The organism is Halorubrum distributum JCM 13561, assembly GCF_000337395.1.
In the GTDB taxonomy this organism is placed as follows: Archaea; Halobacteriota; Halobacteria; order Halobacteriales; family Haloferacaceae; genus Halorubrum; species Halorubrum distributum.
In genome coordinates, this window is the sequence record NZ_AOJF01000044.1 from 1 (window position 1) to 48,923 (window position 48,923).

The window sequence follows — 48,923 nt, forward strand, 5'->3', positions numbered from 1 at the left end:
ATCGGGGTCAGAGGACGCGATACCGGCCGTTCGACTCGGTGACCTCGCCGCGGCGTGCGAGGCGGGTCAGGATCTCGCGGGCCGCCTCCGCGGGGACGCCGTCCTCGGCGGCGCGCTCCACGACCGCCGACTCGGTGGGGTCGTCGACGGCGTCGACCGCGTCGCGAACGACCTCGGTTCGGCTCCGGGAGCCGCCTCCGCCCCCCTCCGCGCGCTCGCCGGCTTCGTCGACCGCATCTGCGTCGAGCCCCGACGCTTCGAGGTACTCGCGGTCGTCGATGCCGGCGTCTTCGACGGCCGCTTCGAGGTCGGCGACGTGGTCGACCTCGGCGAACGCGGCGCTGTCGCCGCGCTTCTTCGCGAGCAGGGCGGACCGCGCCTGCTGCGCGGCCGCGCGGTCCTCGGACTCGAAGAAGCGCTTGAGCTTCGCGGTCCGGTGGGTCTTGCCGCACCGCGAGCACTTCGCCGTCTCGCTCGTCTCCGGGTCCGTGACCAGCCACATGTTGGCGCACTCGTTGCAGCCGACGACCGCGTACATGGGAGGGGATTCGCCGGCCCCGAATTTGAACCCTCGGCTGTACGTTGTACTCGCTGTGACGGTGGCCACTATTGAAGCCCCAGCCGCTCGGCCGTACGACGATACTGCTTATAAGTAGCTAGGCGACACGAACACCATCGAAGCCCCAGCCGCTCGGCCGTACGACGATACTGCTTATAAGTAGCTAAGCGACACGAACACCATCGAAGCCCCAGTCGCTCGGCCGTACGACGATACTGCTTATAAGTAGCTAAGCGACACGAACGCCATCGAAGGGGCAGTCGCGAGGCGGTCAGACGCTCGCTGTGCGCTTCAGTCGCTCACTGCGTTCGCTCCTTCCAGTGCTTGCGTCGCCTCTGACCGCCTCGCGACTGCCCCTTCGAGTCCCGCCCGCCCGCACAGCCCCGCACCTCTCACCTCCCCAGCCTCGGCGGACGGCCCGGCGCAGGCGGAGCCGCGCCGGGCCGCCGCCTCCCTCGCGGGCACCTCGCGGCCGCCGAGGGCGGCCGCTCGGCGGCGCGCCGCCAATATTCCATATAAATAGCCGCGCTCAATCGGGGTCCTCGATCGCTCGGGCGGCTGCCAGCACCTCCTCGTGGAGGGCGCCGTTGGAGGCGACCACGCCCTTCGAGTCGTGGCGCCAGCGATCCCCTTCCAGATCCGTCACGCGCCCCCCGGCCTGCCGAATGACGAAGACCCCCGCGACCGTGTCCCACGGGTTCGCGCGGAGGTTCGTGATCGTCCCCTCCAGCCCGCCGGCCGCCACGGTCGGGAGCACCACCTGCGCGGCGCCGAGGCGGCGCATGTCGCCGAAGCGCGTCACGATCGCCTCGCACGCGCGGGCGTACTCGTCGCGGGCGTCGTACGCCCACCAGATCGTCGGGTCGACGGCGGCGTCGCGGGGCTCGCTCACGTCGCTCACCGCGATCGGCTCGCCGTTGCGGTACGCGCCCGTGGCGTCGGCGGTGTAGGTGTCGCCGAGCGCGGGCGCGACGATCGCCGCCGCGACGGGCTCGCCGTCGACGACGGCCGCGACCGCGGTGGCCCACACGCGGATGTCGCGAACGTAGTTGTTCGTCCCGTCGATGGGGTCGATCACCCACGCGGGGCCCTCGTCGGGCACGGTCTTGCGCTCATCTTCCTCCTCGCCGACGACCGCGTCGTCGGGGAAATCCTCGCGGATCGACGCGATGACGGCGCGCTGGGCGGCGCGGTCGGCCTCGGTCACCACGTCGTCTTCGCCCTTCGTCTCCACCGCGATGTCGCTCCGGAAGTGCTCGTGGGCGACCGCGGCGCCCGCCTCGGCGGCGCGCTTCGTGACCGCGGCGCGCTCGGCGACGTCGTCGGCGCGGTCCGCGACGGGGGGCACGGACTCGTCGGCGCGTCCGGTCGTGTCGGCGTCGCGCTCGTCTGCGTCGGTCATGGCGCCAGTCGCCGCTCCGGGGGCGTATAAACGTCGGTTCGACGCGGGCGACGCCGCGGAATTAACTCAGTTCCGAATCCGAGTAGCTTTAAGTGGATCGGCCTCGGTGGATCGCGTATGGAACCAGAGGAAGCGGTCCGTCAGCTGGAGTACACCATCGACGCCTCGCTTGACGAGATCGGTCAGCGCGCCGCCGCCGGCTACCGGCCCACCTTCGAGCGCGTGGCCGAGCGCGCGGACGGGGCCGCGGTGTACGACCTCGCGGGCGAGCTCTGCCAAGACGTCGTCAACGGCTCCTGTCCCTCGCCGGCGGAGGCGAACGCGGTCGCCGAGCGCGTGCTCGACGACTGGGCGTACACCGACGGCGGGGAGTAAGGGACTTCCTGAGTCTACGTCACCCGAAACGGCCGGATTCGATCGCCGTTCGAAGACCTCATTTCGGCCAGAGACGACCTGCTCGATATCCGAATCGACTGCGAGTATCTGCGCGGTGTTACTCCGTGGTATCGGCTAAGTCCCCGATCTCAGTCTCGCTGAGAACCCGATCGTAGATGCGGAGATCACCGACGTCTCCGTCAAGTGGGCGGGCTTGGCCGGGTTCCAGTCCAACCCACGTCTTGGCCGATCCGGTGTACGGAGATCCGTCGATCGAACTCGTACCCACCTGATCGCCGTCGATGTAGAGCGATATCTCCTCGTCCGCTGCGACAGTCATCGCGATGTGGTGCCACTCGTCGTCAACGTAATCCTCCCCATCGGCGGTAACCTCCCGGAGATCCCTATCCGACTCTGACGTTCGTCCGGTGATGACCTCCGCACCGAAGTTCGAGTCGTTGTCGTCGAACCAGAGGACGAACGTCCGCTTCTGATACGGTTTGTTGACAGTTCCATCCTGTCGCGCCACGACGGTCCGCAGCCCTCGATCATCGTCGGCTGCCCTCGCCCACGTCGAGACGGTGAAGTTCTCGAAGGCGAACTCTGATCCCTCGCCAACATCGACGTAATCCTCAGACCCGGACGGGAAGTTCGCACCACCGCGCTCACCCGAAACGGTCGTGACATCTCCCTCGACCGTCCCGTCGTTCGTTCCGACCGCGTCGACGGCGGTTCCGCTCTCGACGTCGTCGAGCGGCCAGTAGCTCACGAGGCCGTCGGTCGGTCCGTCGACGGCCGTCCCGCCGCCGCCGACCACTTCGCCTTCCGCGGGGTTGCTCGCGTCGGCTCGAACGGTCATCGTCAGCTCCTGGTCGTCGTCGACGCCGAGGTCGTGCGTGTCGACGTGTACGCCGATGTCGGCCGACGAGCCGGTCGGGAGGTAGAGCACGTCGTCTTCGCTGTCGCGGAGCTTGTCGTCGGGGTCGCCGTTCGGGTAGAGCCAGACATCGGTGTCCGCGTCGCCCACGGTGAGGTCGCCTGTCGAACCGCCGAACGTCGCCCAGACGTACACCCCTTGGGTGCCCTGGTTTGCGATCTGGAACACCTTATCGAAGTTATATACCGAGTCCATGCCGAGTCCCGCGCCGTCGTTGCCGCTGTCGGAGAAGTCCAGCGCGAGGACATCGCCCTCGGTCGAGGCGAACTGATTCCCGTTGGGAGAGGCCAGCGGTTCCATCGCGAGGTACGCGTTGGCGTCGTCCGCGACCGAGACGGAGACGTCGCGGGTCGCTTCGACGCTGGTGAACGCGCCGGACCCGACCGCGGCGCCGGTGCTTGCGATACCGCCGATTGCGAGGATGAACTTGCGTCGTTCCATTGTGGTTACGTCCAGCGTGTCTGGGGTCGACCCCGACCACGCACGGCTCGCTTACCACGATGATCCGACTCTACCCACCTTGTTATGAGTCGGTCGAACCGGTTCAGGGGTGTCCTGATGTCGTCGAAGGGTGTGGTTGTGGTGGACAAGTAGTGTTCAAGTAGTCACGATAGTGGACTCCCTCGGTTGACCTCAGACGTGATAACTTGGACGCAGTTTTCATATATTGGTTCATTAGTTGAAATATATGGACAGAGGCGGTGAGAATCACGGTTCAAATAGTGGGCCTCCGGTCCGAAGTTGGCGTGATCCAAGTGATCAGCGGGGAGTCTCGAAGGTCGTCGGCGTCGTGTTGATGACGGCGGTCGTGATCGTGTTAGCAGCGACGGTGGCGACGATGCTGACCGGGTTCGCAGGTATGCTGAACGAGCCAGCGCCGCAGGCCGCGTTCGAGTTCGAGTACGAAACGGGAGTCAGCGACCCGAACTGTGCCAACGACCCCTGTGAAGTGGTTCGGGTGACTCACTCGGGTGGGGAAACGTTCGATCCCGAACAGGTAGAGGTGGTGGTCTACTACATGGAGGGCGGCTCAGAAAAGCGGTACGCCGCCGACTGGGTCGACGTGGTTGCTGACCCTGTCGAAATTACTGAGCGCGTCCGCGTCTGGACGAACGGGCCGATCGACACGCTCGAAACCGCTCGCATTGAACTACTCTGGACGAGTGAAGACGGTGAGTATGGAGAGGTAATCGCCCGGTGGGAAGGTCCGAATAAGTAAAATATATCCACTTGATAAAACAACTAAAATTTATTTAATATAATCATATATATGATAGACCTGTGTCAAAACAAATTCGAAGGGGTTAGCGATGTTCAGCTGAGTATTTTCGTCAACCCTCGTAGGATTGGGTAACCACCGGAAACCGTGCCCCACGTATCAGCGAAGTCCACCGATTCAATCTTGTCGGGTGTGTCGTCCCCGGTCATCTCGTTCGCAGGCTCTGTGTCACCGATGCTACCGAATCCGACGAAACCACTACCAGAAGTGCGACCGGGTCCGACTGCGCCGTCCTGATTTGTCGTTCTTTCGTCCCAGTAAGAGTTTTCGAGCTCACTGTTAGCTGCGTTTCAAAAAAAAAAAAAAGCCACCACCAATACCCGCGCTGACCTCTCCAGTCGCGTCTGAGCTGGTAACGACCGCCCGAGAAGCGCACCAACCGAACCTTCGCCCGATATATCCACGTCTTCGAGCCCGAGGTCTGTGACTTCACCAGGCGATCCGCTTGCCTCAGTCTGGCTAAATAGGCCGCCAAATCCGTCGGTATTAACCACTAAATCCCTGATTACGTGACCGTTACTGTTGAACGTGCCGTAGAAGTCGTATATCGGATTGAAACCAGCTCCCTCAGATCAACGATGTCACCGTAGCCAGTCGTTTGTTGGTCAAGATCGCTTACAAGAACGAAGTTCTCGCCAGGATTATTCCGTACGTCGCCGAGATCGTTCCAATTTGCTACATTGGGCGGCTGCTCGATCACGTCGGCAAGCCACCGTCACGGATCACGCAGGACGAAATCGCGGCGCAACTTGACACTGAAGACGACGTGAGCGATGCCACACGCCTGAATATCATCGGCGCACTGCGGATGTTCTTCAGAGACTTCCTCAATGGGGATGTCGCCGATGCGTTCGAGATGGCGTCGAAAAGCGCGAACCCCACGGTGCCGTCGAACGACGACCTCCAGACGTTCTATGAGGCGTTAGAGAACCCGAAGTACAAGGCGGCGTTCCTGTTCGCGGCGACGTCGGGACTCCGGTCAAGCGAACTGTGTCAACTGACGATGGACGACATCGACGAGGACAAGCGGATGATTGTGCCGGACAAAGACTCGAAGACAAAACAGACGTGGGTCACGTTCTACAACGACGAAGCGGCCGAGGCGTTTGAGGCGTTCAAACCTGAACGGGAGTCGGGCGATGACCGCGTGTTCCAGACCACGAAGCAACCCCTGAATCGGAAGTTCCGTCACGTCTCCGAGGAGGTCGGGGTGAAGGTAACGGTACAGAAGCTCCGTCGATGGTTTGCGACTGAGATGAGTCGGTGTGGCGTTGATGCGAAGTATATCGACGCCTTCTGTGGGCGAACGAAGTCATCGGTCTTGGAGAAGCATTATCTCGACTACTCACCGGAGCGACTGAGAGAGATATACGACGAGGCGGGGCTCACAGTGTCTGAGTAAGCCCGCGGCTCGTCGGTCGTGAAAGAATAATAAAAGACCTCAGTCGGTTAGATTGATTTGCTATCTATTCGGCAACGATCCGATCATCGGTTCCGTCGTCGTCTTCATCAGTAACATCAGCATCCGGGTCGAACGTGTTACCCTGATCGTTCAGGATGGCACTGAGGTCTAGAATCTCATTCTCGGCATCATCCACATATATGGTGCCACTGTCGCCAATGAAGTCGTTATTCTCGATGGTGAACGAGGCCGGGGTTCCACCGTTCTGGAGGATACCCACGGAGCTGGCCTCAATTTCATTTCCGCTAATGACGTAGTCCACGGTCTCCAACGAATCCTCCGAGTCGCCGATTCCGATTGCCGTGCCTGCTCCGTTGACATCGTTATCGACGATGCGGACCGTTGTCGAGGAGATTCCGCGTCCCTCGATGAATCCAGCACCCTCATTGTACAGTCGGTCAACGTCGGTCAGCATATTCCCACTCAGTTCGATATTGCTAGCCGCAGTCTCAACAACGTTGACTGCGACCGACGTCCCGCTTCCGGACTCAGTGAACTCGTTATTCTCGATCGTGAGGTTGTCAACTTCCTCAACGGCGATACCGACACCGACACCGCTCGGCTCGATGTCGACAACGCTGTTTTTAATCGTCGCATTCTCTACTCGTTCGCTCCGATCCGCTATACTGACAACCCCATCAGGGAGCCCACTAGTGGTGGTAGCCATCTCTATTCCATCAATGACAACTTCACCACTGAGGGTGGGATTACCTCCGGGGTCACCTCCGATGTTGACCTTGCCGGTAATCGTCGCTTCGTCGCCACGCTGGTCGCTGTCACCAGCGATTCCAGCGTTCGGGCCTTCGAGCGTCAAGTCATCGACATCAACAGTGAACGACTCGTAGTCTCCAGGCTCAACGAAAATCACGTCACCACTCCCAGCTTCCTCATCGATTGCGGTCTGAATCGACTCGTAATCGCCATCTCCGCCGGCGTCGACGATTATGCTCTGTGGTGGGTTGTCGGGATCACTACCTGGCCCCCCATCGCCCCCGGTGAGTTCATCCAGTTCCTCGTTGATCCGTTTCTGAACTTCTGGTGGGAAGTCTTCGAGGTCTACGCCGTCGGTTTCGACGACAAAATCGATCAGTTCGAGCGTCATTGCGTTGCCTCCGCGAGGAAGCTGATCTCGCTGTCGATACTGACATCCGCATCAGTGGGCGAGAACGCGTCGACGACGAGACTGAACGTCTCGGCGCTTCCAGTCGAGAGCGTCGACGTGGGGAAGCTCCCGTCGGGAACGGCCAGCACGGCGAGCGTGTTGGGGCCGTCCGTGTCCACGAACGTCAGGGGTGTGACGGTCAGCTCGACCTCCTGTGTCCCCTGGTTCTCGACCTGGAACACGTCCTCGATAACGGTGATGGCGTCGGCGTTGACGCCCGTTCCGCCACCGCTTGTCTCGTTGGTCCCGGTGAGATCGATCGCCTTCTCACCGCCAGCGGTCTCTGTGAGATACTGTCCGTTGTCTCCCGACGCTTCGCTAATCGAGAGATACGCGTTCGCGTCACCCTCGACGGTGACCGATACGCTCCGATTCGCCTCGACGCTGGTGAACGCACCCGTCCCGGTGACGATTGCGCCACCTGCGCCCAACGCACCGATCGCGGCCAAGATGTTCCGTCGATTCATAGGTAGCCCCCGAATAGGGAAGTCCCACCGGCGGAATCGAACCGCCGTGAAGAGAACCACCCGTGGGTTATGGGTTGAACGGACTACTAGATGGGAGCGTAACCGCAGTCACACCAGAACCCGCTGAGTCGTCCGAAAATATCCCGGTACTGTCACTATCGTTCTTTGCGTTACTGTTGTCCACGCCAGAGTACCCGACCGAATCGACAAAGACACCTATCTGTCTTTTTTCACCGGCCGGGATTTTTAACGCCTGATCGGCTCGGTCGGGGAGATTTCCGGTTCCGCCAGCCTTCCGATGAATGAATTTTTTCGAACCACCAGTCGAGTCCTTAACGTAGAACTCTACTGTTAGCGGGTTCGAGTCAATTGTTAATTCGAGGGGATCAATATCCACGTACTGCGCCTGTGTTCCCTGATTTCTCACCTCAAAAACACGGTCGATCTCCGTCGCTGCGTTCTGATTCACGCCCTGGCTATCCTCTACGCCCGGATTTGATCCTTGGGCTGTATCCGCAGCATCGTTGATGTCGACCGACAGTTCCTTTCCTGTTTGGCTGTTGCTAGCGAACGAGGAGTTTGCGCTACCGGTTGCGGGCGCCAGGCCCAAATACGCATTATTTTCTTGCGCGACCTGTACTGCGACGCCACGGCTGGCAGTCGTGCTAGTGAATGCACCAGTACCGACGGCACTAGCTCCGGCAAACAGCGCACCTAATGTCCCGATGAAATGACGACGCTTCATACGCAATCACTCCACTAGATACCGCTCTGGTCGGCAATGAAGTCAATCGACCCGTCGTCGTCACTAAGCGGGAACGACGTTCCCGAGGCCGGGTCGAAGTCTCGCGTGTCAACGACCATGTCAAGTTCGATAGCTTCGCCTTGATTGAGACTAACCGAAGAAGTGCTGGGATTAGCACTCAGTCCAGACAGTCCCGATGAGGAACTTGAAGCGATGTTTCCTGCGCCGGCGTTTTGTGCGACATTCTGATCCTGCTCAGTATCGCGATCCCCATTCGAGTCCACCGTAACCGGTTGGAGTGCAACATACGCTTGGCCACCATCCCCGTCTGAGAGATCTATTCCGCTAAGATCGGCGTAGAATTCCACACTCTGAGTGCCTTGATTGGCCACTTGTAGGAGGCTATCGATGACGGTCACAGAGTTGGGATTGAACCCATTTCCAACGTTACCGCCACTGTCTACTGAATTTGTGTTGCTCGAGCTGAAATCGAACGACACCTCTCCACCCGAAGTATCCACAAACGTACTAGAGTTACTGGAACCGGTGCCATCAATACCGAGATATGCGCTAGCGTCACCGGCCACCTCCACATCCACCTGCCGATCAGCCGTCACACTCGTAAACGCGCCCGTACCAACAGCGGCCGCGCTTCCGGAAGCCAATGCACCCAGGCCAACTACGAACTTACGTCGTTCCATGGTTGTGTGTCCGCGACCGAGCTCGCGGGGACCGTCCCGCGCCGGTCGCTTCACTTTCCCCATGTGCCCTATCCCCTATCGTTATGACACGCTCGAAGCCCCACAAGCGCACCCCGAAGAAATCACGACCCGACCTCGAACACCCACAAGCCCCGCTTGATCCGTGGCTGATCCGAACTCGATCCGGAATCACATCGAATTCCGGAAACGACGGCAGAAATCCGGTTTGAGACCGCAAATCGCCGCTTCAAGCACAGCTTGACCCGGCCGTAAGGAGGCGCAGAACCTCCCGAACCCCGTTCGTATCAGATCAAGTATCTGATCGATTTATGTAGGCCTGTCCACAGAATAATGTTAACCGCCGAACAGGAGATCCACTCGCGGTCTCGGTCGGCGCGCGCCACACGATGCTCTCGACGAGCCCGATGGGAACGACGAGCGACGTATCGCTGCCGGAAGGGAAAATATTCGAACTGCTCGCGAACCGCCGCCGCCGGTTCACCATCCACGCGCTGAAACACGCGGGCGAGCCGATGGACGTCGCGGACCTCTCGACGCGCATCACCGCGTGGGAGCGCGGGGTCGACCCCGAGACGATCGACTACGACGACCGCCGGAACGTCCACACGGTCCTCACGCGCACCCACCTGCCGAAGCTCGACGAGCACGACGTGGTGGAGTACGACGACGAGGCGAAAGTGGTCGAACCGACTCCGACGCTCGACGATCTCGACGTGTACATCGAGGTGTTGCGCGGGCGGGAGATCCCCTGGAGCCTCTACTACCTCGGGCTCGCGGTGCTCGCCGGGCTCGTCCAGGTCGCCGTCGCGGTCGAGGCTCCCCTGTTCGCCGCACTCGACGCGACCGCCGCGGCCGTCTTCGTCGTGACCGCGTTCGCGGTCTCCGCCGCACTCCACTACTACTACGGCGAACGCGCTCGTTTGGGGAATCTGGAGAAGCCGCCCGAACTGCGCGAGCGGGAGTGACTGGAAACGCAACGACGAACCGCCGACTTCGGGGTCTCTCACGTGCTCACCTGAGGACCCGACCGATGCGGGTTCGCCTCGTGCCTTCGGTCTCGGTCGAATAAAAAAGACAGCAGAAACGCGGTTACTGCGTCGGCGGGCCGGCGGTGACCGAGAAGGACGCCCGGAACCGATCGCCGACCCTCCCGTCCGTCGCGTCGACGAGGAACGACACGCCGAACTCCTCGCCGACCCCGAGCTCGTCCACGCTGAGCGAGAGGTCCTGATCGTCGGGATAAATGAGCGTGTTCGTTTCGTCCGCGGAATGCGTCTGATAGACGAACGTGGCCGCCCCCGGATCGGACTGCTCAGCGTCGACGGTGAAGTCGAACGTGACCGATTTCGGGCTCCGAGACTGGTTTCGGACGACGAACGCCGACTCGATGCCGGGGCCCGAGATCGGATCCGCCACGGTCAGCGGGAAGGTGTCGCTCGCGACGTTCACCTCCCCTCCGCCCGCCGCGAAGTAGCCGAACTGATAGATCGAGTTCGCGTTGATCCCGGGATCGTCGAGGTCGATGGTGAGCTCTCCGTCCTCCAGCCGAACCCCACGGAGGTCGTCGTTCGGGTCTAAGGCGATCAGGCTCGTGTCGTCGTTCGAGACGGTGATCGTCGCCTGACGGTTGCGCAGCTCCGCCGCAGTGAACGCGCCCGTCCCGAGAGCGGCCGTCATTCCGCTCGCGGTGGCACCGAGACCCAACAGCAGTTGTCTTCGATTCATAAGTAGAGGGGAGCGTAGTGCCGGCCGCCTCGATTACGACCCCGAGTTGGGACTGAAGATGTCGTCGTTCTCCCCGGCCCGGACCGTCATCGTCCCGCTCCACTCCTCGCTTTCCGTGCTGGTCGTTTTGCCCTCGCGGTCGACGAGGATTGAGACGCTGATCGCACCGCCCGAACCGACGATCGCCCCGCTTGTCTCCTCGGTGAACGACAGCAGTCCCTGCCAGTCGTTGTCCGCGTCCACCTTTCCTTCGACGAGGGCCTCCTGACCGTCGTCGGCGGTGTTGTCGTCCGTGTACCCGACGAGGTAGATGGTGGCGTCGTCCGGACACTCGTCCATGTCTACCTCGACCTCGATAGCTTGGTCGCTGGCGCTCTGATTCTGGACCTGGAAGGCGTGGTCGCTCGGGTCCGTGTTGGGGCCGACGTGGAGCGGGTCAGACTTCAGCGCCGTCTCGTCGTCGAACTCCGGAATCGCCCCGATCTGGTACTTGGAGTTCGGGTTCACGCCGTTGCTCCCGTTGGAGAGATCGATTCCCAGCTCACCGTCGTCGCCCTCGCTCACGTAGTCGTTCTCGCCCGCGACGAGCGCGACGAGGCCTTGACTGTCGTCCGCCACGGTCACTCCCACGCTCCGCCCGTTGATCTCTGCTGCGGTGAACGCGCCCGTCCCCATCGCAGCCGCTGCTCCCGAAGCCAATGCGCCCAGTCCAACCACGAATTTGCGTCGGTCCATGTCGTATCTCACCTGTGTTCACACNCCCCATCGCAGCCGCTGCTCCCGAAGCCAATGCGCCCAGTCCAACCACGAATTTGCGTCGGTCCATGTCGTATCTCACCTGTGTTCACACACCCCCGCGACCCGCCGTCCGGGCCGGGAGTGCTTGGGAAACACATACGACGGGTGGTACTTCGTTATGAGATCCCCGTTGGTCCCACCGGGAGATCCCGTCGGATCCTCGGCTTCTGATCGTCGCGTGACACGCTCGTCTCGTTGCCGCCGACGGGACGGCCCTGAACCCCTCGACAGTACGTACTCGGATCGAATCGACCGATTACGGCGACCATCGGGACCCCCCTGAAACCCGACCGCAAACGGTCGTTTCGACGGTATACAGACCCAACCGCGAGTTAGGACCCACTATACCAACAACGGGACGTGTTATCTCCTCTCACCTAACAGAGAGTAACAGATTAACTATCTAACTGGTTTATGTAGCCCGGTTGAGCAGTATCGTCCGAAACCGGGCGTTCCGAACGAGACGAACGCCGACGAGGAGGGAACAATCGCATGGGCTCCACCACCGCACCGACGATCGAATCGCGCTCGGAGATCGACGACCTGTCCGAAGACGACGTCTTCGAGATGCTCTCTAACCGCCGCCGGCGGTTCGTCATCCACGCGCTCAAGCGCGCGGAGGAGCCGGTCGACGTGTCCGAGCTCTCCACGCACGTCACCGCGTGGGAGCGCGGCGTCGACCCGGACGCGGTCAAGTACGAGGACCGCCGGAACGTGTACAGCACGCTCCAGCGCATCCACCTGCCGAAACTCGAAGAGAAGAACGTGGTCAGGGTCGACGAGGAGGCGAACCTCGTCGAGCCGACCCCGACGCTCGACGACCTCGACGTGTACATCGAAGTGTTACGCGGCCGCGAGATCCCGTGGAGTCTCTACTACTTCGGGCTCGCCGTCCTCGCGGGGCTCGTCCTCGTCGGCGTCTCGGTCGGCGTCCCGGGTCTCGCCGCGCTCGACGGGACCACCGCCGCCGTGTTCGTCGTCACCGCCTTCACCGTCTCCGCGCTGCTCCACTACCACTACGGCGAGCGCGCTCGGTTGGGGAACCTCGAAGAGCCGCCTGAACTGCGTAAACTGGAGTGACCACGGTGGGACCGCGGTCGTACTCAGTTCCCTAGGCTCTCGAACCGACTATTCTTTTTTGTGTTTCGCAGATTAGATGCTCGTTGCTTCGTCGAGCGTCGTTGGGCCCTGCTCGCTGTACGCCTCGACGGCGAGGAACTGGCCAGAGAAAATGTTCTCGGCCTTGTCGGGGCCGTCGAGGGTGAACAGCTCGCTGTTCACGATGATACGGACGATAACATCGATACTCTCGCCGGGACCGAGTTCAATGTGGCCCGTTTTACTGTCATCAGCGAGGGTGTTGTAGTTACTGCTGTAATTGGGCGTGATCTTGGTACGTGCTTGAACGTTACCAGACGGGTCATCGAAGTTCGAGCCGTTGTAATTGGGCGGAGTGTCCCGGTCGATGAGTGCCACACTGCCGCCCGATGACTGGGGATCAACGAAGTCAGCGGTGGCTGCGACGAACTGTACGTCGACCCCCGCCGGAACTTCGATGTCACCGTCCGAAGCAAACGTATTGTTTGTGGCAGAACTTGTGTACTCTGGGTTCCGCAGTGGGTTATTGACCTCGACGTACAGCGTTTCAGTGGTTTGGTTTTTTAGCGTGTAAGCCGGGCGAGCCGCCGTGACACCGTCTGTGTTGACCCCTTTCCCACCGTTGTGATCGCTGGCGAAATCGAGCCTAACCTGCCCGTTAGTGTTGGTAGTTTCAACGAACTCTGAGTCGGTATTTGGAATGATACCGAGATATGCTGCTCCGTCTCCTGCGACATCAACTGCCATACCACGCTCGGCCTGAATGGTATCCACTGCGCCAGTACCTATCGCGGCTGCCCCGCCGGCAGCGATCGATCCCACACCGATCACGAACTTACGCCGTTCCATGTCGTATCTCACCTGTGTTCTGGCACCCCCGAACCGATTATTCGGGCCGAGAGCGCTCGAAAGTTCCTTAGAGGGGGTTTTACTTCGTTATGACACGCACGCTACTACCTCACACGATCTGCGCTGTCACAGGGAACTCGGCGTTCGATCCAGCGTGGACTCGCTGTGACCCGGGTGACACTCGATTTCGACCCAGCGAACTGCGCTCGAAACCGTTCGAGGCGAGTTCACTGTGCCCCGGACACGCGCTTGAACCGACGAGAACCGGCAGAGATCTGTCGTAATGGATTCGTACGGCCCTACGCAGTCCCGGAAAAAATGTCTCAGTTCTTCTATGTTGTGTTAATTATCCAATCACTTTATGTGGGTTGTTACACATTTTCTGGATGGATAGATAGCGAGAGCAACTGAAACGCCCGTTCGACTGTCCAGCCGTCCAACAGATGACCGTCGCCAATCCCTCGAACTCGTCCACTCGCAACGCGTCGGACCTCTCGCACGAGGAGGTCTTCGAGATCCTGGCGAACCGCCGGCGTCGGTTCGTCATCCACGCCCTCAAGCGCGCCAACGACCCGCCCGACGTCTCCGAGCTCTCCCGCTACGTCACGGCGTGGGAGATGGGCGTCGACCCCGAGGACGTCCCCTACGAGGAGCGCCACAACGTCCACAGCACCCTCCGCCGCGTCCACCTCCCGAAGCTCACCGAGGCCGACGTGGTGACCGTCGACGAAGAGGACGTCGTCAGGCCCGCCCCCGCGCTGGAGGACCTCGACGTCTACGTCGAAGTGCTGCGCGGGAAGGAGATCCCGTGGAGCCTCTACTACCTCGGACTCGCCGTCCTCGCGGGCGCCCTGCTGCTCGCCGTTCGCGTCGGATCCCCCGGATTCGCCGCGCTCTCGTTCGTCGACGTCGGGATCTTCGTCGCCACCGCCTTCGGCATCTCCTCGGTCGCCCACCACGCGATCGGGAGACGGATGCGACTCGGAAACACCGAGAAGCCGCCCGAGGTGCGGCGCAGACGGTACTGACGCTTCGACTCGTCGGAGCGCCTCGCCTCGACGCTCCGTTATATTTCGATCCGCTCCCCGATCGCCGGCGCGCTCGCCTCGAACCCGTCCGCGCGCAGGTCCGCGGCGAACGCCTCGCAGCGGTCGCCGTGGTTCACCAGCACGCGCGCCCCTCGGTACGACTCCAAGAACGACTCCAGCCCCTCGCGGTCGGCGTGCGCGGAGAAGTCGTACGACTCCACCCGCGCGCTCACCGGCCGAACGCGGCCGTTGAGTTCCAACTGCCCGCGCTCCTGGAGCTCTCGGCCCGGCGTCCCCTCCACCTGGTACCCCGTGAGCGTCACGAGGTTCGTCGGGTTCGTCCGGATCTCGGGGAGGTACGTCTGGACCGGGCCGCCGGCGAGCATCCCCGAGGTGGTGACGACCAGCGCGTTCTCGGCCGCGATCCGCTCGCGCTGCCCGTCCCGGCCCGTGACGACGCGGGCCCGGCCGACCGCCTCGCCGAACGCGTCCGCGTCGCGCAGGAACGACGGGTACCGCCGGAGGGTCTCCGTCACCTCGACGCCCATGCCGTCGACGTACGGCGTGAGGCCGTGCGCGGCCGCGACGAGGAGCAGCTCCTGCGTCCGGCCGATGGCGAACGCGGGCGCGACGACGGTGCCGCCCTCCCAGATCGTCCGCTCCACGCTGTCGGCCCACGCCGACTCCACCGCGGCGCGGTCCTCGTGGCTCACGTCGGCGTACGTGGACTCACAGGCCACGACGTCGGCGTCGGGCCGCGCGGTCGTCCCCGCGACCAGCCGCTGGTCGTCCGTGTGGAAGTCGCCGGTGTACAGCAAACGCGTCTCCCCGTCGTCAATGAGGACGTGCGCGGAGCCCGGGATGTGGCCCGCCGAGAACAGCGTCACCTCGTACCCGCCGGCGTCGATCCCGCCCGCGACCGGGAAGGGTTCCTCGTAGCCGTGCCGCCGCTCGACCTCGCCCAGCCGCGCGACGTGTTCGGCGCCGAACGGACACAGCGGGCTGTTCCCGTGGAGCTTCAGGGTGTCCTCGGCGAGCGTCCGCGCGAGGTCGCCCGTCGGCGGGGTCCAGTGGACCGGCGGTCGCCGGTCGCCCTTCAGCAGCGCGGGCACCGCGCCGACGTGGTCGAGGTGGCCGTGCGAGACGACGACCGCCTCCGGCTCGGGGTCGTGCGTCGGGTACCGCGGCGGGTCGGCGGTCATCAGCCCGTAGTCCACGAGCAGCGCGTCGTCGACGAGGAGGGCGCTCCGGCCGACCTCGCGGGCGCCGCCGAGGAACTCGATCTCCATCGACGGCCCGTAGCCGCCCGCGGCGTTAGTGTCCGTCGGTCGGGTCCCTGAGCGGAGACCGAATCGCCTCGACGACCGGCGCCGGCCCGACCGCCCACACCCACGCGGCGAGCATGAGCGCGCCGGGGAGCTCCGGCAGCGCGAGCCCGGTTACGGGCCACCATCCGGCGGCGAACGTCGCCCAGACGGCGATGTGGACCGGGGTGAACGCGAGCGCGACGCGGCCGGTCGCCTCCCCCCGTCTGACCCACCCGTCGACCGCGAACACCAGCGTGATCAGTCCGTAGAACCCGATCGCCGCCGGGCCGTGAAGCGGTTCGGTGAGATCGAAGACGCCGACGCCGGCCATCGCGACCATCGCCAGCGCGAGGAGGAGCGCCCGGAGGGGTCGACCCGCTCGTCCGACGCAGCCCGCGTAGCAGACGCCGGCCGCGCCGCCGACGATCAGTCCCCAGTTGAACGCGGTAGCGCTCCCGCCGCGAACCCCTAAGTCGGAGAGCGCGTCGGTCGTCCACGAGAAGGTCGGATCGAGCAGGACCCCGAGCGCGATGCCGCCGAGCGCAGAGAGCGTCGCGGCGGCGCCGAACGCGGCCGCGACACGGCCGACCTCGGGAGAATCAGGTTCCGAGCCGGTGCCGGCCCGACCGTCGGTCGCGGCGGCCGCCATCGACCGCGGTCAGTCGATCCGCTCGGCCGCGTCGCGCTGGACCAGCGGGTCGGCGTTCTCGACCGGGAGCGAGACGACGTCCTCGCTCGCGAGCTCGTACTCCCGCTCGTCGACGCCGAAGATGGCCCCCACGTCTCGGGTGATCCGGACGGTCGCCCGCTCGGTGTCTTCGGCCGGATCCGCGTCGGCGGTCGACTCCGCCCCGCCGGTCGGTTCCGAATCCGCGGCCGGCGCCGCGTCGGCCGTCGGCTCGCCGCCCGCCGCTCCTACGGGCACCGCTCCGCCGTCCGTCGTCGCGTCGGCGGTCGACTCGTCGGCGTCGCCCGCTGGCGTCCCGTCGGCGACCCCGTCCGGGTCCTCGTCGACGCCGACCGCCCCCGGCGGCGCCGACTCGGGTGGCACCGGGGTCGGGTCGTCGTCGGTTTCGGTGCCGTCGCCACCGGTTCCCTCGGTCGGCTCCGGAGCGGGGGGAGCCGCGTCTTTCTCGGTCGGTGCGGGCGGGGCATCGGCGGTCGAGTCAGTCTCGGTCCCTCCCATCGCTCCGGCGAGCGCGTCCGCGGGGCCCGCGTCCGCCGGCTCCGTCCCGGCGGGAGGCTCCTCGGTTTCGGCCGCCGGGTCGCTCGGTGTCCGGTCGCTTGGTGTCCGGTCGCTCGATGCCGGATCTCCCGCCTCCACGGCTTCGGGAGCGGCCGACGCGCCGTCGGCGGTCGGGCCGTCGTCCGGAACCGGCGACTCGCCGGCGAGCACGTCGAGCACCTCCGACTTGTTCGCGGTGATGCGCTCGACGAGGTCGTCGAACAGCTTGCGCTCCTCGGTGGTCATCCCCTCCTCGTCGACCGACATGTCGGCCGCGGCGAAGGAGGCGAGCTTGACGACCTTGCCGACCCGGCGCTCGTACAGCGCCTCGGCGACCTCCTCGGCGGTCTCCACCTCGTCGGAGAGCCGGCGGACGTCGTCGTCCGCGAACGGGTTCTCGACCTGCTCGGCGCGGCGGTCGCGCGCGGCGCGGAGGTCCGCGACGTACGCGCCCACGTCGTCGTAAAACGAGTCCCGCAGGTGTTGGAGGCTGTCCTTCCGGCGCTCCTTCGCCTGCGCGGATCGGAGTTCGTCGAGGTTCATCTGTGGTCGGTCATCGTTCGGGGGCTTTCCGCGCCTCGCCGCGGGCCATCAGGAACGCTCCCGCGAACTCGGGCACGGTGTTTCTACCGGATTCAACTCTGACGCGCTCGCCGTTTAATTCTACCGTCCGATCCGCGTCCGTCTCGATCCGGATCTCGCGGCCGACGAACCGGTCGGGGACCGCGTCCCGCAGGGGGTCGAAGTCGGCGAGCTCGTCGCGGTCGAGCGGCGTGACGACCAGCGCGGAGCCGCCGTGGAGCGTCCCCGGGAGCCGGATGAGCCGCCGCGTATCGGTGGTCACCGGCTCGTCGATCGGCGCGGCGTCGGTGGCGGCGACGCGCGCGGCGAGCGCGGAGACGAGCCGTCGCACGCCCGGCCCGCCGGCCTCCACGTTGCCCTCGCGGACCGCGGTCGGGTTCCGGTCGAACGCGCCGAGGATCGTCTGCGCGCGCCCCTCGCCGATGCCGTCCAACTCCATCAGCTCCTTGCGCGCGTCGTCCTCGTCCATCTCGCGGAGGTTGTCGGCGTAGTTCACGAGTTCCTCGTGGACGCGCGCGCCCCATCCGCCCTCGGTGCGGAGGACGCGCTTCGTCGTGCCGCGGTCGGAGACGGTCCGGATCAGGTCGTCGGTGTCGAGGTCGATGGCGCGCACGTAGTCGACGATCTCGCGGCGCGCGTCGCTGTCAAGCTCTCGGACGCTCTCGTCGCGGACGTGGACGTGGTAGCCGCGCCCGCCCGAGAAGACGACGGTCACGTCCTCGAACGCGAAGTCGTCGTCGATGAAGTCCAACAGCCGCAGGAGGGCGTCCTTACAGGCCGCCAGCATCTCCGGGTACGAGGTGGTCTCCGGGTCGACGCCGGGGAGGTGGTCGGCGTCGAGGTCGAAGACGAGGTCGGCGTTGCGCCACCCCTTCTGTCCCATCGTCGCCGCGCCGGGATTGTCGTAGCGCGCGGCCGAGAAGTAGGCGTGGCGGGGGGCGTTGTCCGCGAAGAACGTGTCCACGTCGCCGAGGTCGAACAGCGACTGGTGGCGGACCATCGTCGTCCCCGACCCGGGGGTCCACGGGATGTGACCCCACTCGCGGAGGTTCGCGTCGGGCGGGAGCGACAGCGAGACCGACCGGTAGTAGTCGCCGAACCGCCCCCGGAGGTACTCGCGGGTCCGCTCGTCCATGTCTCCTCTCGTACCCGCGGTCGACGTATCAACGTTACCGTTCGCCCGCGACCGCGACAGCAACCGTTTATAAATAAACGAGGCGGAGGCGCGTGCCGACGAGCGCCCGCAGGGCGCGATGTCGCACGCGCGAGGGAGTCGGGCGCGACGAGGGCGACCGAAGGGAGCCCGATGGACGCGCCCGACGAGGCTGGGGAGGCGTGAGGTGCTGTGCGGAGCGGGGCGGGACTCAAAGGGGCAGCCGGGAGGACGAAGCACGACGACGTAAGCACCGCAAGGAAGGAGCGGTAGCGACTGACTGAGGAGCGCAACGAGTCGCGCGAGTCCTCCCGGCTGGGGCTTTGGANCGACGACGTAAGCACCGCAAGGAAGGAGCGGTAGCGACTGACTGAGGAGCGCAACGAGTCGCGCGAGTCCTCCCGGCTGGGGCTTTGGAAGTGGTCACCGTCGATCCACTGTCTCCTATTTATATGCGAACCGATGGGAATTTGACACAGTTCTCTACCGGAATCACCTATCAACGCCGGCCGTCGACAGTATTTTACTCGACAGATTCGTCGACCGCACACGGCTGGTCCCCATGCTCGACGAGATATTCGACGTAGTCATCGATGAGGTAGCCAAACTGGTCCCCGACGTCGTGTGGGGTGCCATATTCCTGGTAACCGGCGCCTTGGTGACGATGACCGGCGTGACGATGGTACTCGGTATGACGACGCTCAACGGATCGGTACGTCTCGGTGGCCTGCTGACTGCCGTCGGCCTGCTGCTGATCGTCGGACCGCTCGTCGCGAGGTACCGATAACGCTCGACTGCTCCGATCCTCTCGGCCACAACACTATCCGAGGCGGCGCCGTACCCCTTCGCATGCGCTCCGAAGAGGAGGTCAGAGAGCAGTACGAGTTCCTCCGCGAACAGTTGGACGACGAGGAGATGAACCACCGCGGCGTCGAGGAGCTGTTCACCCACTACAAGCGCGCGCTCGGGTGGGTGTTAGAAGAAGAACATATGTGAGCGACGTACGACACGTTTATCACTCTCTACGGTGTATGAGCAGGTGACGCTTCGTCTGGAGGGCCGAAGCGTCAGCGGGGACCAATCGGCAGGCCCGACGCGGCTTTTTTCCGCGTCGGGCGTGCCTTCTTCCGACACTCGACCGCGTAGCGGCCCGCTTCTCGTTTCGCGCCCGAGCGAACGCGCTTCCCGCGATCCCGACTCCCGCGATCCCGACCGACGGGCCGCTGTCCTCGCGTCCGCAGACGTATCAGACGCCGAAAACGACGTCCGGCCGCGGATGCCCGAATCCGCTACGCGTGCGAGTTACGGAACTGACAGAACGGAGGCGTCTGTTACGGGGACGTAGGGGACGGGGCGTGGTCGTACGAGGACTGATATAACGGTATATTTATTTATTCTCGACAGGTATGTACAGTCAGTTGTATGTACGACCTCACAGGTTTTCAGCGAGACCTGCTCTACGTGATCGCGGGGCTCGACGAGCCGCACGGGCTGGCCATCAAGGAGGAGCTCGAAGAGTACTACGAGAAGGAGATCCACCACGGCCGCCTCTACCCGAACCTCGACACGCTCGTCGAGAAGGGGCTCGTCGAGAAGGGCCAGCGCGACCGCCGCACGAACTACTACACGCTGACCCGCCGCGGCCGCCGCGAGATCGAGGCCCGGACCGATTGGGAAGCCGAGTACATCGAGCACTGACCCGGCCGCCCGTCGATCCCGCACCCGGTCGATAGCTCTGCCCGTTCCGTTCTTTCTCGCTCCGTTCTGCTCGTTTTCCGGTCGTCGACGCGCCGCCGCGAACGGTTGGATTCAAGTCCGCCCCGGGGGAATTCGGTCGTATGAACCCGGGAGATCGCGTCCGCGTCGAGCGCGGGGGCGTCACCAACGAGGGCGTACTGCTCCCCTCCACGACGCGCGACCACCTCGTCGTCAAGCTCGACGGCGGCTACAACGTCGGTATCGACCGCGAGGAAGCCGACGTCGAGGTGCTGGAGTCCGGCGTCCGCGAGGTCGACCCCGCGGGCGACGACGACGGCGGCGACGCCGCCTCGGAGATCACCTTCGACGAGGACCTGCCCACGGTCTCGCTCATCTCGACCGGCGGGACCATCGCCTCCACCGTCGACTACCGGACCGGCGCCGTCACGGCCCAGTTCGACGCCGAGGACGTCCTGCGGGCCGTCCCCGAGCTCGCCGGCCGCGCGAACTACCGCGGGCGGGTCGTCGCGAACATCCTCTCGGAGAACATGGAGCCGTCCATCTGGCGCGACCTCGCCGACGCCGTCGCCGAGGAGATCGAGGCCGGCGCAGACGGCGTCGTCGTGATGCACGGCACCGACACGATGCAGTACTCCGCGTCCGCGCTCTCGTTCATGCTCGACTCGCCGGTGCCGGTCGTGTTCACGGGAAGCCAGCGCTCCGCGGACCGGCCCTCCTCCGACAACGTGATGAACGCGGTGTGCGCCGTCGAGGCCGCGAAGGCCGACCACGCCGAGACGCTGGTCTGTATGCACGCGAGCCCGTCCGACGACGCCTGCGCGCTCCATCGCGGCACGCGCGTCCGCAAGAACCACACCTCCCGCCGGGACGCCTTCGAGACGGTCGGCGCCGCGCCCCTCGGCGTCATCGACTACGAGGCCGCCGCCGAGGCGGGCGCGGAGGGCGACGCGGCCGAGGCGGCGATCGAGTGGAACCGCGAGCCCACTGCGCGCGGAAGCGCGGAGCGATCGGTCGATCTCGCGCCCGACCTCGACGGCGACGTCGAGCTCGTCAAGTTCACGCCCGGGATGGACCCGGCGGCGTGGGAGTACCTCGACGACAAGGGCGGCGTCGTGATCGAGGGCACCGGGCTCGGCCACGTCCACACCGACCTCATCCCGCGGATCGAGGCGCTCGTCGAGGGGGGGACCGTCGTCGCGATGACGAGTCAGTGCCTCGACGGGCGGGTCTGCGACCGCGTGTACGACACCGGCCGCGACCTGCTCGACGCGGGCGTCGTCGAGGCGGGCGACACCCTCCCCGGCACCGCGAAGGTGAAGCTGATGTGGGCGCTCGCGAACCGCTCCGACCCCGCCGAGGCGATGGGCCGCGACCTCGCGGGCGAACTGACCGAGGAGTCGCAGCCCTGGCGATGACGGGATCGGAGGGAGAGCCGGCGCCCGACTCCGGTTCGGGGCCCGACTCCGACTCGGCGCCCGCCCCCGTCGTCCGCGAGGCGCGTCCCGCCGACGCCGACGCGGTCGCCGCGTTCACCGCCGACACCTGGGGCGAGCGCCACGACGACTACATCCCGCGGGTGTTCCCGGAGTGGGCCGAGTCCGACGACCCCGACCGCGGCACCTTCGTCGCCACGCTGCCCCCGGAGGCGGTCGAGGCCGCCGACCTCGACGACCGAGAAGCCGGTGATACGCACGTCGCGGGCGACGGCGACGGCGCCGCCGACGCGGGCGATCCCGAGGCGGTCGTCGGCTGTATCCAGGGCGTCTCGCTCTCCGAGTGGGAGGCCTGGGGACAGGGAATCCGCGTCGACCCCGCGGCCCGGGGCCACGGCGTCGGGACCGCGCTCTCGGAGGCCGCGCTCGACTGGGCGCGCGACCGCGGTGCGACGGTCTGCCGCAACATGGTGTTCTCGTGGAACGTCATGGGGCTCGGCCAGTCGCGCGCGGTCGGCTTCGAGCCCGAGACGGAGTTCCGGTTCGCGGAGCCGGAGCCCGATCCGGACGCGCTCGACGGGAGCGACGCGGGCGATTCCGCCGCGGTCGACATCGCGGCCCTCGACGACCCCGACCCGAACGCGGCGTGGGCGTTCTGGAGCGACAGCGACGCCCGCGACCGCCTGCGCGGCCTCGCGCTCGACCCCGACGAGTCGTGGGCCTGCTCGCAGCTCACCCGGGAGCGGCTCGCGACCGCCGCGGCCGAGGGCCGCCTGCTCGCTGTCGGCGACGCGGGCGGGCTCGCCGGGGTCGCGGTCCGGACCCGCGTGACGGAGCGCGAGGTCGACGGCGAGACCACCAGAACCGCGACGTACGGCGTCGCCGCGTGGCGCGACGTCGACGCGGCGGGCGCGCTGTTCGACGCGGTCGCCGCCGACGCCGCGGGGGTCGACGCGGACGGCGCCCGCGCGCTGATCCCGGAGACGGTCGAACACGTCAGCGACGCCGCCGCGAACCGCGTGTCGGTCGCGGCCGAGCCCGACTTCGTGATGTGCGCGGACCTCACCGGTGGGCGATGACCCTCTTCGGCGTCGACCTCCCGTGGTCGCTCCCGCTCACGCTCGTGATCTACGGCGTGGTCGTCGCCGCCGCCGTCTGGATCTACCGCGACGCGAGGGCGCGCGGGAGCCGCTACGCGGTCGTCTGGGCGCTCTCGACGCTCCTCTTCACCATCGTTCCGGTGTTGGCGTACCTCTACCTCCACCGCGAGGCCGGTCCGGCGCGCTGAGTCGGTCGCGTCCCCGACCGGCTCGGTCCGGTATCGCGCCGGGCCGGCCGCTCCCGGCCGCTTATGTGCGACGACCAGAAACGACCGACGGATGCCAGCCCTCCCCCTGACCGACCGGGTACGCGCGCTCGGTCGCGGCCGCCGGCCGCGCGCGCTCTCGGTCGCAATCGCCAACCTGCTCCCGCTCGTCGGCGTCGTCGCGCTCGGCTGGAACGCGGCCGCCCTGATGACGCTGTACTGGTTCGAGCTCGGGATCGCGTCCGGCTGGGCGCTCCTCCGCGCGCTGTTCGCCGGCCGACCGTCCGAGATCGAGCGCGAGGTCCTGCTCTCCGGACCGCTCGCGCAGCGACGACTCGGGCTCTCGATCCCTCGAACGGGCCTCTCGATCCGGCTCTCCTCGCTGCTCGTCCTCCCCATTGCCGCGCCGATCCTCGCGGTCGTCTGGGCGGTCGTCGGGACGCTCACGGTCGGCGTCGTCGTCGAGGAGGGGACGGTCCCGACCGTCGTCGACACGGTCGCGCTCGCGACGCTCGCCCTGTTCGTCGGCGAGGGAGCGACGACGCTCGTCGAGTACTTCGGCCGCGGCGAGTACCGCGACCACAGCGCCCAGACGGCGTTCACGGGCGTGTTCGCCCGCGGCGCGGCCATCTTCCTCGGCGCGCTGTTCACCGTCACGATCGTCGCCGCGGGGACCTTAGAGGACGACACGCCGATCTCCGCGCTCGACGCCGACGCGGTCGGACTCCCGCTCCTGCTCGGGATCGTGGCGGTGAAGGCCGCGTTCGACCTCGGCGGGCTGTACGGCGACCGGCTGGCGGCGTTCGACGAGTCGTCGTCGCTCGATCTGGGGTTCTCCTACGACCCTCCCGAGCCGGAACCGGCGGACGGGTCGCTCGCGGAACCGGTCGAGACGGTCCGCCAGCCCCGACGCGCCCGGGTCGCGGGGGCGCTGACGACTCCCCTCGGCCATCCGGGACTGTGGTACATTGCCGCGCTCGGCGCGCTCGCCGGGGTCGTGTTCGCGATCGGGGGCAAGTGGGCGACCGCCGCCGCCCTCGCCGCGGCCGCGGTCGCGGTCCCGCTGGCGATCGCCGCGCTCGACCACGAACTCCGGTACGGACTCGTCGAGTACCGCGCCGGCGGCGACGCGCTCGTCGCCCGCGACCGCCTGTCCGGCGTGGCGCTGTGGCGCGTCGAACCGTGGGACGAGACGGACCTACGGGTGGAGCGGAGCCGACTCGACCGGCGACTCGGGACCGAGACCGTCGCGATCGAACTCCGCGACGACGAGTACCGGATCCCGGGGCTCGACGACGCCGAGCCGGTCCTCGACGTGTTCGACAGGCGGCCGGAGCGTCCCGACGGGTCGGCCCGACCGGACGGGTCGGGCCGATCGGACGAGTGAACGGCGTCACCGTTCCGCGCCGTCCGCTTCGTCCGCGTCGTCGCGCCCGTACAAGGGGTGTGCGTCCCCGACGAGGCGCTTGAACGCGAGGATGACGGCCGCGTGGAAGGCGACGAGGACGGTCACGCTCGCGACGATGATCGCCACCTCGGCGGGCGTCGAGAGCAGGCCGAGCGAGACGATGAGCGTCGTCGCGCACGCCGGCGGGTGGACCCGGTCGGTCGCGATCATCGCCCAGCTGGTCGCCACGAGCGAGGCGACCGCGCTCGCGGTCAGCCGGAACCCCTCGGGGGAGAAGGCGGGCGGCGTCGCCGTCAGCGCGGCGCCGTCGGCGATGACCGTCCACGCCGCCAGCCCGGCGACGCCGCCGATCAGGTGACTCGCGACCACGCGAACGGCGCGCTCCCGCTCGCTCCGGCGGTCGAACGCGAGGACGAACGCCGACGGGCCGAGGCTCGGGAAGACGAACGGCTGGCCGGTCGCCCACGCGACGAGACCGAGGACCGTGAACAGCAGGCCGGCGTACAGGCTGGTCCCCAGACGGCGACGCATTGCGACCCGGTCGGCGAGCGACTCACATAGGCCCGGCGGATCGCCGGCACCGAGGCGCCGAGCCACCTCGGCGACGCGGACGCGGGGCGGCGCTATCGCTCGCGATAGCCGAACCCGAACGACTAATTAGCCCGACCCCGGCCGTGGGGACATGTTCGCGACGCTGCCGGACCTCCTCCGACTGCTCGTCGTTCCCGTCTTCGCGTGGGCGGCGATCCGGGACGTCCGGACCCGGCGCCTCCCGAACCGGCTGTGGCCGCCGCTGTACCTGTTCGGCGCGCTGCTTCTGGTCTGGGAGATCGTGACGATCTGGCCTCTCGGGGGGTTCGTGGAGATGCGATTCCTGGTGCGAGTCGCGATCAGCCTGCTGTTCGTCGCGCCGCTCGGCTACGCCTTCTGGTACCTCGGCGCGTTCGGCGGCGCCGACGCCAAGGCGATGATCGCGCTCGCGCTGGTCTTCCCGACGTTCCCGGCCTACGAGATCGCCGGGATCGCCTTCCCGGTCGTCGACACCCAGCTCGGGGTGTTCTCGCTGACGATCCTCACGAACGCCGTCCTCCTCGGCCTCGCGTACCCGATCGGGCTTGCCGTCCGCAACCTCGTCCGCGGCGAGGTCTCCTCCAGCATGTTCCTCGCGCGCCCGGTCGCGACCGACTCGCTGCCGGACCGCCACGGACGGCTGTTCGAGGACCCCGACGGCCCCACCCGAGGGGGGGTGGACCTCGACGCGCTCCGGATGTACCTCCGCTGGCGCGGCCTCGCGCTCGCGGACCTGCGGGCGGCCCCCGACGATCTCCGCGACCCCGACTCGGTCGGCGAGACGTTCGACCCGACCGACGGCGGGACCCACGTCGGGCCGCGGACGGACGGGGGGCGCGCGGTCGACGCGGAAGCTGACGGCGACGTGGAGAGTACCGCCGACGCCGGCCGCGACTTCGACGACCCCTGGGCGGCCGAGCGCTTCCTCGACGACATCGACCACGGCGCCTACGGCACCGACGCGGCGACGCTCCGCGACGGCCTCGACGTCGTCGCCCGCGAGGACCGCGTGCTGGTCTCGCCCGGGATGCCGTTCGTCGTCCCGATGACCCTCGGGCTCGTCGCCTCGCTGACGTTCGGCGACGCGCTGTTCGCGCTGCTCGGCGCGGTCGGGCTGGTGTGAGCCGGCACCGATGGCCTGATTTATAAACGACCAAGGCGGTGCGGTGGCGCGTGCCTGCGAGCGGCCGTCAGGCCGCGAGCAGCACGCGCGAGGGAGTCGGTCGCCGAGCGAAGCGACGGCGACCGACGAGGCTGGGGAGGTGTGAGGCGCGGTTGCGGTGCGGGGCGGGACTCGAAGGGGCAGCCGCGAGGACGACGGCGCGCGACGCAAGCACCGCAGGGAGCGAACGGAGTGAGCGACCGAGGAGCGTGGTTCGAGAGAGCGAAGCTCTCTCGTCATCACGAGACGCCTCCAGCGTCTCGAACGACAGCGAGCGCACCGAGTCCTCGCGGCTGGGGCTTCGGCGGTGTTCGCTGACGACCTGTGGTCTCCGATTTATAAACGAGCGGTTGGTTATTTAGCGGTGTTCGCCGCCGATTCGGGTCGCGTTAAGTTAGAGGATGAGGCGGACGAGTTCTGAGTGTCTATGGCAGAATTCGACCGCCTCAGCGAACGTATCGCGTGGATCNNGTTTCAGCAATGTCGCGTTAGAGACAGCTCAAAACTGGCTCGAAGCCTTCGCCGTCTACCACAATTCACGTCAAACTTAACGCGAGGCCGATTCGCGGGCAACCATTTATAAACAAAAGTCGACGACCGCGCCGTATCGTCAGCTCTCGGCCCAGACGTCGTCCGCGGCGAGGACGCGCGTCCCGACCGGGCGCTTCACGAACTCGCCGAGGTCGCGGCCGATCAGGTCGCCGACGCCGCGCTGGGCCGCCACGTCGAGCAGCCGCTGGTCGACCGTGCCGTCGACGACGACGACGTTCGGCGCGGGCTCTGCGCCCTCGACCGCGTCGAACGCGTCCGCGGCGTCGACCTCGTCGAGGACGTCGAACTCGTCGCCGAGGAGCCGCGCGCGGCCGGTCTCCCCGTCGACGACCTCGCCGACGTGCCCCGCCATCGTCCGCGGTTCGTCGGGCTCGTCGTCGCCCTCCGCCTCGGCGGCCTCGTCATCGGACACGTCGGACTCGGCGTCGACCTCTCCGCCCTCGCCGACCGGCTCGGCTTGGGATTCATCGCCCTCGCCGACCGGGTCGGCGTCGGTATCGCCTACCGGGTCGGCGCCGGACTCGTCGTCTCCGGCTACGTCGGGCTCGACGCTCCCCCGCGTCTCGTCCTCGTCGGTCGGGGTCGAGTCGGGTTCCGGCGCTTCGCTCGCACCGCCGGACGGGGGCGGGTCGCCGGTGTCGACCGGCGCGTCGGACCCTTCCGACTCGGCCGACTCGGTCTCCGGCTCGATCTCGGGCGACGGGGTCGTTTGGGCCGACGGTCCTGCCGAAGCTCCCTCTGAGGCGTCGCCCGGGAGCGCCCCGCCGTCGCCGACGCGGGCGATCGAGCCGGGGTCGTCGCCGTCGGCGATCTCCTCGTCGCTGGCGGCGGCTCGGAGGTCGGCGGCGTCGGCGAGGCTCGCGTACGGCACCTTCCCGCGGAGCGCCTCGAAGACGGCGTCGCGATCGAGGTCCTCGACGGACTCGCCGGGCGGCGCGAACGCGACGTAGTCGACCTCGCCCACCTGGGCGAGCTCGCGGAGGATGAGCTCGCCGCCGCGGTCGCCGTCGAGGAACGCGGTGACGGTCCGGTCGGCGGTCAGGTCGGCGACCGCCTCGGGGACGTTCGTCCCCTCGACCGCGACGGCGTTTTTGATCCCGCAGTCGAGCAGCGTGAGCACGTCCGCGCGCCCCTCGACGACGATGACGGCGTCGGAGTCGCCGACGCGCGGTCCGGCGGGGAGCCCCTCGTAGTCGACGATGCCCTCGACCCGGGCGGCGTCGCGGACCTCGTCCAGCACGTCGCTGCTCGCGAGGCTCGTCTCCTCGAAGCCGCCGGCGATAAGCTCCTTCGCCCGCTCGACGACCTCGCGGCGCTTGGCCGCCCGTACGTCCTCGATGCTCGTCACCTCGACCGAGGCGTGACAGGGGCCGATGCGGTCGATCGTCTCCAGCGCGGCCGCTAAGATGGCTGTCTCGACCTTGTCCAGGCTCGACGCGACGGTGACCTCGCCGAACGACTGGCCGTTCTCGGACTCGACGGAGACGTCGATCCGGCCGACGCGCGAGGACTCCTGGAGGTCGCGGAGGTCCAGCTCGTCGCCGAGAAGCCCTTCGGTCTGGCCGAACACCGCCCCGACGACGTCGCTCCGCTCGACGACGCCGTCGGCCGCGATGGTGGCGTGAATCAGGTATTTTTCTGTGTCTTTCATGAGTGGTGAATGGTGATGTCGGGCGGTAGCGCCCGTCCGTGTATGGTTGCGTTCCTCGCGGAAAATAGCTATCGCCACGCTCCTCCGGCGGAGGTTATTGAAGAGAAATTCTCTCCAACACTAATCTTCGAATGTATTCGATAGTTCTTAGTGTTCGTAGCTGTATCATAATCTCACATGACGCGCTCACGGAGCGATCTCGTGTGGATACCGACGTTCGCAATACTCGTGGCGTTCGCGGTACCGTGGCCGCTGTGGGGCGTCGACCGCGTCGTCGCGGGGCTCCCAGTCTGGATCTGGTGGCACGTGGCGTGGCTCGGGCTGTGCGCCGCCCTGTTCGCGCTGTTCGTGCGCAGCGGCGCGTGGGAGCGCGGGATGGGACGGTGGGCCGCCGACCCCGTCGACGGAACCGGAAACGGGGCCGTCGACCGCGGGGGTGACCGCCGGTGACGCTCGGCGTCTCGCTCGGGGTCGTCGTCGGCTACCTCGTCGTCGCGCTCGCGCTCGGCCTCGTCGCGTACCGCGTCTCGGAGACGACGGCCGAGGACTACTACCTCGCGAGCCGGTCGATCGGAACGCTCGTGCTGCTGTTCACGACGTTCGCGACGCTGCTCTCGGCGTTCACCTTCTTCGGCGGCCCGAACCTCGCGTACGCGGCCGGTCCCGAGTGGCTGGTCGTGATGGGCACGCTGGACGGCGTCTTATTCGCGGTGCTGTGGTACGTCATCGGCTACAAGCAGTGGCTGATCGGCGCGCGCAACGGCTACGTGACGCTCGGCGAGATGCTCGGCGACCGGTTCGGCTCGACCGGGCTGCGCGCGCTGGTCGCCGGCGTGAGCCTCCTGTGGCTGTTCCCGTACGTCATGCTCCAACAGATGGGCGCCGGCGAGGCGCTCGTCGGGCTCACCGACGGCGCCGTCCCCTACTGGGGCGGCGCGGCGCTGATCACCGGCTTCATGATCCTCTACGTCGCCGTCGCGGGGCTCCGCGGCGTGGCGTGGACGGACACGCTCCAGGGGCTGTTCATGCTCTCTATCGTCTGGGTCGCGGCCGCGTGGGTCGTCTCGGCGCTCGGCGGCGTCGGCGCCGCGACCGAGGGGATGCTGGCCGCCCGGCCCGAGTTCGGAAGCTTCGGCGGCGGGACCTACTCGGTCGGGTTCATCGTCTCGACGGCGATCACCATCGCGTTCGGAGTGACGATGTTCCCGCAGATCAACCAGCGGTTCTTCGTCGCGAAGTCGGGCACGGTGTTGAAGCGGTCGTTCGCCCTGTGGCCCGTCCTCGTCCTCCTGTTGTTCCTCCCCGCGTTCATGCTCGGCGCGTGGGCGGCCGGGGCCCCGATCGAGGTGCCCGAGGGCGCGAACGTGCTGCCGGTCGTGTTGAACGAGTACGCGCCGGCGTGGTTCGCCGCGCTCGTCGTCGCGGGCGCGATGGCCGCGATGATGTCCTCCTCTGACTCGATGCTGCTCTCGGGGTCGTCGTACTTCACTCGCGACCTGTACCGGCCGCTGATCGACGCGGACGCCTCCGAGCGGCGCGAGGCGTGGATCGCGCGGATCGGCGTCGCGGCGTTCGCGACGCTGGCGTTCGTCGCGAGCCTGTTCCGGCCGGGGACGCTGATCGAGGTCGGCGACACCGCCTTCTCCGGGTTCGCGCTGCTCGCGCTCCCCGTGCTCTGCGCGCTCTACTGGCCGCGGACGACGCGCACGGGGATGATCGTCGGCGTCGCGGTGCCGCAGGTCGCGTACCTCGCGGTGGTGTTGTCGGCGGTCGTCGGCGCCGTTCCGACGCTTCCCCGGACCGTCCTCGGCGGTTGGGACGTCGCGCTCGGGCTGATGGTGCTGTCGGGCGCCCTGACGGTCGGCGTGTCGTTGGTCACCGCCCCGACCGAGGAGAGCGATGCCTCCCGGTTCGCGGTTGTAAGTGATTGACAATCTGTAAAACGGTTCGTTCTGGGCCGGCGTTTTGCGTTCCTCTGCCACCGAACCGGAGATGAAAGCCGCTAAAGCCTCAGTCGCTCGCTTATAAATGGTTGATCACGGATCGACGACGAGGGGCTCCAAAGCCCCAGTCGCGAGGGCGGCGCACGCTCGCTGTGCTCCTCGCTCGCGCTGCTCGCTGCGGTGCTTACGTCGCCTGCGCCGCCCTCGCGACTGCCCCTTTGAGTCCCACCCCACCGCGACCGCACAGCACCTCACGCCTCCCCAGCCTCGTCGCTCGCTTCGCTCGCGACTCCCTCGCGCGTGCTCCTCGCGCCCGGTGGGCGCTCGGAGGCACGCGCCACCGCGCTGGTCGGATTGAAATAGCGCCACCGAACCGTTCCCGCCGCGCCGAAGCCGGCGAAAGCCAAAAGACCGCTTCGCCCCGACAACGCGTATGAACGAGCCCGGTACCGAGGGCGTGCTGTTGGACCAGGCGACGCTCCGCGGTCGGCTCGACGACGCGCCGGCGTGGCTCCGGGAACATTACCGAACCTTCCGCGAGTCGATGCTCGGCGAGCGCGACGGGTCGCCGTTCCCCTGCTACTTCGGCATCGAGGTCGAGCGCGAGGGCGACCTCCTGTACGCCGCCTGCGAGTCGACGACGGACCCGGCCGCGCTGTTGCGACTGCGCGACGTGCTGCTCGAATACCTCGACACCTACGACGACCACGCCGACCGCGCGCCGCTCGCAGTGTTCTTTAAACCGCCCGCGGGCGACCGCGGCGAGGCGCACTACCACGAGCGGCTCTGGCACGTGCTGGAGTTCCTCCACGTCCACGACCCCGAGCCGTGGCCCGACGACATCCCGACCGATCCCGACACGCCGCGCTGGGAGTTCTGTTTCGGGGGCGAGGCGCTGTTCCCGACCTCTCGCGCGCCCTTCTACGACGACCGGAAGAGCCGGTACTCGCCGGTCGGCCTGGAGATCACCTTCCAGCCCCGCGCCGTCTTCGAGGGGATCACGGCCGACACCGAGGCGGGCGAGCGCGCCCGCGAGGCGATCCGCGACCGGATGGGGGACTACGACGGGGTCTGTCCCCACGCCGACCTCGGCGACTGGGGCACCGAGGGCGACCGCGAGTGGAAGCAGTACCTCTTCCGCGTGGACGACGACGCGAGCCCCGACGCCTGTCCCCTGTCGCCGACCCGCGACCACCCGAAGGCGCCCGAGCCCCTGCTCGAACCGGGCGCGTGGCGTCGCTTCGCGGACGAGGGCGACGGCGCCTCGGGCGCCGACGCGGACGCGCCCGTCACCTCGGGGCTCGGCGATGACTGACTCGCCGGCGGACGAGGGGTCCGTCCTCCTCCTCGTCGACTTCCAGACCGGCTTCGACGAGCCCGGTTGGGGCGAGCGTAACAACCCCGACGCCGAGGCGGCCGCGGCCGCGCTCCTCGACCGCTGGCGCGCGGCGGATCGCCCGGTCGCGCACGTGCGCCACGCCTCGACGGAGCCGGATTCCCCCTTACGTCCGGACGCCCCCGGCTTCGCGTGGAAGCCGTCGACGGCGCCCGTCGACGGGGAGCCGACGTTCGAGAAGTCGGTCAACGGCGCCTTCCTCGGCTCCGGGCTCGACGCGTGGCTCCGCGAGGCGGGTCACGAGTCGCTCGTCGTCTGCGGGCTCACCACCGACCACTGCGTCTCCACGACGACGCGAGAGGCCGAGAACCGCGGCTACGACGTGCGGGTGGTCGCCGACGCGACCGCGACGCACGCCCGCGAGGCGCCCGACGGGGAGCGGATCGACCCCGAGACCTCCCACCGCGTCGCCCTCGCGCACCTGAACGGCGAGTTCGCGACGGTCGTCGAGAGCGCCGACCTGCTCGCGGAGTGACGGGGGGTCCCGCTGCCGCCCGCGCTCAGTCGTCGGCGGCGTCCGCGGCCTCCGCGCTTCCGCCGTTCGCGCGCTCGGCGGCGTTCGAGAACATTCCGCGCCGCGTCGTGTACAGGAAGTACCCGCCCAGTCCGAGGAAGCCGACGACGTTCGAGGCCGCGACCGCCCAGAAGACGGCCTCGACGCCCCACCCCAGTCCCGGCGTCACGGTGACGCCGAACGCGCCGAACGTCGTCGCGACCGGGACGGCCGCGACCGCGATCGGGAACCGGACCGCCCAGTACTTGACCAGGTCGGCGACGAAGGAGGTCCGGGTGCGGGAGGCGCCGTTGAACCCCGCCAGAAGGGTGTAGGTCCCGCCGAGCGCCCAGTAGGAGGCGCCGAGGATCCGGAGGTAGAGGACCGACAGGGACCGGCCGGTCGCGGTGAGGTCGGGCGCGAGCAGGTCCGCGATCCCGCCGGCGAAGAGGAACTGGACCGCGCCGAGCGCGAGGAACCCGGCGACGACCATCCCCGTGCCGACCGTCGTCGTCCGGCGGGCGCGCTCGGGGGCGTCCGCGCCGAGGTTCTGGCCGATCATCGACTGGGCGGCCTGCTGTATTCCGATGGCGGGTACGACCGCGAGCGTCGCGACCCGGGCGCCGACCGTGTACGCCGCGACGCCCGCCGCGCCGCCGGCGACCGCGACGAGGCCGACGACGAGGACGCGGACCAGCTCGCTCACGCCGCGCTGGCCGCCGAGCGGGAGGCCGACCGAGACGACCTCGCGGACCGCCGCGAAATCGAGCGCGAACGCCTCCGGGGTGAGCCGGAAGGTGTCGCGGCCGATCCCCGCGGCGTACCCGAGGATCCACAGGAGGCTCGCGACGCCCGCGAGCGCGGTGCCGAGCGCGGCGCCGGCGACGTCGAGCCGCGGGGCGGGGCCGACCCCGAAGATGAGCACCGGCGCGGCGACGAGGTTGACGAGGACGCCCACGAGGCTCACGTGGAACACCGCTCGGGTGTCCCCGTACGCCGTGAAGCAGTTCTCGACGGTGTCACCGACCGCGCCGACCGGGAGGACGGCGATCACGATCGCGAGGTACGTCGCGGTCGTCCCGGCGAGCGCCGGGTCCGCCCCGAGCAGCGCCACCACCTCCTCGGCGTAGACGACCACTGGGATCGCGACCGCCGCCGTGACCGCGAGCGCGACGAGCGCGCCGTTGACCGCGACGCGGCGCGCGCCCGCGTCGTCTCCGTCGCCGGCGCGCTGCGAGACGAGGATCTGGGTGCCGACCGCGCCGACCACGACCGTCGCGCCGAGCAGCGACTGGATCGGGAGGCTGAGCCCGACGGCGGCGACGGCGTCCTCGCCGACCCGCCCGAGCCAGAACGTGTCGACCAGCGCGTTGGCGACGTACACGACGTTCTGCGCGACGAGCGGCGCCGCGAGGACGAGCAGCACGCGCCCGACCGGCCCGTCGGTGATCGCCTCGCGGTCGATGTCCAGCATCGAATCGTTCCGGTATTAGATGGGGATAATAAAAGTGTGCTGGTCGTGAACACGCCCCTTGAGCCGAGGCGTCCGCAGCGGGTTCGGTGCGGAGCATCGACAGTCTGATCGCCGAGTGGCGACGGTCGGCCGTCCGGCCGCAGCGAATCCGTCCGCCGAGCGCATCCGATTCGGTCCCCGCGTACGGCCGCTCGACGCCCGCGAAGGGAAACCTCTTAATGGACTACACACGGAGTTCGTGGTATATGAGCAACGGCGACGACGACCCGGCCGACGCCTCCGAGGAGGCCGACGCCGCGGACGACGGCGGGGACGCCGGCGAGCAGACGGAGACGGCCGCCCCGACGCTCCCCGATGACGCGACCGAGGAGTCCCTGAACGAGTACCTCGACGAGATCGCCGAGCGGCTCGAGGCCGCCGAGACGGAGGCCGACCTCGACGACGTCGAGGCGCTCTTGGACGACGCCGAGACCGGGATCGAGGAGGCCGACCTCCCCGAGCCGGACGAGGACGACGAGGACGCCGACGACCCCCGCGGCGACCTCGAGGACCGCGTCGCGGAGCTCCGCGACGGCGTCGCGGACGCCCGCGGCCCCTACGGCGAGGACGTCGTCGACGCCGTCGAGGCCGCGTCCGGGACGGTCTCGGACACCGAGTGGACAGAGGCGGGCCACGACGACGCCGCGGCCGCCGTCGCGTCGTTCGTCGGCGAGGCCGCCGACGCGGTCGACGACGCGGCCCCCGACGCGATCGACGAGGCCGACGAGGACCCCGAGGCGCTGCTCGACGAGGCCGCGGACGGTGAGGAGCCCGCCGCCGCGGAGCCGATCCCCGTCGATCAGCTCACCGCGGCGCTCGACGCCGTCGCCGCGGCGGTCGCCGAGGCCGGCTTCGACGCCGACGAGGACGCGGACGCGATCGCCGCGCTGCTGGCGGCGACCGACGACCTGGAGGCCGCCCTCGACGACGCCGAGGAGTGGGACGACCTCGAGACCCACGAGCAGCTCCGCGCGCAGGGGTACTACGACGTGCTCGGCCACTACAAGGACTTCCCGGTCGAGTGGGCCGCGCTGAAGGAGCACGAGGCGCAGGGGAACGTCGACATGATCCTGCTCGCGCTCGACTCGCTGCAGTCCGAGTTCATGGAGCGCCACTGCCTGGAGGCGTTCGAGCGCATGGGCAAGCGCGGCAAGACCGAGGCGTCCGTCGAGGAGGTCCTCGGCCGCGCCGAGAAGCGCGACCGCCCCGCGATCCGGATCCTCGGGAAGATGGCGGCCGAGGAGGCGACCGACACCCTCGTGGAGTACGTCGACGAGGACTCGAACCCGCAGCTCCAGAAGGCCGTGTTCAAAGCGCTCGGCGAAATCGGCGCGCCGGAGGCCGTCCAGCCGCTCGCGAACCAGCTCGACCCCGACGGCGACACCGACGAGCTGGTCCGCCCCCACGCCGCCCGCGCGCTGGGCCTGATCGGCGACACCCGCGCCGTCGACCCGCTCGCCGACGCCCTCGAAGCGCACCCATCCGACGACGTCCGCGCGGCCGCCGGCTGGGCGCTCCGCCAGATCGGCACCCGAGAGGCGCTCGAGGCGGTCGCCGAGTACGCGGACGAGCGCTCGTTCGTCGTCTCGACGGAGGGCGAGAAGGCGGAGCGCGCGCTCGACGAGGCCGAGCCCGCGCCGACGGCCTGAGACGCGCGCTCGTCCCCCTCGCGGCGGCCGCGAACCCTTTTATCCGATACCGGCGCCACGCTCGCCGTGTCACCCCGTCGTCCGAGCCGCCGGTCCCGCGTCGCCGCGCTCCTCTTGCTCGTCGCCGCGGCGAGCGTCGCCTGCTCGCTTCCGGCCGCGGCCGCCCCGCTCGGCGCCGCCGCGCCGCTCGACGAGGTCGAGCCCACCTCGGCGAACGCCTCCGCCGCCGACAGCGAGCCCCGGATCGTCGGGCTGTACCCGAACCCGACGACCGCGGAGAACCGCGGCGAATACCTCGTCGTCTCCCTGCCGGAGCGCGGGAACTGGTCGCTCTCCGACGGCTACTACGACGCCGGGATTCCGGCGAACGCGAGCGGGACCGTGACGTTGTCGACCGCGCCGAACCGGACCGCGTCGATCCTCGCCGGCGACTCGGGGACGGCCGCCGCGGTCGCAGACCGGCGTCAGATTCGCCGTCTGACCGACTACTTCCCGCTGTCGGCGTCGGGCGACCGGATCGAGCTCCGGCGAAACGGGACCGCGGTCGACGTGGTTTCCTACGACCGCGCCCGCGAGGGGTACCGCTGGCGCGCGTCGTGGGGCGAGTGGCGCCCACGCGGGTACGACCCCCGCTCGCCGGAGTCGACCGCGGACGCGGCCGTGAGGCCCTTCGTCCTCCCGGACAGCCCCGGCGTGCCGGTCGATCCCCTCCGGAGCGCGGACGAGCGCCTGTTCGTCGCCGGCTACACGCTGACCTCGGAGCGGGTCGTCGAGGCGCTCGTCGCGGCCGCCGACCGCGGGGTGCGGGTTCGCGTGCTGCTGGAGGGGTCGCCGGTCGGCGGCTTCCCGGCGCGGAGCGCGGCGCTGATCGACCGGTTGACGGCCGCCGGCGTCGAGGTTCGGATCCTCGACGGCGAGGTCGAGCGGTTCCGCTTTCACCACCCGAAGTACGCGGTCGCGGACGACCGCGCCGTCGTCCTCACGGAGAACTGGAAGCCGTCCGGCACGGGCGGGCACAGCAACCGCGGGTGGGGCGTCGTCGTGGGCGGCAACGGCGAGACGTGGGACGACGAGACGGCGGACGGTGCCGGAACCGACCGGAGCGCCGCCGTCGCGGACGACCTCGCGGCGCTGTTCCGCGCCGACTTCGAGGCCCGCGACGCGCGGCCGTGGCGCGCCTTCCGGGCGGACACCGAGTTCCACGGCGGCGGACGCGCGAACGGCTCCTACCCGACGCGGTTCGACGCGCCCGCGCAGCCGGTCGCGGCGAACGTGACGGTCCTGACCGCCCCGGGCAACGCCGCCGACCGGATCGTCGCGCGTATCGACGCCGCCGACGAGCGGGTGCTCGCCGTCGTGCCGCGGGTGGGCGGTCCGAACGACCGGATCGTCCGCGCGCTTCGGCGCGCCGCGGACCGCGGGGTCGACGTTCACCTGCTGCTCTCCGACGCGTGGTACGACCGCGAGGCGAACCGGAACCTCTCGAAGCGGCTCGCGGACGAGCCGATCGCGGTCGACCTCGCCGAGCCGCGCGGCCGGTTCGGGAAGGTCCACGCGAAGGGGCTCGTCGTCGACGACACCGCGGTCGTCGGCAGCCTCAACTGGAACCCGAGCGCGGAGACGAACAACCGCGAGGTCCTGCTCGCGATAGAGGACGAGTCGGTCGCGGACTTCTACGCCCGCGCGTACGCGGCGGACTGGCGCGGCGGCGGGATTCAGCTGCCGATCGCCTTCGTCGGCGGGTTCGGCGTCGCGCTCGCGGGGGCCGGCGCCGTCGCTCGGCGGGAGATCGCGTTCGGCTGAGAAACCGGGTCGGCGCGAGCGGGTTCCGGACCGCTGCGAGCGGTCGTAACCGCCGGCTCAGTCGTCGAGCGCGATCGTCGACGAGAGCGCCTCGTCGATCTCCGCGCCAGCCATCTTCTCGACGAGCGCCTCGATCACCTCGCTCCGGCGCCCCTTCACGAACTTGATGGAGCCGACGACGAGGTGGCCGCCGCCGGAGACGCCGGCCTCGGGCAGCTCCTCGTTCAGCTCGGTCACCATGTTCGGGATGTCGAGGCGAACCCCGTCCGAGCGGAGGACGCAGAAGTCGGGGCCGTAGCCGATGGTGATGACGGGGTCGCCCGTCTCCTTCACCTTCGCGTCGTGGAGCTCGCCGGTGGTCTTGCCCGGCGCGGGGTACGTGAACCGGTGGGCGTACTCGTCGAGGTCGATCCGGTAGAGGTGCGCGCCCGAGGCGAGCCGCTCGTGTTCGACGTGGTCGTCGACGGCGTCGAGCTGGCGCTCCACGTCGCGCTCGGCGCGCTCGGAGAGGAACTCGACGAGCTCCTCGTGGCGCGCTTCGTCGTCGCACCCCACGTTCAGGGCGTCGTTGACGAGGGTCTTCCCCTCGGAGTAGCGGAGCCAGTGGGCCGCGTAGTCGAGCGCCTCGCCGATGTCGAGGAGGTCGGACTCGTCGTAGCCCGCGCCCTCGGCGAGCGCGACGTAGTCGTCCATCGCCTCCGCCTTCGAGCGGTCGGAGAGGCCGGCGACGGCCGGCACGTGCTCGAGCTCTTCGGTGAGCGACGGGTCGATCAGGCGGGCGAGTTCGACGGACATCATCCCGGTGGTGACCCGGTAGTCCTCGCCGTGGAGGTAGGGGTTGACGTGGGCGTCGAGCAGGGGCTCGACCGCCTCGGGGTCGGGGTGGTGGTGGTCGACCGCCGCGATGGGGATGTCGTAGTGCGCGAGGTTCTCGTAGGCCGGCACGTCCTCCTCGGTCGACCCGTTGTCGAGCATCAACAGGAAGGGGAGCTTCTGGCCGTGGCGGGCGCGGCCCTCCAGGGCGAAGTTGAGGTCGCGGGTGACGTCCTCCATCTCGTAGTAGGGGGCCTTGCTCGGGAGCCGCTTGAAGAGGTGGCGCGCCGCGTCGGGGTCGCCGTGGACCTCCTCGACGAAGTTCTCCAAGGCGAGCTGGACCGGGATCGCGGCGCACATGCCGTCGCCGTCGGCGTGGTGGCGGACGCGGATCGGGCGCCCGGCGAGGACGGTCCGGCGGAGCAGCCGTGCGAGTTCGCGGAGGTCCTCGTGGATCGGCTCGAACGCCTCCCACTCGACCAGCGGGTCGACGTCCGCGGGCTCGGCGCGCTCGTCGAGGGCCGCCTCGAAGCGCTCGCGGGCCTCGGCGGCGCGCTCGTCGGGGAGCCGCGTCAGCGAGTCGACCTCCAGCTGGAGCGCGTTCTCGCGGCTCTCTATCGTCCCCGAGACGTGGACCATGTCGCCGACCTCGACCTCGGGGTACGCCCGGACGCCGGCGGACTCGAAGGCGGCACACGAGAGGACGCCGGAGGCGTCGGCGACGGCGAAGATGGTCGGGCCGCCGGTCTGTTTCGCCTGGACGACCTCGCCCTCGACGGTCACCTCGTCGCCCGGGGTCAGGCCGCGGACCCGCGAGACTGTCGGCTCGTGGGCGACGGTCTCGGTGCGGTAGTCGTCGGGGTCGACGTCGTCGAACGCGACGTCGCCGTTCTCCTTCACCTCGGTGAGCCGGACGATCAGCCGGTCGCCGACGGCGTAGTCGCCGCCGAGGTTCGACTCGTGGACGAGTCCGCTCACGGCGTCGGAGAGGTCGACGAACACGCCGTAGTCGACGACGCCGTTGACCTCCGCGTGATACAAGGCGTCGACCTCGGCGTCTTCGAGGGTACAGTCCGGTGCCAGGTCGTAGACGGTCGGGCGGTCGTCGGCCGCGCGCGCCGACCGGTCCTCGACCGTCCCCTCCGCCGCGTCGGCGTCGGGTTCGGGGCTCGAATCGCCCCGCGTGCCGGAATCCCCGGCGGTGTTTTCGCTCATGGACGCTTCTCGGGAACGGCCGGTGTTAAGCCTGTTCTCTCGGGGCTCGGGCCCCCGGACGCGGCTCGGCAGCGGCGGAGGGACCGCCCCCGTGTCCCGCGGTCCGGAACCCCTATGAGGCGACGGCGACTTGTCTCGTCCATGCGACTGTTCCGCTCGGACGAGCTCCTCGGGATCGCCCGAGAGACCCTGGAGTTCGTGCTCGAGGCGAGCGAGGAGACCCACCCCAACGAGTACATGGGGTTCCTCCGCGCGGACGACGCCCGGAAGCTTGACCTCGACCGGGACGGGCAGGTGATCACCGACGTGCTCGTCATCCCGGGGACGGAGTCGAGCCCGACGAGCGCCAGCGTCCGGACGCACATGAAGCCGAACGACATGCGCGCGGTCGGGTCGGTCCACTCACACCCGAACGGCGCGCTGCGCCCGAGCGACGCCGACCTCGCGACGTTCGGACAGGGGAAGGTGCACATCATCGCGGGCGCGCCCTACGGGTGGGGCGACTGGAAGGCGTTCGACAACGAGGGGAAGCAGACGACCCTCGACGTGCTCGACGTGGAGGTGCCAGACGAGCACTTCTTCGATTTCACACAGGCGGACATCGACCGCGAGCTGGACGACCGAGACTCCGGCGGCTTCCTCTCGTGGTTCAGATGACGCGGGTCGTCGCGCAGGGCACCTTCGACCTGCTCCACCCCGGCCACGTTCACTACCTGGAGGACGCGGCGACGCACGGCGACGAGCTCCACGCAATCGTCGCCCGCCGCACCAACGTCACGCACAAGCCCGAACCGATCCTCTGTGCCCGCCAGCGGCGCGACATGGTCGAAGCGCTCGCCGCGGTCGACGAGGCCCACCTCGGCGACCCGGAGGACGTGTTCGTCCCCATCGAGCGGCTCGACCCCGACGTGATCGTGTTGGGATTCGACCAGCACCACGACGAGGCCGACATCGCGGCCGCCCTCGACGCCCGCGGCATCGACTGCCGGGTCGAGCGCGCGTCGGGGCGGGAACCGAAGTACGAGGACGAACTGCTCTCCAGCGGCGACATCGTCGACCGCATCCTGCGCGAGCGCGGCGAGGGCGGCGACGCGACGCCCTCGTAGGTCGCGGCCGGGGTCCGCCGACCGCGGCGAACGCGCGGACTCGCCAGCGGTGGAAGCGCGGGGTCTAAATGGACTGACTCCCAAGCCGAGGTGAGTGAACGTCCCCGACAAGTTCCCCGCGGTGCTGGCCGCGGCCGCGATGGGCGTGTACCTGCTCGTCGTCGTCGGCGCGACCACCTCCCTCACGGAGGCGGCGACCGCCTGCGGCGGCTGGCCCGCCTGCGGGAGCGGCGCCGCCCTGCCGACGGCGACGGCGGGATGGATCGCCCTCGGCCACCGCGTCCTCGCGGTCGTCGTCGGCCTCCTCGTCGCCCTCTCCGCCGCGCTCGCGTGGCGGCACGGCGCCGACCGCCGGGTCCGCGCCGCGCTCCTCGCCGCGCTCGTCGTCTATCCGGCCCAGGCCGGGGTCGGCGCGCTCGTCGCGCTCGGCGACCTGCCGGCCGCGCTCGGCTCCGCCCACCTCCTCCTCGGGATCGGCATCTTCGGCGCCGTCCTCGCGGCGCTCGCGTGGTGGCTGGAGGCCGAGACGGGGAACCCCGACGACGCCCCCGACGACTTCGAGCCCGGAACCGACCACCTCCCGCCGGTCGAGGAGGCGCCGGAGCCGTCGATTCCGTCCGCGACCCTCCCGCGGCTGAAGGCCACCGCGGCCGCGTACTTCCGGCTGATGAAGCCGCGGCTGATGTGGCTGCTCTGCCTCGTCGCCGCCGCGGCGATGGCGCTGGCGGGCGGCTCCGGTTTCACGCCGCCCGTCGTGGCGGCGACGCTCGCCGGCGGTGCGCTCTCGATCGGCGCCTCCGGGACGTTCAACCACGTCCTCGAACGCGACGTGGACAAGCGGATGCAACGCACCAGCGACCGCCCGCTCGCGACCGACCTCGTTCCCGTCCCGCACGCGCTCGCGTTCGGCGGCCTGCTGACCGTCGTCTCGCTCGCGCTGTTCTGGACGGTGAACCCGCTGACGGCCGCGCTCGGGCTGGTCGCGATCGTATTTTACAGCGTCGTGTACACTCTCGTCCTCAAGCCGAACACGGTCCAGAACACCGTCATCGGCGGCGCGGCCGGCGCGCTCCCGGCGCTCATCGGCTGGGCCGCGGTCACGGGCGAGGTCGGCGGCGGCGGGCTGCTACTCGCCCTCGTCATCTTCCTGTGGACGCCCGCGCACTTCTACAACCTCGCGCTGGCGTACAAGGACGACTACGAGCGCGGCGGCTTCCCGATGATGCCCGTCGTGCGCGGCGAGACGACGACGCGCCGGCACATCCTCTGGTACCTCGGCGCGACGCTGGTCGCCGCGGTCGCGCTCGCGGCGGCAGCGGATCCGCTCGGCGCGCTGTACGCCGTCGTCGGCGTCGGCGTCGGCGCCGTCTTCCTCTGGACGGTCGTCCGGCTCCACTACGAGCAGACGGAGAGCGCGGCGTTCCGCGCGTTCCACGCCTCGAACGCTTACCTCGGCCTGCTGCTGTTCGCCGTCGTCTTCGACGCACTGGTGGTGTGAGGCCGTTGCGGTCGCCGGCGAGCGGACCCCGCCGCCGTCGGCGAACCGAGACGAGATGTGACCCTCGCTTTTAATCCGATTCGCCTTCTACAGTGAGTTATGACACGCGTCGAAATCGAGTACTGCGTCCCCTGTGGCATGTTGAACCGCGCGCAAGACGTCTCCGAGGCGATCCTCAAGCAGTTCGGCGAGAGCGTCGACGAGGTCGCGCTGGTGACCGGCGACGCGGGCGTGTTCGTCGTCCGCGCGGACGACGAGGTCGTCTTCGACAAGGAGGAGGACGAGTACGACGTCGACGCGATCGTCCGCGCGGTCAAGCCGTACGTCGGCGCGACGGCGTAACACGCGGTCGTTCTTTTATAAAAGGCGTCGCACGGACCGATGAGGAGCGCCGCCAGCGGCCAAGCCGTTCGTTTATAAATGGGTGGTCGCGGATCGGCGGTGAACACCGCCAAAGCCCCAGCCGGAAGACGTTCCTGCTCGCTCCCTTCGGTCGCTGTGCGGGCTGCGACTTCCGTGCTCCCGCTCGCTTCGCTCGCGGGGACGCACAGCAACNCTCCGCTTCGCTCCGGCGACTGACTCCAGCGAGAATCGGAGATTCTCTGGCAGCCGGCGCGTAGCGCCGGCGACCTCGCGCGTGCGACTCGCGGCCTGCGGCCGCTCGTCGGCACGCGCCACCGCCCATTTTTAAATAGCATCGCCCGCGTCGCCGCGTCTCAGTCGCCCTTATAAACGGCGCGGGCGGAGTTCGTCACCACGAGGATGCTGCTCGACGCCATCGCGAGCGCGGCAAGCAGGGGGTTGAGGACGCCCGAGAGCGCCATCGGAATCGCCACCGCGTTGTAGACGAACGCCCAGCCGAGGTTCTGTTTCAGCCGCCGGTTCGTCCCACGCGTGAGGGCGAACAGCTCCGGGACCGCAGAGAGCCGGTCGTCGAGCAGGACCGCGTCGGCGGCGTCCGCTGCGAGGTCCGTCCCGGAGGCGATCGAGATCCCGAGATCGGCCGCGGCGAGCGCGGGGGCGTCGTTGCTCCCGTCGCCGACCATCGCGACCGCCCCGTCCGCGCCGAGTCGCCGGACCGTCTCGGCCTTCGCCTCCGGCGGCACCTCGGCGAACACCTCGTCGATCGCGGGGTGGTCCGCGAACCGCGCCGCGGCCGCGGGCCCGTCGCCCGTGAGCACGACCACGCGCCGGCCGTCCGCGTCGAGGTCGGCGACGACCGCCTCCCACCCGTCGCGCACCTCGTCGCCGACGGTCAGGACCCCGCGGACGCGACCGTCCCAGCCGACGTAGACGGGGACGTTCCCGCGGTCGCGGGCGGCCGCCCTCGCCTCGCGGAGCCGGTCCGAGACCGGCCACCCCCGCTCGTCGAAGAGGTCGGGGTGGCCGACGACGACCTCGTCGCCGCCGACGCGCCCCGCGACCCCGCGGTCGAAGACGTCGACGTCGGTCGCGGCGGGGGTGTCGAGCGCGTCGACCTCGGCCGGCGGGCCGTCGCCCGGGTCCGCGGCGGCCGCGGCGCCGCCGTCGGTGGCCGGTCGCTCGCCCGCCGCCTCTCCGGCATCTCCCAGCACGCCCGCGACGATCGCCTCGGCGACCGGGTGGATCGAGGCGCGCTCGACGGCCGCCGCCCGTTCGCGGACGCGGTCGACCGAGGTCCCGTCCTCGGCGGTCCCGTCGAGCAGCCGCATCTCGCCGTCGGTGAGCGTCCCGGTCTTGTCGAAGACGACCGTGTCGACGTCGGCGGCCGCCTCGAAGACGGCGTCGGAGACGACGACGATGCCGCGCTTCGCCGCGTCGCGGATCCCGGCGGCGACCGCGAGCGGCGTCGCCAGCCCGAGCGCACACGGGCAGGAGACGATCAGCACCGTCAGCCCGACGAGCGCCGCGTCGATCGGCGCCGAGCCGAGCGCGAGGGTGGCCGCGGCGCCGACGGCCGCGACCGCCACGACGAGGGGGACGAACACCGTCGCCAGTCGGTCGACGAGCCGCTGGATCCCGGACCGCGAGCTCTGGATCTCCCAGAGCAGTCGCACGAGGGTGTCGAGCGTGTTCTCCGCGTCCTCGCCGACCTCGATCACGACGGGCGAGTCGGTGACGACGGTGCCCCCGCGGACCGGGTCGCCCTCGCGTTTCGTCGCCGGCAGCGACTCGCCGGTGATCAAGGCCTCGTCGACCGCGGCGGTCCCCTCCGCGATTGTCCCGTCGAACGGCACGCGCTCGCCGGGGCGGACGAGGAGCCGATCGCCGGGGGCGACTTCGTCCGCGGCGAGGGTCTCGCCCGCTTCGGTCCGCACGGTGCGGTCCTCGGTCGTCGTCAGGTCGGCGAGCATGCCGGTCGCCCGGCGCTTGATTATCGACTCGTAGTGGTTGCCGGCGGTGACGACCAAGATGACGGCGATGGTCACGTCGAAGTAGAGGTCGGTCCGCCCGACGAGCAGCGCGAGCGTGCTGTACGCGTACGAGCTCGTCGCCGCGAGCGACACGAGCAGGTCCATGTTCGGCTGCCGCGCCCGGAGGCTCACGTACGCCCCTCGGAGGATCGGGTAGCCGGTGTAGAACAGCACGATGGAGGCGAACAGCCAGATCTGCGCGAAGAGATAGGTACCGGAGACGCCGCCGAGGTCGACGATCGGCTCGTAGCCGAAGTAGGTCGGGTAGAGGAAGAGGACGTACCACAGCATCGCCATCATCCCGAAGAAGCCGCCGCCGATGAGGAACCGCACGACCGCGTCGTTGTCCTCCGCGTCCGGGTCGGCGCGGCGGCTCGCCGAGTACCCCGCGACCGAGAGCCGGTCGGGGAGCTCGTCCGCGTCCACGGCCTCCGGGTCGTAGTCGACCCGGATCGTGTCGGTGGCGTAGCTCGCCTCGGCGGCCGCGACGCCCTCCTGCTCGCCCGCCGTCATCTCGAGGAACGACTCGCAGGTGGCGCAGTGCATCCCGTCGACGTGGAGGAACGTCGTCTCCCCGTCGAACTCCTCGCTCGGCGTCGCGTCCGGGCGCCGCGCGTCGAGCTCGTCGAGGTCCTCGACGTCGTCGAGCGAGCGCGCGACGGTCAGACAGCCCCGACAGCAGAACTCGCCGTCGACGTCGGGTGCGGTGTGCGGGTCGTCTCTGACCGGGAGATCACAGAGTGTACAGCCTGTCATACGTGGTCCGGGTTCCATCCTGTCGGTCCGCGGACCGGGTGCGGTGGTCTCACGGCCTGTTCGGGTCGACTACGCGTGTTCGGGGTCGTCCGCGTCACCGCCGACTCCCGGGAAGCTTCCGCCGGTCGCGATCCGGAGGCTCGCCCAGATGAGCAGGACGTTCACCAGCGTGATCGCGACGAAGACCTCCGCTCGGTCCGCGATGAACACTGCCGCGGGAACGAACCCGCCGAGGACCAGGAGCACGCCCTGTTGGATCGAGAAGTCCATACCGTCTCCTATCGCCCGCCGAAAATATATAACACCCGTGTTTTCAGGGTTCGAGAACGGGTGGATCTTATATACTTCTTTGCTGTTACCCCCGCCTATGGGCCAAAACGAGACCGCACACGCTCCGACAGACGACGTGAGCGGTGAGACGGAGGAGTTCGACCCGATCGGGACCCTCACGCTCATCGCGATCTACTTCGTCATCCTAGTGCTTTCGTGGGTGTACATCTACTACATCGAGTTCCTCGGCCGCGATCTCGTCGTTGTGGGGTGATCACAACATGCACATTCACGCCTACGAGAAGATCTGGCTGGCGGCGTCGGTGCTGTTAATCTTGTTCCTCCTCGGGTCGGTCACCTACGGCGCCGTCGGTCCCGGCGTCGCGATGGTGAGCGACACCGAACCGACGGTCGACGCCGGCGCGTTAGACGAGGACGAGCGGTTCTCGGAGCCCCGCGTCGAGCAGGTCGGCGAGGACGAGTACGCGGCGTACGTCGTCGCTCGCCAGTTCGGGTTCCAGCCGGATCCGATCGTCGTGCCCGCGAACAGCACGGTGACGTTCTACGTCACCTCAGCGGACGTGATACACGGGTTCGAGGTCGCGGGCACGAACGCGAACACGATGGTCGTCCCCGGCGAGGTCTCGGAGATCACGGTCGAGACCGACCAGCCGGCCGAGTACGGGCTCATCTGTAACGAGTACTGCGGCGCGGGCCACCACGTGATGGAAGGGAAGGTGAACGTCGTGAGCCAAGCGGAGTTCGAGAGCAGCGGAGGTGACGGCGAATGAGCGAGGCCATCGAGGCCGAGCAGACCTTCGCAGACAAGTTCCCCGAGGAGGCGCGGATCGTCCGGGCGGCGCTGCTCGGTTCGTTCCTCGCGCTCACGCTCGGCGCGATATTCGGGATCATCCAGACGCTCCACCGGACCGGCGTGTTCCGCGGGCTCATCGACTCCACCGACTACTACACCTCCCTCACCGCACACGGGGTGTTCCTCGCGCTCAGCTTCACGACGTTCTTCCTCGTCGGCCTGTTCACGTGGGCGGTCGTGCGGAGCCTCGACCGGCCGCTGCTCAACACCAAGATCACGTGGACGTGGTACGGACTGATGGCCGCCGGGATGACGATGACCGGCGTGTCGATTCTCGCCGGTTTCGTCGACTCCATCGATATGAGCGCGGACGTGTTGTTCACGTTCTACGCGCCGCTGCAGGCGCACCCGATGTTCTACGCCGGGCTCGCGGTGTTCATCGTCGGGTCGTGGATCGCGGGTGCCGACTACTTCCGGACGTGGCTTGCGTGGAAGCGCGAGAACCCGGACGAACGGATCCCGCTCCAGACGTTCATGGTGTTGACGACGATGGCGATGTGGTACATCGCGTCGTCCGCCGTGGCCGCCTCGGTGCTGATCTTCCTGCTGCCGTGGTCGCTCGGGCTGATCGACCAGGTGAACCCGACGCTGACCCGGACGCTGTTCTGGTTCTTCGGCCACCCGGTCGTCTACTTCTGGCTGATGCCGGCGTACCTGCTGTGGTACACGGTCCTGCCGAAGCTCGCCGGCGGGCGGCTGTTCAGCGACCCGCTCGCTCGCGTCGTGTTCGTGCTGTTCCTCCTGCTTTCGACCCCGGTCGGGATCCACCACCAGTACCTCGACCCGGGGATCGCGGAGGGGTTCAAGTTCATCTCGATGACGAACACGATGTTCCTCCTGCTGCCGAGCCTGCTCACCGCGTTCACCGTCGTCGCGAGCGTGGAGTACGGCGCCCGCCAGCGCGGCGGGAGCGGCCTCCTCGGCTGGCTCACCGACCTCCCGTGGCGCGACCCGGCGTTCACGGGGATGATGCTCGCGGGGCTGATGTTCGCCGCCGGCGGGTTCTCCGGCATGGTGAACGCCGGCATGAACATCAACTACATGATCCACAACACGATCTGGGTGCCGGGGCACTTCCACCTCACCGTGGGGACCGCGGTGGCGCTCACGTTCATGGCCGCCACCTACTGGCTCTGGCCGCAGATCACCAACAAGCCGATCTACAGCCGCACCATCGGCCTGGTCCAGGTCGTCGTCTGGTTCATCGGCATGGCGCTGATGTCGAACGCGATGCACGCGCAGGGGATCTTGGGCGTCCCGCGACGGACCGCGGAGCCGGAGTACTCCGGCTTCGACTACCCGACGATGTTCGGCGGGTTCGAGGAGCTCAACATCCAGATCGCGATCGGCGGGACCCTGCTGTTCGTCTCGACCGTCCTGTTCATCGGGAACCTCGTGCTCACGATGGGGAACCCGAAGGTATCGGGGCTCGGGGACCCGATTCCGTCCGCGCTGTCCGGGCCCGACGACTCCCCGAAGGTGCTCGATAACCTCCGGCTGTGGGTCGGTATCGCGCTGACGCTCGTCGTCCTCGCGTACGCGCTCCCGCTGGCGGCGATCATACAGCGCGGCGGCCTGCTCGGCCCCGGTGTCGGCACCTATCCGGTGTGGCTCGCGCCGCTGCTCGACGCGCTCGCGAACGCGGCGGCGACGCTGCTCGGAGGGATCGCCGACGCGTCGGCCTCGCTCGCCGAGGTGGTCGGATGAGCGTCGACATCAGCCGCGGCGGGCTACTCGTGACGCTCGCCATCTTCGGCGTGATCGTCTACGAGATGCGGACCGTCCTCGACTTCGTCGGGATCGAACTGCCGATCATCCCGTACATGGCGGCCGTCTTCGTCCTCGCCGGCCTCTCGATCTGGTTCGTCACGCTGAAGGGCGGGTGGCGCACCGAGCCCGAGGGCGACGAGCCGGCGTAGCGGATCGAAACGCGGTCTCACGGACCCCTCCTCGTCTTTCTTCCGGAACACGGTTCCCGACAGAAGCAGTTATTACCCTCCGGCGACAATAATGCGTATGAGTTCCAATACTGTATCGAGCGAGGCCGAGACGGCCGACGGCGGATCGTCCGGCGGGCGGCGTCCGGTCTCGCTGTCGGACGAGGACGCCCTCGACGACTTCGTCGCCGACGCCGACGCCGCGCTCGTGGAGTTCTACACGGACGGCTGCGGCATCTGCGCGAGCATGGAGCCGGTGATCGGCAACGTGGCCCGCGGCGCCGAGACTGATCTGGCGGTCGGCATGGTGAACCCCCGCGACGACCCGCCGCTGGTCGAGCGGTTCGACGTGCGGAGCGTCCCGCTGTTCGTCCTCTTCGTCGACGGCGAGCCCGTTGCGCGCCGCGCCGAGGGGTTCATCCCGGGCGACGACCTGACGGCGTGGGTCGACGAGCACGCGAACTGATCGACGGCGACACGTCGACCTGAACTCGTTTTGGCAAGTCGCAGACCGACACGACTACCGCCGAAGCCCCGCCCCGCACGGCCCCGCACCTCACGCCTCCCCAGCCTCGTCGCTGGCGGCTG

49 protein-coding genes and 1 pseudogene are annotated in these 48,923 nt (G+C 68.4%); 30 read left to right on the forward strand and 20 right to left on the reverse strand.

Features of this window, described 5'->3' with window-relative positions; all coding sequences use genetic code 11:
* Positions 1–7: 7 nt before the first annotated feature.
* Together C470_RS10805 and C470_RS10810 are read right to left on the reverse strand one after the other, a co-directional pair.
* Positions 8–538: a DUF5817 domain-containing protein gene (locus tag C470_RS10805; protein ID WP_008367203.1), complete on the reverse strand. Its 531-nt coding sequence runs from the start codon at positions 536–538 to the stop codon at positions 8–10.
* 550 nt (positions 539–1,088) lie between these two features.
* Positions 1,089–1,961 carry an inositol monophosphatase family protein gene (locus C470_RS10810; protein ID WP_008367205.1) on the reverse strand — a complete coding sequence of 291 codons (873 nt, stop codon included), beginning with the start codon at positions 1,959–1,961 and terminating at the stop codon, positions 1,089–1,091.
* 117 nt (positions 1,962–2,078) lie between these two features.
* On the opposite strand from C470_RS10810, the gene C470_RS10815 reads away from it, so the two are divergent.
* Positions 2,079–2,336: a hypothetical protein gene (locus C470_RS10815; RefSeq protein WP_008367207.1), complete on the forward strand. Its 258-nt coding sequence runs from the start codon at positions 2,079–2,081 to the stop codon at positions 2,334–2,336.
* 118 nt (positions 2,337–2,454) lie between these two features.
* Here the strand turns inward: C470_RS10815 and C470_RS10820 are convergent, their stop codons facing one another.
* Positions 2,455–3,714 carry a LamG domain-containing protein gene (locus tag C470_RS10820; RefSeq protein ID WP_008367209.1) on the reverse strand — a complete coding sequence of 420 codons (1,260 nt, stop codon included), beginning with the start codon at positions 3,712–3,714 and terminating at the stop codon, positions 2,455–2,457.
* A 247-nt stretch (positions 3,715–3,961) separates the two neighbouring features.
* On the opposite strand from C470_RS10820, the gene C470_RS10825 reads away from it, so the two are divergent.
* Complete coding sequence (locus tag C470_RS10825; protein WP_082226675.1) at positions 3,962–4,492, forward strand: type IV pilin; 531 nt, start codon at positions 3,962–3,964, stop codon at positions 4,490–4,492.
* A gap of 661 nt (positions 4,493–5,153) precedes the next feature.
* Positions 5,154–5,954, forward strand: a complete 801-nt coding sequence (locus C470_RS10830; RefSeq protein ID WP_152418664.1) for a tyrosine-type recombinase/integrase — start codon at positions 5,154–5,156, stop codon at positions 5,952–5,954.
* A gap of 64 nt (positions 5,955–6,018) precedes the next feature.
* On the opposite strand, the gene C470_RS10835 is transcribed toward C470_RS10830, so the two are convergent.
* The 4 genes from C470_RS10835 to C470_RS15370 all read right to left on the reverse strand — a co-directional run bounded on the left by C470_RS10835 (position 6,019) and on the right by C470_RS15370 (position 9,089).
* Entirely contained in the window at positions 6,019–7,116 is a 1,098-nt protein-coding gene (locus C470_RS10835; RefSeq protein WP_008367214.1) for a right-handed parallel beta-helix repeat-containing protein, read from the reverse strand.
* Positions 7,113–7,643 (reverse strand): hypothetical protein, encoded by a 531-nt coding sequence (locus tag C470_RS10840; RefSeq protein ID WP_008367216.1) that lies wholly within the window; start codon positions 7,641–7,643, stop codon positions 7,113–7,115. The genes C470_RS10835 and C470_RS10840 overlap by 4 nt, the downstream gene beginning before the upstream one ends.
* Before the next feature lie 67 nt (positions 7,644–7,710).
* Positions 7,711–8,388 carry a hypothetical protein gene (locus C470_RS15745; protein WP_152418665.1) on the reverse strand — a complete coding sequence of 226 codons (678 nt, stop codon included), beginning with the start codon at positions 8,386–8,388 and terminating at the stop codon, positions 7,711–7,713.
* Between the two features lie 14 nt (positions 8,389–8,402).
* Positions 8,403–9,089 carry a DUF1102 domain-containing protein gene (locus C470_RS15370; protein ID WP_152418666.1) on the reverse strand — a complete coding sequence of 229 codons (687 nt, stop codon included), beginning with the start codon at positions 9,087–9,089 and terminating at the stop codon, positions 8,403–8,405.
* 407 nt (positions 9,090–9,496) lie between these two features.
* On the opposite strand from C470_RS15370, the gene C470_RS10845 reads away from it, so the two are divergent.
* Positions 9,497–10,075 (forward strand): DUF7344 domain-containing protein, encoded by a 579-nt coding sequence (locus C470_RS10845; RefSeq protein WP_008367218.1) that lies wholly within the window; start codon positions 9,497–9,499, stop codon positions 10,073–10,075.
* A 124-nt stretch (positions 10,076–10,199) separates the two neighbouring features.
* On the opposite strand, the gene C470_RS10850 is transcribed toward C470_RS10845, so the two are convergent.
* Both C470_RS10850 and C470_RS10855 read right to left on the reverse strand, forming a co-directional pair.
* Entirely contained in the window at positions 10,200–10,787 is a 588-nt protein-coding gene (locus tag C470_RS10850) for a hypothetical protein (protein WP_008367220.1), read from the reverse strand.
* 81 nt (positions 10,788–10,868) lie between these two features.
* On the reverse strand, positions 10,869–11,570 hold the full coding sequence (locus C470_RS10855; RefSeq protein WP_152418667.1) for a hypothetical protein: 702 nt from the start codon (positions 11,568–11,570) through the stop codon (positions 10,869–10,871).
* A gap of 555 nt (positions 11,571–12,125) precedes the next feature.
* On the opposite strand from C470_RS10855, the gene C470_RS10860 reads away from it, so the two are divergent.
* On the forward strand, positions 12,126–12,713 hold the full coding sequence (locus C470_RS10860) for a DUF7344 domain-containing protein (RefSeq protein WP_008367224.1): 588 nt from the start codon (positions 12,126–12,128) through the stop codon (positions 12,711–12,713).
* A gap of 72 nt (positions 12,714–12,785) precedes the next feature.
* Here the strand turns inward: C470_RS10860 and C470_RS15750 are convergent, their stop codons facing one another.
* A complete protein-coding gene (locus C470_RS15750) occupies positions 12,786–13,592 on the reverse strand; it encodes a hypothetical protein (RefSeq protein ID WP_160162943.1) in 807 nt (268 codons plus the stop codon).
* 431 nt (positions 13,593–14,023) lie between these two features.
* Here C470_RS15750 and C470_RS10870 point away from each other — a divergent pair, with 431 nt between their 5' ends.
* On the forward strand, positions 14,024–14,608 hold the full coding sequence (locus tag C470_RS10870) for a DUF7344 domain-containing protein (RefSeq protein ID WP_008367225.1): 585 nt from the start codon (positions 14,024–14,026) through the stop codon (positions 14,606–14,608).
* A 38-nt stretch (positions 14,609–14,646) separates the two neighbouring features.
* Here the strand turns inward: C470_RS10870 and C470_RS10875 are convergent, their stop codons facing one another.
* Genes C470_RS10875 through priS form a run of 4 tightly spaced genes read right to left on the reverse strand, consistent with a single transcriptional unit; the run spans position 14,647 to position 18,857 of the window.
* Positions 14,647–15,897 (reverse strand): MBL fold metallo-hydrolase, encoded by a 1,251-nt coding sequence (locus C470_RS10875; RefSeq protein WP_008367227.1) that lies wholly within the window; start codon positions 15,895–15,897, stop codon positions 14,647–14,649.
* A gap of 25 nt (positions 15,898–15,922) precedes the next feature.
* A complete protein-coding gene (locus C470_RS10880; RefSeq protein WP_008367229.1) occupies positions 15,923–16,564 on the reverse strand; it encodes a DUF998 domain-containing protein in 642 nt (213 codons plus the stop codon).
* A 9-nt stretch (positions 16,565–16,573) separates the two neighbouring features.
* The gene (locus C470_RS10885) at positions 16,574–17,683 is read right to left on the reverse strand and encodes a DNA replication complex subunit Gins51 (RefSeq protein WP_008367231.1); all 1,110 of its coding nucleotides are present in this window, start codon (positions 17,681–17,683) and stop codon (positions 16,574–16,576) included.
* 10 nt (positions 17,684–17,693) lie between these two features.
* Positions 17,694–18,857, reverse strand: coding sequence for a DNA primase small subunit PriS (priS, locus tag C470_RS10890; RefSeq protein ID WP_004597250.1), 1,164 nt, complete (start codon positions 18,855–18,857; stop codon positions 17,694–17,696).
* 580 nt (positions 18,858–19,437) lie between these two features.
* On the opposite strand from priS, the gene C470_RS10895 reads away from it, so the two are divergent.
* From C470_RS10895 to C470_RS10920, 7 genes are all read left to right on the forward strand, one after another.
* On the forward strand, positions 19,438–19,662 hold the full coding sequence (locus C470_RS10895; RefSeq protein WP_004597249.1) for a hypothetical protein: 225 nt from the start codon (positions 19,438–19,440) through the stop codon (positions 19,660–19,662).
* A 62-nt stretch (positions 19,663–19,724) separates the two neighbouring features.
* Positions 19,725–19,871 (forward strand): hypothetical protein, encoded by a 147-nt coding sequence (locus tag C470_RS16135; RefSeq protein WP_007345373.1) that lies wholly within the window; start codon positions 19,725–19,727, stop codon positions 19,869–19,871.
* A 426-nt stretch (positions 19,872–20,297) separates the two neighbouring features.
* Positions 20,298–20,573 (forward strand): PadR family transcriptional regulator, encoded by a 276-nt coding sequence (locus C470_RS10900; RefSeq protein WP_004597247.1) that lies wholly within the window; start codon positions 20,298–20,300, stop codon positions 20,571–20,573.
* Positions 20,574–20,713: 140 nt separating this feature from the next.
* Positions 20,714–22,009 (forward strand): Glu-tRNA(Gln) amidotransferase subunit GatD, encoded by a 1,296-nt coding sequence (gene gatD, locus C470_RS10905; protein ID WP_008367234.1) that lies wholly within the window; start codon positions 20,714–20,716, stop codon positions 22,007–22,009.
* On the forward strand, positions 22,006–23,106 hold the full coding sequence (locus tag C470_RS10910) for a GNAT family N-acetyltransferase (RefSeq protein WP_008367237.1): 1,101 nt from the start codon (positions 22,006–22,008) through the stop codon (positions 23,104–23,106). The genes gatD and C470_RS10910 overlap by 4 nt, the downstream gene beginning before the upstream one ends.
* Positions 23,103–23,315: a hypothetical protein gene (locus C470_RS10915; protein ID WP_007345370.1), complete on the forward strand. Its 213-nt coding sequence runs from the start codon at positions 23,103–23,105 to the stop codon at positions 23,313–23,315. Before C470_RS10910 ends, C470_RS10915 begins: the two co-directional genes overlap by 4 nt.
* Before the next feature lie 91 nt (positions 23,316–23,406).
* A complete protein-coding gene (locus C470_RS10920; protein WP_008367239.1) occupies positions 23,407–24,720 on the forward strand; it encodes a DUF6498-containing protein in 1,314 nt (437 codons plus the stop codon).
* A gap of 6 nt (positions 24,721–24,726) precedes the next feature.
* On the opposite strand, the gene C470_RS10925 is transcribed toward C470_RS10920, so the two are convergent.
* The gene (locus C470_RS10925; RefSeq protein ID WP_008367241.1) at positions 24,727–25,272 is read right to left on the reverse strand and encodes an HPP family protein; all 546 of its coding nucleotides are present in this window, start codon (positions 25,270–25,272) and stop codon (positions 24,727–24,729) included.
* Positions 25,273–25,423: 151 nt separating this feature from the next.
* On the opposite strand from C470_RS10925, the gene C470_RS10930 reads away from it, so the two are divergent.
* Positions 25,424–26,434: a prepilin peptidase gene (locus C470_RS10930; RefSeq protein ID WP_008367242.1), complete on the forward strand. Its 1,011-nt coding sequence runs from the start codon at positions 25,424–25,426 to the stop codon at positions 26,432–26,434.
* A 512-nt stretch (positions 26,435–26,946) separates the two neighbouring features.
* A pseudogene (locus C470_RS16425) lies at positions 26,947–27,024 on the forward strand (IS6 family transposase); the annotation flags it as partial.
* Positions 27,025–27,083: 59 nt separating this feature from the next.
* Here the strand turns inward: C470_RS16425 and dnaG are convergent.
* Positions 27,084–28,676: a DNA primase DnaG gene (dnaG, locus tag C470_RS10935; RefSeq protein WP_008367244.1), complete on the reverse strand. Its 1,593-nt coding sequence runs from the start codon at positions 28,674–28,676 to the stop codon at positions 27,084–27,086.
* Between the two features lie 177 nt (positions 28,677–28,853).
* On the opposite strand from dnaG, the gene C470_RS10940 reads away from it, so the two are divergent.
* From C470_RS10940 to C470_RS10955, 4 genes are all read left to right on the forward strand, one after another.
* Complete coding sequence (locus C470_RS10940) at positions 28,854–29,126, forward strand: DUF3311 domain-containing protein (protein ID WP_008367246.1); 273 nt, start codon at positions 28,854–28,856, stop codon at positions 29,124–29,126.
* On the forward strand, positions 29,123–30,607 hold the full coding sequence (locus C470_RS10945; protein ID WP_008367248.1) for a sodium:solute symporter family protein: 1,485 nt from the start codon (positions 29,123–29,125) through the stop codon (positions 30,605–30,607). Before C470_RS10940 ends, C470_RS10945 begins: the two co-directional genes overlap by 4 nt.
* A 445-nt stretch (positions 30,608–31,052) precedes the next feature.
* Positions 31,053–31,934, forward strand: coding sequence for a YqcI/YcgG family protein (locus C470_RS10950; RefSeq protein ID WP_008367250.1), 882 nt, complete (start codon positions 31,053–31,055; stop codon positions 31,932–31,934).
* The gene (locus C470_RS10955) at positions 31,927–32,490 is read left to right on the forward strand and encodes a cysteine hydrolase family protein (protein ID WP_008367252.1); all 564 of its coding nucleotides are present in this window, start codon (positions 31,927–31,929) and stop codon (positions 32,488–32,490) included. The genes C470_RS10950 and C470_RS10955 overlap by 8 nt, the downstream gene beginning before the upstream one ends.
* Before the next feature lie 25 nt (positions 32,491–32,515).
* Here C470_RS10955 and C470_RS10960 read toward each other — a convergent pair whose 3' ends face one another.
* Positions 32,516–33,982, reverse strand: a complete 1,467-nt coding sequence (locus C470_RS10960) for an MATE family efflux transporter (protein ID WP_008367254.1) — start codon at positions 33,980–33,982, stop codon at positions 32,516–32,518.
* Positions 33,983–34,227: 245 nt separating this feature from the next.
* On the opposite strand from C470_RS10960, the gene C470_RS10965 reads away from it, so the two are divergent.
* Together C470_RS10965 and C470_RS10970 are read left to right on the forward strand one after the other, a co-directional pair.
* Entirely contained in the window at positions 34,228–35,670 is a 1,443-nt protein-coding gene (locus C470_RS10965) for a HEAT repeat domain-containing protein (protein WP_008367256.1), read from the forward strand.
* Positions 35,671–35,736: 66 nt separating this feature from the next.
* The gene (locus C470_RS10970; RefSeq protein ID WP_239638582.1) at positions 35,737–37,473 is read left to right on the forward strand and encodes a phospholipase D-like domain-containing protein; all 1,737 of its coding nucleotides are present in this window, start codon (positions 35,737–35,739) and stop codon (positions 37,471–37,473) included.
* 57 nt (positions 37,474–37,530) lie between these two features.
* Here the strand turns inward: C470_RS10970 and C470_RS10975 are convergent, their stop codons facing one another.
* On the reverse strand, positions 37,531–39,501 hold the full coding sequence (locus C470_RS10975) for a DHH family phosphoesterase (protein WP_007345358.1): 1,971 nt from the start codon (positions 39,499–39,501) through the stop codon (positions 37,531–37,533).
* A gap of 141 nt (positions 39,502–39,642) precedes the next feature.
* On the opposite strand from C470_RS10975, the gene C470_RS10980 reads away from it, so the two are divergent.
* From C470_RS10980 to C470_RS10995, 4 genes are all read left to right on the forward strand, one after another.
* Complete coding sequence (locus C470_RS10980) at positions 39,643–40,158, forward strand: Mov34/MPN/PAD-1 family protein (RefSeq protein WP_004597232.1); 516 nt, start codon at positions 39,643–39,645, stop codon at positions 40,156–40,158.
* Complete coding sequence (locus C470_RS10985) at positions 40,155–40,607, forward strand: adenylyltransferase/cytidyltransferase family protein (protein ID WP_008367259.1); 453 nt, start codon at positions 40,155–40,157, stop codon at positions 40,605–40,607. Before C470_RS10980 ends, C470_RS10985 begins: the two co-directional genes overlap by 4 nt.
* Before the next feature lie 94 nt (positions 40,608–40,701).
* Complete coding sequence (locus tag C470_RS10990) at positions 40,702–42,105, forward strand: heme o synthase (RefSeq protein ID WP_008367261.1); 1,404 nt, start codon at positions 40,702–40,704, stop codon at positions 42,103–42,105.
* A gap of 99 nt (positions 42,106–42,204) precedes the next feature.
* Positions 42,205–42,447: a SelT/SelW/SelH family protein gene (locus C470_RS10995; protein WP_007996344.1), complete on the forward strand. Its 243-nt coding sequence runs from the start codon at positions 42,205–42,207 to the stop codon at positions 42,445–42,447.
* A gap of 374 nt (positions 42,448–42,821) precedes the next feature.
* Here the strand turns inward: C470_RS10995 and C470_RS11000 are convergent, their stop codons facing one another.
* Both C470_RS11000 and C470_RS11005 read right to left on the reverse strand, forming a co-directional pair.
* Entirely contained in the window at positions 42,822–45,254 is a 2,433-nt protein-coding gene (locus C470_RS11000; protein WP_008367263.1) for a heavy metal translocating P-type ATPase, read from the reverse strand.
* Positions 45,255–45,323: 69 nt separating this feature from the next.
* The gene (locus C470_RS11005; protein ID WP_004597226.1) at positions 45,324–45,524 is read right to left on the reverse strand and encodes a hypothetical protein; all 201 of its coding nucleotides are present in this window, start codon (positions 45,522–45,524) and stop codon (positions 45,324–45,326) included.
* 97 nt (positions 45,525–45,621) lie between these two features.
* Between C470_RS11005 and C470_RS16140 the strand changes: the two genes are divergently transcribed.
* The 5 genes from C470_RS16140 to C470_RS11025 all read left to right on the forward strand — a co-directional run bounded on the left by C470_RS16140 (position 45,622) and on the right by C470_RS11025 (position 48,801).
* The gene (locus tag C470_RS16140) at positions 45,622–45,798 is read left to right on the forward strand and encodes a hypothetical protein (RefSeq protein ID WP_004597225.1); all 177 of its coding nucleotides are present in this window, start codon (positions 45,622–45,624) and stop codon (positions 45,796–45,798) included.
* Between the two features lie 7 nt (positions 45,799–45,805).
* Positions 45,806–46,315 carry a cytochrome c oxidase subunit II gene (locus C470_RS11010; protein ID WP_008367265.1) on the forward strand — a complete coding sequence of 170 codons (510 nt, stop codon included), beginning with the start codon at positions 45,806–45,808 and terminating at the stop codon, positions 46,313–46,315.
* Positions 46,312–48,105 (forward strand): b(o/a)3-type cytochrome-c oxidase subunit 1, encoded by a 1,794-nt coding sequence (locus C470_RS11015; protein WP_004597223.1) that lies wholly within the window; start codon positions 46,312–46,314, stop codon positions 48,103–48,105. Before C470_RS11010 ends, C470_RS11015 begins: the two co-directional genes overlap by 4 nt.
* Positions 48,102–48,317 carry a hypothetical protein gene (locus tag C470_RS11020; protein ID WP_004597222.1) on the forward strand — a complete coding sequence of 72 codons (216 nt, stop codon included), beginning with the start codon at positions 48,102–48,104 and terminating at the stop codon, positions 48,315–48,317. The genes C470_RS11015 and C470_RS11020 overlap by 4 nt, the downstream gene beginning before the upstream one ends.
* Before the next feature lie 97 nt (positions 48,318–48,414).
* Positions 48,415–48,801 carry a thioredoxin family protein gene (locus tag C470_RS11025; RefSeq protein ID WP_007996352.1) on the forward strand — a complete coding sequence of 129 codons (387 nt, stop codon included), beginning with the start codon at positions 48,415–48,417 and terminating at the stop codon, positions 48,799–48,801.
* The last annotated feature ends 122 nt before the right edge of the window (positions 48,802–48,923 follow it).

What these genes read in the sequence shown, in the direction of transcription:
- C470_RS10870 (WP_008367225.1), top strand. Translation starts at nt 14,024, where the DNA reads ATGACCGTCGCCAATCCCTCGAACTCGTCCACTCGCAACGCGTCGGAC.
- C470_RS11010 (WP_008367265.1), top strand. Translation starts at nt 45,806, where the DNA reads ATGCACATTCACGCCTACGAGAAGATCTGGCTGGCGGCGTCGGTGCTG.
- C470_RS10940 (WP_008367246.1), top strand. Translation starts at nt 28,854, where the DNA reads ATGACGCGCTCACGGAGCGATCTCGTGTGGATACCGACGTTCGCAATA.
- C470_RS10820 (WP_008367209.1), bottom strand. Translation starts at nt 3,714, where the DNA reads ATGGAACGACGCAAGTTCATCCTCGCAATCGGCGGTATCGCAAGCACC.
- C470_RS10810 (WP_008367205.1), bottom strand. Translation starts at nt 1,961, where the DNA reads ATGACCGACGCAGACGAGCGCGACGCCGACACGACCGGACGCGCCGAC.
- C470_RS11020 (WP_004597222.1), top strand. Translation starts at nt 48,102, where the DNA reads ATGAGCGTCGACATCAGCCGCGGCGGGCTACTCGTGACGCTCGCCATC.
- C470_RS10915 (WP_007345370.1), top strand. Translation starts at nt 23,103, where the DNA reads ATGACCCTCTTCGGCGTCGACCTCCCGTGGTCGCTCCCGCTCACGCTC.
- C470_RS10835 (WP_008367214.1), bottom strand. Translation starts at nt 7,116, where the DNA reads ATGACGCTCGAACTGATCGATTTTGTCGTCGAAACCGACGGCGTAGAC.
- dnaG (WP_008367244.1), bottom strand. Translation starts at nt 28,676, where the DNA reads ATGAAAGACACAGAAAAATACCTGATTCACGCCACCATCGCGGCCGAC.
- C470_RS16135 (WP_007345373.1), top strand. Translation starts at nt 19,725, where the DNA reads ATGCGCTCCGAAGAGGAGGTCAGAGAGCAGTACGAGTTCCTCCGCGAA.
- C470_RS10860 (WP_008367224.1), top strand. Translation starts at nt 12,126, where the DNA reads ATGGGCTCCACCACCGCACCGACGATCGAATCGCGCTCGGAGATCGAC.
- gatD (WP_008367234.1), top strand. Translation starts at nt 20,714, where the DNA reads ATGAACCCGGGAGATCGCGTCCGCGTCGAGCGCGGGGGCGTCACCAAC.
- C470_RS10950 (WP_008367250.1), top strand. Translation starts at nt 31,053, where the DNA reads ATGAACGAGCCCGGTACCGAGGGCGTGCTGTTGGACCAGGCGACGCTC.
- C470_RS10855 (WP_152418667.1), bottom strand. Translation starts at nt 11,570, where the DNA reads ATGGACCGACGCAAATTCGTGGTTGGACTGGGCGCATTGGCTTCGGGA.
- C470_RS10815 (WP_008367207.1), top strand. Translation starts at nt 2,079, where the DNA reads ATGGAACCAGAGGAAGCGGTCCGTCAGCTGGAGTACACCATCGACGCC.
- C470_RS10975 (WP_007345358.1), bottom strand. Translation starts at nt 39,501, where the DNA reads ATGAGCGAAAACACCGCCGGGGATTCCGGCACGCGGGGCGATTCGAGC.
- C470_RS10995 (WP_007996344.1), top strand. Translation starts at nt 42,205, where the DNA reads ATGACACGCGTCGAAATCGAGTACTGCGTCCCCTGTGGCATGTTGAAC.
- C470_RS10825 (WP_082226675.1), top strand. Translation starts at nt 3,962, where the DNA reads ATGGACAGAGGCGGTGAGAATCACGGTTCAAATAGTGGGCCTCCGGTC.
- C470_RS16140 (WP_004597225.1), top strand. Translation starts at nt 45,622, where the DNA reads ATGGGCCAAAACGAGACCGCACACGCTCCGACAGACGACGTGAGCGGT.
- C470_RS10875 (WP_008367227.1), bottom strand. Translation starts at nt 15,897, where the DNA reads ATGGAGATCGAGTTCCTCGGCGGCGCCCGCGAGGTCGGCCGGAGCGCC.
- C470_RS11025 (WP_007996352.1), top strand. Translation starts at nt 48,415, where the DNA reads ATGAGTTCCAATACTGTATCGAGCGAGGCCGAGACGGCCGACGGCGGA.
- C470_RS10840 (WP_008367216.1), bottom strand. Translation starts at nt 7,643, where the DNA reads ATGAATCGACGGAACATCTTGGCCGCGATCGGTGCGTTGGGCGCAGGT.
- C470_RS10985 (WP_008367259.1), top strand. Translation starts at nt 40,155, where the DNA reads ATGACGCGGGTCGTCGCGCAGGGCACCTTCGACCTGCTCCACCCCGGC.
- C470_RS15745 (WP_152418665.1), bottom strand. Translation starts at nt 8,388, where the DNA reads ATGAAGCGTCGTCATTTCATCGGGACATTAGGTGCGCTGTTTGCCGGA.
- C470_RS10965 (WP_008367256.1), top strand. Translation starts at nt 34,228, where the DNA reads ATGAGCAACGGCGACGACGACCCGGCCGACGCCTCCGAGGAGGCCGAC.
- C470_RS10925 (WP_008367241.1), bottom strand. Translation starts at nt 25,272, where the DNA reads ATGCGTCGCCGTCTGGGGACCAGCCTGTACGCCGGCCTGCTGTTCACG.
- C470_RS10920 (WP_008367239.1), top strand. Translation starts at nt 23,407, where the DNA reads ATGCCAGCCCTCCCCCTGACCGACCGGGTACGCGCGCTCGGTCGCGGC.
- priS (WP_004597250.1), bottom strand. Translation starts at nt 18,857, where the DNA reads ATGGACGAGCGGACCCGCGAGTACCTCCGGGGGCGGTTCGGCGACTAC.
- C470_RS11005 (WP_004597226.1), bottom strand. Translation starts at nt 45,524, where the DNA reads ATGGACTTCTCGATCCAACAGGGCGTGCTCCTGGTCCTCGGCGGGTTC.
- C470_RS10980 (WP_004597232.1), top strand. Translation starts at nt 39,643, where the DNA reads ATGCGACTGTTCCGCTCGGACGAGCTCCTCGGGATCGCCCGAGAGACC.
- C470_RS10960 (WP_008367254.1), bottom strand. Translation starts at nt 33,982, where the DNA reads ATGCTGGACATCGACCGCGAGGCGATCACCGACGGGCCGGTCGGGCGC.
- C470_RS10885 (WP_008367231.1), bottom strand. Translation starts at nt 17,683, where the DNA reads ATGAACCTCGACGAACTCCGATCCGCGCAGGCGAAGGAGCGCCGGAAG.
- C470_RS10900 (WP_004597247.1), top strand. Translation starts at nt 20,298, where the DNA reads ATGTACGACCTCACAGGTTTTCAGCGAGACCTGCTCTACGTGATCGCG.
- C470_RS11000 (WP_008367263.1), bottom strand. Translation starts at nt 45,254, where the DNA reads ATGACAGGCTGTACACTCTGTGATCTCCCGGTCAGAGACGACCCGCAC.
- C470_RS10910 (WP_008367237.1), top strand. Translation starts at nt 22,006, where the DNA reads ATGACGGGATCGGAGGGAGAGCCGGCGCCCGACTCCGGTTCGGGGCCC.
- C470_RS15370 (WP_152418666.1), bottom strand. Translation starts at nt 9,089, where the DNA reads ATGGAACGACGTAAGTTCGTAGTTGGCCTGGGTGCATTGGCTTCCGGA.
- C470_RS10880 (WP_008367229.1), bottom strand. Translation starts at nt 16,564, where the DNA reads ATGGCGGCCGCCGCGACCGACGGTCGGGCCGGCACCGGCTCGGAACCT.
- C470_RS11015 (WP_004597223.1), top strand. Translation starts at nt 46,312, where the DNA reads ATGAGCGAGGCCATCGAGGCCGAGCAGACCTTCGCAGACAAGTTCCCC.
- C470_RS10955 (WP_008367252.1), top strand. Translation starts at nt 31,927, where the DNA reads ATGACTGACTCGCCGGCGGACGAGGGGTCCGTCCTCCTCCTCGTCGAC.
- C470_RS10845 (WP_008367218.1), top strand. Translation starts at nt 9,497, where the DNA reads ATGCTCTCGACGAGCCCGATGGGAACGACGAGCGACGTATCGCTGCCG.
- C470_RS10930 (WP_008367242.1), top strand. Translation starts at nt 25,424, where the DNA reads ATGTTCGCGACGCTGCCGGACCTCCTCCGACTGCTCGTCGTTCCCGTC.
- C470_RS10805 (WP_008367203.1), bottom strand. Translation starts at nt 538, where the DNA reads ATGTACGCGGTCGTCGGCTGCAACGAGTGCGCCAACATGTGGCTGGTC.
- C470_RS10895 (WP_004597249.1), top strand. Translation starts at nt 19,438, where the DNA reads ATGCTCGACGAGATATTCGACGTAGTCATCGATGAGGTAGCCAAACTG.
- C470_RS10850 (WP_008367220.1), bottom strand. Translation starts at nt 10,787, where the DNA reads ATGACGGCCGCTCTCGGGACGGGCGCGTTCACTGCGGCGGAGCTGCGC.